The sequence below is a fragment of the Wenzhouxiangella sp. YN9 genome (genome assembly GCF_056324165.1).
On record NZ_JBJNIP010000043.1, the window covers coordinates 1 to 57671 of the forward strand.

A 57671-nucleotide genomic window follows, 5' to 3' on the forward strand; every position below is an offset into this window, starting at 1 on the left:
GGGGTACTTGTCGCCGAAGGTTGCCAAGAAGCGCTCGAAGGCTTTCTCAGCCGTTCCCCGGCTATCGGCCTGCCAGATCTCATGGATCATCGACTTGGCCTGGGGCTGGACCCGCTTGGGCAGTTTGTCGAGGACATTGGCGGTCTTGTGCACCCAGCAGCGCTGCTGGCGGGTCGGTGACAACTTCGTTGGAATCAGACATCTCTTCGCTCCGTAAGCGCCCTGAATGTTACAGATAAAACCGATCAGGTACTGTTGGGAGGGATGTTGACACACAGGGGGCCGCGTGCCACCGCGCGCTCCTGAACACCACTGACCACAGACCAGCTCAAATCGAGCCGCTCGGCCACTTCGGAAATCGTGCCGATCTTGAGCCAGTCGATCACCAGCGCCTCAAACAGTGCCGTCAGTCGGCTGTTATTCTCCGCCCAGGGCACCGGAAGCTGATGAACGCCGTGCTTCGGACATCGGACCCGCGGCACCTGGGCGATCAGCCAGGTCTTGTACTGGCAGGTATCGAGGTGGCGCCACTTGCGCTCGCGGGTGTCGTAGCCCGAACAGCCCGTCCCGCACTGCGGGCAGGCCGGATCCGAGCCGGAATGCCGAATATGGACGGTCACACCGGTGCCGGGCAGGTCGACTTCGACCTCGGAGACTTCCCAAGGCGCCTGGATGCCAAGAATCTGGCGGTAGAGCTCGCGATCATGCATAAAACTGGACTCGAAATGGGGCCAGCCGGTAGCCTATCCGAACCGGTCAGCCCACACAAAACCGGGAAGAGCCAGTTTTGTTTTCGCGAACAAACGGGACAGGAGATGAGCCCCATGACCGCCTCCAAGCTTATCGGAAAGCTTCTCAAGTTCAAAGGGTTTCGCTGCACCGGCCTGGCCTTTCGGCGCGGCAACCGCCTCGATGTGCTGATCAAGCCGTTCAAGAACGGCTGTCGCTGCCCGGAATGCGGCCGCCGGGGCAAGATTATCCGCCAGCGGCGCCAGCCCCGGTTCTGGCGCGACATCCCGGTTGGACCGTGGTCGATCTGGCTGATGTACTGGCCGCGCGAGATCCGCTGCGCCACCCACGGCCGGGTCACCGAGCGCCTGCCCTGGGCCGATGCTGGTGTGCGGGTCAGCTATCGCTTCGAGTACCTGATGCTGCGCTACGGCCAGATCATGTCGCAGAAGGCGGCCGCCGAGCTGCTGCGACTGCCGACCTCGACCCTGTCGGAGCTGCTGCATCGCTCGATTGCCAGGCTGCGTTGCGAGCATCGGATCCGGGGGCTCAGGACCATCGGCATTGACGAAATCTCCTATCACAAGGGTCACAAGTACGCCACGCTGGTCTACGATCTGGAGCGCTCCTGTGTGGTGTGGGTTGGCTAGGGAAAGGGCCGAGAGGCCGTTGACCGCTTCTTCAGCGAGACCCTGAGCGACTACCAGAAAGCCCGCATCCGGGCTGCCTGCTGCGACATGAGCCAGGCTTACATCGGGGCCATCGAAACCCACTGCCCGAATGCCACGCTGGTACTGGATCGCTTCCATATCGTCAAAGCGCTCAACGAGGCCGTCGACGAGGTGCGCAAGCAGCAGTGGCGCGAGGCCAGCCGGGCTGATCGCAAGATACTCAAAGGGCTGCGCTGGCTGCTGTATCGCCACTCATCGACCCGTACCCGGCGCGATACCCGCAACCTCAAGGCGCTCGACAAGCACAACCGGCGCATCTACCGTGCCTGGCAACTCAAAGAGGAGTTCGAGCAGTTCTGGAACTACAAGGCGACCTGGGCGGCCGAGCGTTTTCTCAAGCGCTGGACCCGGTCTGCCTTGCTCAGCCGCCTAGAGCCGATGCGCCAGTTCGTGCGCACCCTGCGCAAGCATCAACAGGCCGTGGTCGCCTTCATCGATACCCGCGTCACCAATGCCATTGCTGAGGGCATCAATCGCATCGTCAAGATCGTCAAAAACCGCGCCAGTGGCTACCGCCATCTCGATACCTTCTCCGACATGATCTTCCTGGCTGTTGGAGACCTCGATCTGCCTGAGCAAATCCCATCACGGTTCCGTACACTATGAAAAATGCCCAGAGTCCAATCAGATCAAGCATGCTGGCGGTTCAAGGCTTTGCGAGATCCGGATATAGCCAAAATGATGAGTTAGACGCCACTGTGCGGATACTTTCTGGGTATCCGATGAAAACGGCTGATGCCTGCTCTAACTCTTTCTCTATCTGCCGTTCTAACGATGGGTCAGGAAGGATACAGCGGTATGGATAGACGTCGCTACTCCAAAATCCAAATACCAGAACCAGGGGGATGAGCTGTCTCATAGGAGCCCACTTGCAACTAGTTCAAAAAACAGCGCTTAGTGATCAAGTCGCCCATTGCCCCGGGAATCGGTCTTATGCTGGAGATTGGGCCACTTTCCCCGCCCCCTCGAGCGCACTTATTGCAGTACGCCAGGGCAACAAAGCATTACGTACCCTGGCGGGAAACCCGCTGACGGCTCGCAGGCAATTCATATCGCCCAGATCAGGGCGGTCTGGCAGGTTGGTATCGTCAAGTAGCTGGCAGAATCGCTTGAACTCGATTTTGAGCTCGCCCGACGATCGGCCAGGGAGCCATTCCATCAACATGGAAGCGCTGGCTTTCGTAATGGCGCAGGCTTCGCCCGAGAAGGCAGCTTCCTGGATCGTTCCGTCGGCCACGCGTAACTCGACCAGGATGTCGTCGCCACACAGGGCGTCCTGCCCGCGGGCGCTATGGGTTGCATCCTGCAGGCGGCCTTGGTACCGCGGGGAGCGGTTATGGTCGAGTATGACCTGCTGGTAGAGCTGCTCGAGTGCCATGGCGGAGAATTCTATCAGCCGCCGCTGGCGCGCAATCAGATGGCTCGCTCAGGCGAGCATGTCGCGGGCCTTGCCCAGGGCTTCGATGAAGACGTCGATTTCCTTGTGCAGGTTGTACGGAGCGAACGACACGCGCGCGGTTGCGGGTACGTCGTAGAACTGCATGACGGGCATGGCGCAGTGGTGGCCGGTGCGGATGGCCACGCCGTAGTGATCGACAATCGTGCCGATGTCGTTTGGGTGGGCGCCTTCCAGGGTGAAGGACACGACCGGGCTCTTGTGTTGTGCCGTGCCGATGATGGTCAGGCCGTCGATGGCCTGCATCTTCTTGGTGGCCTCTTCAAGCAGGCGCTCTTCCTGCCAGACGATGCCCTCGTAACCGATCTCTTCGAGGAACTCCACGGCCTTGCCGAAGCCGATGGCGCCGGAGATGTTGGGCGTGCCGGCTTCGAACTTGTGCGGCAGATCACTGTAGCTGGTGCCTTCGAAGCTGACGCGGTTGATCATCTCGCCACCACCCTGCCATGGCGGCATGTCTTCAAGAATCGACTCGCGCGCCCACAGCGCGCCGATGCCGGTCGGGCCGTACATCTTGTGCGCGGAGACGCAGTAGAAATCGCAGCCCAGAGCCTGGACGTCGACGGCCATGTGCGGCGTGGCCTGGGCGCCGTCGACAAGCACGGGCACGTCGTGCTTTCTGGCGATGCGGCAGACTTCCTCGACCGGGTTGATTGTGCCCAGGGCGTTGGAGACGTGCACCAAGCCGATGAGCTTTGTGCGCTCGTTGATCATGGCCGCCAGCTCATCGACCAGCAGCTCGCCGCGCTGGTTGATGGGCGCGACCTTGAGCACCGCACCGGTCTGCTCGCACAAAAGCTGCCACGGCACGATATTGGCGTGGTGCTCCATGTGCGTGATCAGGATCTCGTCGCCTTCCGTCAGCCTTGGACGCAGGTAGGCCTGGGCAACGAGATTGATCGCCTCGGTGGTGCCGCGGGTGAAGATGACTTCGCGAATGGAGTCGGCATTGAGCAGGCGGCGAACGGACTCGCGGGCATTTTCGAACTGCTCGGAGGCCTCGACGGAAAGCTGGTGGACACCGCGGTGAACGTTGGCGTTGTAGCGGCGATAGAAGTCATCCATCGCCTCGATGACCTTCAGCGGTCGCTGCGCCGTGGCGGCGTTGTCGAAATAGACCAGCGGCTTGCCGTGTACTTCGCGGGCGAGCACGGGGAACTGCTCGCGCAGGGCGAATACGTCGAGCTGATCTTTTACTTTGGATTCGACTGTTTCCATTGGCGTTTTTCGATACTCAACATGGAACCACGGAAGACACGAAATGCACGGCAATGAGCCCGTTTCAGATCGACTGGTCTAGAAGCGACGCATCATTGGAGAAGAACCTTCCGCGTGCGCTGTCTGTAAAAACATTCCAGCTTCCGTGTCTTCCGTGCCCTCCGCGGTTCCAACAGGTTTTCAAAGTACAGCCTGCAGTTCACTCAACAACCAGTCGCGCACCGCCTCTTCGGCCTGCCCTTCCAGTGGCCCGGCGGCAAAGCCGTATTTCAGAAGGCTGTTGGCCTCTTCGGCCGGCAGGCCACGCGTGCGCAGATAAAACAGGGCGTCTTCGTCAAGCTGCCCGATGGTAGCACCATGGGCTGCCGTGACTTCTTCGGAATAGATCTCCAGTTCCGGCTTGGCGTTGATGCGGGCCATGTCACCCAGCAAGAGGCTGGCGGTACTGAGATCGGAATGGCTGTCGTCGGAATCCTTGTGGATGTGGATGCGGCCGTTGAACACACCCACGCCGCTGCCGTCGGCCAGCAGATGGAAGGTCTCCCGGCTGTGAGTATGGCCGGTGCAGTGGTCGATCGCGGTGTGATAGTCGACGTGCTGCCTTGAATTCAGGATGACGGTGCCGTCGATCTCGGCCTCGGCGCCGGACTCGTTGAGAAAGATGCTGATGTCCTGACGCCCGAGCCGGGTGCCGGTGTCAAGAACGAAGCTCTGGTAGTCGGCATCGCGGGCGACATCGACGTCGGTGCGCGCAATGTGCACGGTATCGCTGCCGGAACGCCGCATCACATGATTGAGCGCCGCCCCCTTGCCCACGCGAACGCTGCTGACGGCGTTGACCATGCCCTCGCCGGCGCCGGTGTGGGTTTCGATCAGCGTGGCGCGGGCATTGCCTGTCAGCTCGATGAACAGCCTCGGATGCACCGCCGCTGCAAAATCGTCGGCCGTGGTGGTGGCCAACACCAGCGGGCGCGCCAGCTCAGCGTCTATCGTCAGCTTCCAGGCCTGGGCAAAGCAGGCCAGATTGAGCCAGGCAAAGGCATCCTCGCGGCCGCCATACTCCAGCCCGTCAAACTCGTCGAGCCCGGCCGGCTCCAGCGTGACGCCTGCGGGAAGCGTGATCGCATCGGCATTCAGGATGCCGTTGTCGAAGTGCAACACATCAGCTGCAAAGGGCAGCTCTGAAGGCGCCGACGGCGATGAACCGCTGGCGGTGAAGTCGCGCTTTTCGAGCAGCTTGATCGGAGTGTACTTCCAGGCTTCGGTCTTGAGGGTCGGAAAGCCGTGCTGCATCAGCGCGCGACGGGCACGCTGGCGCAGGTCGGCAAACTCGCCCGCGACCGGCTCGGCGGGTGCTACCAGTTTTTCAGCCAGTTCACTCATGGTTGCTCAAGCCTCGGCCGCTTCGGCCTGGAGATAGGAGTAACCTTCCCTCTCGAGACGCTGGGCAAGCTGCTTGTCACCCGACTCGATGATGCGGCCTTCCGAGAGCACGTGCACATAATCAGGCGTCAGGTGCTCGAGCAGGCGCTGATAGTGGGTGATGACCATGAAACTGCGCTCGGGGTTCCTGAGGCGGTTGATGCCTTCAGCCACCAGTTTGAGCGCGTCGATATCCAGCCCCGAGTCGGTCTCGTCAAGCACCGCCATGCGCGGCTGGAGCACGGCCATCTGCACGATCTCGTTGCGCTTTTTCTCGCCGCCGGAGAAGTCTTCGTTGACGGCGCGCTTGAGCAGCGTGTCGTCCATCTTGAGCTGGCCGAGCAGCTCGCGCACGGTCTTGAGAAATGTCATCGAGTCGACCGGCTCCTCGCCTCTGACCTTTCTCTGGGCGTTGAGCGCCGAGCGCAGGAAGTAGGCATTGTTCACGCCGGGAATCTCGACCGGATACTGGAAGGCCATGAACAGACCGGCGGCGGCGCGCTCCTCGGGCTCCATGTCGGCCAGATCGGTGCCATCGAACTCGATCGAGCCCTCGGTGATCTCGTAGCCTTCGCGGCCGGCCAGCACATAGCCGAGCGTCGACTTGCCAGAGCCGTTGGGGCCCATGATGGCGTGAAGCTCACCGGGGCCGATCTCGAGGTCGAGGCCGTTGAGTATGTTCTTGCCGTCAATGCGGACGTGCAGGTTCTTGATCTTCAGCATTGCTATTCCGTCTGGTTTCTGTTTCGCGGAGGTCGGGGTTGCATCCCCGGCGGTATCGGTGTCTGTTTCGCGCAGGCCGAGATCAGCTCCCCGACGCTGGACTTCAAGGCTCTGTGCACGCATCGCTGCGCGTGTTCAAACCTGCCATCCAGCCGGTCGCGGAGGCAACCGCAACCTGCGCAATCTTCGATTCTTTCCTAGCCAACGGCTCCTTCGAGGGAAATCTCGAGCAGCGCCTTGGCTTCTACCGCGAACTCCATCGGCAGCTCCCGGAACACTTCCTTGCAGAAGCCGTCGACGATGAGCGCGACCGCGTCTTCCTCGTCCAGGCCGCGAGAACGGCAGTAGAACAGCTGGTCCTCGCCGATACGCGAGGTGGTCGCTTCGTGCTCGACCACGGCCGTGGGGTTGAACGACTCGATGTAGGGGAAGGTATGCGCCCCGCAGGTCTTGCCAATCAACAGGTTGTCGCACTGGGTATAGTTGCGAGCGTTGTCGGCGCGACGCGCCATGCGCACCAGCCCGCGGTAGCTGTTGTTGCTCTTGCTTGCCGAAATGCCCTTGGCGATGATCTTGCTGGTAGTGTTCTTGCCCAGATGAATCATCTTGGTGCCGGTATCGGCCTGCTGGTAGTTACGCGTCAGCGCAACCGAGTAGAACTCGCCGGCGGACCGATCGCCCCTGAGAATGCAGGACGGATATTTCCAGGTGATGGCCGAGCCGGTCTCAACCTGCGTCCAGGTGATGCGCGAGTCGTCCTCGCGGCAGTCGCCGCGCTTGGTCACGAAGTTGTAGATACCGCCCTTGCCTTCCTCGTCGCCCGGGTACCAGTTCTGAACGGTGGAGTACTTGATATGGGCGCCTTCCTTGGCGACCAGCTCGACCACCGCCGCATGCAGCTGGTTCTCGTCGCGCATCGGCGCGGTGCAGCCTTCCAGATAGCTGACGTGGCTGCCGGGTTCTGCAATGATCAGGGTGCGCTCGAACTGACCGGTATCCTCGGCGTTGATGCGGAAGTAGGTCGACAACTCCATCGGGCAGCGCGTGTTCTTCGGAATATAGACGAAGGACCCGTCGGTAAACACCGCCGAGTTGAGCGCGGCGAAGTAGTTGTCGGTATGCGGGACCACCGAGCCCAGGTATTCGCGTACCAGGTCAGGATATTCCTGCACCGCCTCGGAGAAGCTGCAGAAAATCACGCCGGCCTCCTTGAGCTCCTCCTTGAAGGTGGTGCCGACCGACACCGAGTCGAACACGGCATCGACGGCCACGCCGGCCAGACGCTCGCGCTCGTGCAGCGGCACACCCAGCTTGTCGAAGGTTTCGAGCAGTTTGGGATCAACCTCGTCGAGGCTCTTGGGCCGGTTCTTCTGCTTGGGCGCGGCGTAGTAGTGAATCTTCTGGAAGTCGATTTCCGGCAGATTCAGGTGGGCCCAATCGGGGCCTACCATCTTCTTCCACTGATGAAACGCTTTCAGGCGCCACTCCAGGAGCCACTCGGGTTCATCCTTCTTGGCCGAAATCATGGCGATGATCTCTTCATTCAGGCCCGCCGGAATACGATCCATTTCAATGTCGGTGTAGAAACCGGCCTTGTAGCGCTGCTGAATGTAGTCCTGAACTTGTTCGACGGTCTGACTCATGAAATTTCCCTTGGCGGTTCAGCCACCACTTGTGCGCGGATGGCAATGCGGCGCGAAGCGGGTTCGGCGAGGTCGGCCAGGCTCATTGCGGACAGGGCATTTTCAACGGCCTGTCCGATCTTCTGCCAGTTGCCCCGCAGGCTGCAGTCGGGCTCATGCAGACACAGCCCGGACTCGAGACCACACTCGGTCAGTGCGATCGGCCCTTCCATGGCCTGAATGATGCAGGCCACGGAAATGTCCTCGGGCGCGTCGGCCAGCTTGTAGCCGCCGTTGACGCCGCGAACGGAGTTGACCAGGCCGGCGCGCGCCAGCGTCTTGAGCACCTTGGCCACAGTCGGCAGCTCGAGCCGGCTCAGCTCGGCCAGACGACGGGCGGGCAGGCACTCGTGCGGGCGGTGTACCAGCTCGGCCAGAAGCACCGTCGCGTAGTCCGTCAATTTACTGATTCTCAGCATGCATGAAACGCCCGAAACGACCTCGCCCATAATTATGCGGGTCAAAGCCATCTTAAACAAGACCGATTTAGTATTCTTTCCCTAAAAACGCGTGATTTTCAGGCTTCAGCAAGCTTGATTCTGTTGGTGGGCGTTCGCACGCCCGGATGCCGTCAAAGCACACGCCACGCCGATGAACGCCAGCAGCCTGCAAGGTACACTACGCGCTTTGCCAAACGATTCAAGGTGCTTGGGCAGTGTCTGGAACGGACTTCAGCTTTTCCATTTCATCGGGCGGCGGCGCCGCGAAAGCACCGCCTGCGGACCAGTATATTGCACCCCCGTTTGACGCCTACACGGCGAGCGAGTCGCGGGCGCTCCTGCTCGAAAAAGGCAGCGGCAGCGTTGAAGCGCTGCCGCTCGAGCTGGCCCAGCTGCTTGGACAATGCGGCCGGCTGAGAACGCTCGATGAGCACACAGGACACATCGTGAAAACCCTGCGGCTGCGCAGCGCGCAATCCGGGGCTGTTCGCCAGTCGCTGGCCAGGCTGGCTGATCTGGGGCTGCTGAAAACCGCGCGCGACCTGTATGGCGAACTGGTACGGTCCAGCGCTGATGCCGACCAGGCAGGCCCGCCGGCAATCGAAACCTTATGGATCCGCACCTGCGACCGACCGGACAGTCTCGAGCGCCTTCTGGCAAGCCTCGCGGCCCAGCCCCTTCCGGCTGACCTCGAGCACTGCATCGTTTTTGACGACAGCCGCCAGCCCGGCAGCCGGCAAGCCACGCGCCGGGTCATCGCGGACATGCGCCCGCGCTTTGACGGCAGGCTGCAGCTGATCGATCGTGATCGCTGCCGCGCGATGCTCGAACATCTGGCCGCCCACTCCGGCGCGCGACTCGAAGCACTGAGCTGGCACCTGGAGGGAGATGCCGGTGACGAGGCGCGCAGCTTCGGGACCGGCTTCAACTTTGCGCTGCTCGCAAGCGCCGGAACCGGGCTGGCCCTCATGGACGACGACATGACGATTGAGCTCCACCAGCTGTCGGCATGTCGCGATCAGCCCGCCTTTGTGAGAATGCAGCACGCCCGGCTCGAATTTCCGCCGCCCGATCAAGCGCCTGCCGAATCGCATTTTCCGGCGGTCGACGGCCACCCGCTCGAACTGCACGCACGCTATCTGGGCAAAACTGCCGCGCAGTTTGCAACGTCTGGAAAAGACGAGCCCGCCAAGCTCTTCCACGACCTGGATCCTCAGCTCTGGGCCGAACTGGAGCCGCAGAATCGGGCGCTGCTGGCCACCAGCGGCACGCTGGGTGATCCGGGCACTGGCAACATCCACTGGATTTTCGCCGAAAACGCCGATGCGCTCGCGCCGCTTTGCGAAAGCGAAGCTCGATATCGCGAACTGCTCGGGCGCCGCCAGGTGGCGCGCTGTGCCATTCAGCCCCAGGCCTCGACCGCGTTCGGCCTGATGACCGGCGGAATGACGTCCATTGACAACCGACAGCTGCTGCTGCCGACTCAAGCCCGGCAGCAGGCCGAAGACCTATTGTTCGGCGCGCTGGTCAGCTACCTGCACCCGGGCGCGCTGCAGATCAATCTGCCGCACATGCTCGTTCACTCTCCGCCCGACCCCAGAGCGTGGACCGATCAGGACATCGCCAAGCCGCGAACCATCACCCGCGCCGGCTTTTTGGCAACGCAGCTCGAAACGCTGCAGGCGGTCGCGCCCAAGGGCTCGATCCGGTCGCGTATCGATCTGCTCGCCGATTTTTTCTCGGGCCTGAGCCGCACCAGTCAGAACGAACTGCAGTCAAGGGTTCGCCGCGAGCTGCTGTCCTTGCGTGAGACCACGCTGCAGCACGTGGCTGCAACGCGTGACCAGCTCGCCGCTCCACCGTGGCTCGCGCGCGCCTTCGAAGCCAGCATCGCGGCTCATGGCCAATACGACAGCGCCGACGAGCGTCACGTACAACAGCTTGCCGCCGCGCTCCCCGACTTCCTGTCCAGCTATGCTTCGGCCCTTCCCGACTGGGAGCTGGCCTGGCAATACTGCGCCAAGACCGACTTGCCTCAGCTGCTGGAGCGTTTCTCATGACGGCCGCCGAGCCGCGTCGCGAACTTGCCGTTTCCTGGGCCGGGGAGCAGCTAGGCTGGACTGATTTCTCCCAGGAGTCGATTTCCAGCGACGCCAGCTTCCGGAGCTACTTCCGGCTGCGCTCGGGGCAGGACTCACGCGTGGTCATGGATGCCCCGCCGGAGCTCGAAAACAACACCCGGGCCTTCGCTGACGTCGCCGCGCGGCTGGCCGACAGCGGCGTGCATGTGCCCGAGATATTCGCCCACGATGCCGAACGCGGCCTGATGCTGCTGGAAGACCTGGGCTCACAGCCCTATCACCACCTGCTCGACGACGGCAATGCCGACCGGCTGTACGGCAACGCCGTCGAGGCGCTGATCCGCATCCAGGGCCGGGCTGACACCACCGGCCTGCCCGACTACGATGCGGCCCTGCTGCTGAGCGAGCTGGCGCTGTTCACCGACTGGTTTCTGGCGCGCCACTGGCGGGTCGAACCAAGCGAAGGCGAGCTCGATGCCTGGGACCTGCTGTGCGCCACCCTGATTCGCTGGGCCCTCGACCAGCCGCAGGTGTTCTGCCACCGCGACTACATGCCGCGCAATCTGATCCAGGGCCAGGCCGACCCCGGCATCATCGACTTTCAGGACGCGGTACGCGGCCCGATCAGCTACGATCCGGTCTGCCTGTTCCGCGATGCCTTCATCAGCTGGCCGGTCGAACGCACCGACGCCTGGCTGGAAGACTATCGGCGCAGGGCCCTGTCGGCCGGGCTGCCCGTTGCCGAAGACCCGCAACTATGGCGCAGAACCTGTGACTTCATGGGCGTGCAGCGCCACCTCAAGGTGATCGGCATCTTTGCACGCATTCGCCATCGCGACGGCAAGCCGAAGTATCTGGACGATGCTCCGCGGTTTTTCGGCTACCTCAAACACGCCATTGCGCGCAACCCGGAGCTTGCCGAGCTTGACCGCCTGCTGACAGCCTGGCGCCGGCGGGCCGCCTGACGCCGCATTTTCAGGCGCCCTCGACCCGATTGCGGCCGGCTCGCTTGGCCCGATAAAGCGCCTGGTCGGCCTGTCTGATCAGCGCATCGGCCTGGTCGGCATGCAGCGGGAAGCCCGCCACCCCCAGTGATATCGTGACGTGATCGAGCAGCTGACGTTCGTGGTGCAGGGGCCGCTCGGCAACCGTATTGCGCAGCCGCTCGGCCGCCTCCAGCGCCTGTTCGGGCATGGTTCGCGGCAGCACGATGACGAACTCCTCGCCGCCAAGCCGGCAGACCAGATCCATATCACGCGCCTGCTCCTGCATCACGCCGGCGATGGTCACCAGAACTGCATCTCCGGCATCGTGGCCCCAGCTGTCGTTGAAACGCTTGAAGTGGTCGACGTCGAAGATGATCAGCGACAGCGGATGGCCGGTCCGACGGCTGCGCGACAGCTCACGGGCCAGTGTTTCATCCAGAAAGCGGCGGTTGTAGAGCCCGGTCAGCGGGTCACGGATGGATTGCCGGTGCAGTTTCTCACGCAAGCGCAGATTGCCCGTGCTCAACGACAGCGTTTCGGCCAGCACCGCAGCCATCTGTCGCGTCGGTTCGCCCAGGTGCGAGCCTTCCAACGGCGTGAGGCTGAGCACGCCTAGCACCTCACCGCGGTCCATCATGGGAATGCACAAGCCTTCGCTCTGGCCACACAGCGGAAAGTGGCGGCAGCCAGGATCGCCCTGCTGCTTGCAGAAGTGATAGCTGTAGCCCGAACGCAGAGACAGGCAGTCGTCGGGATTGAATACGCCATCCTCCGGAGCCGAATCATTCTCGGTCGCCCAGGTAATGGCCGTGGTCAGGTGGTCACGCGAGGCGCGATAGACGGCAACGGCCCCGCGGGTGCCCAGGAGCATCTTCGAGACATAACCTGAGGCCACTTCAAAGGCTTCGTCGATATGCTGACAACCCTACAATGCCCGCGTCAGCCGATCGAGAAGCATGCCCTGCCGATGGCGCTCGGCCAGACGCTCGGCCATGCGGTTGAAACTGTCGGCCAGCTGGGCCAGCTCGCGGCTGTCTTCCAGGTGGATGCGATGGGCAAGATCACCCTGCGCGACGCGCTCGGAGGCATCGGCCAGGCTTTGCAGGCCGTGACGAACGCGGCCGATGGCGGCCGCCACCAGCAGCAGCCCCAGCAAGACCGCCAGCGGAGCGCCGATGATGCCCACCAGCTGTGCCTGCCGCTGCCGCAGCTCGGCCCGCTCGGTGCGGGTGGCAACCTGATTGCGCGCGTGTTCGATCAACTCGCGGGAACTGCGCTTCATCTCGTCGACCAGCGCCCGGCTGCGCTGGCTGGAAATGATGGCCTCCAGCTCTTCCTGCGCCGACGCGTCACCGCCCTGTTCCCGCGGTGGCAGGCTGCGCTGCAGCGCAATGACGGGCTCGGCGATCTCGTCGCAATAGCTCTGGAAAAGATCGGCAAAGCGCTCCAGCAGCCGGCGCTGCCTCGTGCCCTCTGGCCATGTCTGCCGGCCCTGCGCCAGAATCGCGGCATGGCGGTCGGTGGCCTGCTGATAGGGAGTGAGGGCGTCGCGCTCGCCGGCAATGACAAAGTCGCTTGTACCGGCCTGCAGGTCCAAGATACTGATCAACATCTGCTGTCCCAGAGTCACCCGCTGGCTGCTGCGCTCGACCTGATGCGACAGTTCGGCGTGGTCATGCATCAACTGATAGACCGCCAGGGCGATCAACAGGGCCAGCGCGCAGGGCACCAGGGCGTCAATCGCCACCTGCTGGCCGATGGTGCGGCGCTGGCCGGAGAAGGTACGTTGATAGGCTCGACTGTAGGCTTGACGCATGAGCTGCCGATACGATGGTGATGGCGGTGCAGAGTTCAGTGTAACGCGTGGCCGATGCATTTAGACTATGCAGCCTGCATGCTGACCAGTGGAGACCGCCATTGCGCGCCATGATCCTGGCCGCCGGCCGCGGCGAACGCCTGCGGCCGCTGACCGACACCACGCCCAAGCCGCTGATCGAAGTTGGCGGCAGACCCATGATTGTCCGGCACCTGGAAAGGTTGGCGGGCGCCGGAATCAAGCGGGTCGTGATCAACCTGGCCTGGCTAGGTGATCAGATCGTCGACCAGGTCGGCAGCGGCGATGATTTCGGCCTGCAGATCGACTATTCGCCCGAGCCTCCCGGCGCCCTCGATACCGCCGGTGGCATCGTCCAGGCCCTGCCCCTGCTGGGTCACGACCCGTTCATCGTGGTCAGCGCCGACATCTTGACCAACTACCGCTTCGAGCACCTGCCTGCCCGCCCGCAGGCGCAGGCTCACCTGGTTCTGGTCGACAATCCCGTGCATCATCCCGAAGGCGACTTCAAGCTGAGCGCAGGCCGAGTGCACTCGGGCACGGGGCGCCGCCTGACCTTCAGCGGCATCGCGGTGTTCCACCCCGAACTGTTTGCCGACCTGCCTCCGGGGCCCAAGCCACTGCGTCCCGTTCTGGAACAGGCCATCGTCGCCGGGCGCGTCAGCGGCGAGCACTTTGCCGGTTGCTGGGCTGATATCGGCACGCCACAGCGGCTCGCGCGGGCTCAGCAGTCCGGCCTCGCAGCCTCCTGAGCAAGACAGCGCGCACGCTCTAAGTCCGGCAGGCCGTCGTCGCCGGCGAGCGTCGCAGCCGCTTTCCTCAGCGGCGCCGTGGCCTCGACGATGGCGTGGAAGATGGCATTCTGCTCGATCACACCATGAATGGCCGCGGCGCCCGGCCCCCGGGCGTATACCGGAACGTCTTCGCCCGAGTGCCCGCCTGACCACAGCCCCACCGCTGACTCCTGCAGGTAGTCGGGGTTGCGGGGATCGACTTCGCTGAAGTCCGGCCGCTTTCCGGCGCGATAGCCCGGACCGCTGGCATAGCCCAGCACGGTGATCGGTCTGTCTTCCTCGTCTCGCATCAGGCGCGGCTCACCGCCCTCCAGACCCGGCCTTTCTGCCAGCCCGGCGATCGGGTTGCCGCGCCTGCCGTAGCCGCCAAAAGTCAGGGCATGACCGTGATCGGCGGTCACGATGATCAGGGTGTCTTCGCCGGTCATGGCGTCGGCGCGGCCGACCGCCTCGGCAAAGGCGATGGCGTCGGTCAGTGCGCGCCAGGCGTTGTTGGCATGATGTGCATGATCGATGCGACCGCCCTCGACCATCATGAAAAACCCCTGCTCTGAGTCGGACAGCAGGTCGACGGTTCTGGCCGTCATGTCGGCCAGGGAAGGTTCGCCGGCAATATCGTCGGCGCGGTCGTGCTCGTAGTGCATGTGGCTGGGCTGAAACAGCCCGAGAACCGGACCCTCGGCAGGTGCCTGCAGCGCCTCGAATCCGTCCAGATTCCACACGTAGCGCCCGGTTTCGTGGATGGCCTGCCACTCCTCGATCAGGTTGCGGCCGTCGCCGCGGTGGCCTCGCTGATCGGCGTCTTCCGGATCGCTCACGCTGGCAGGCAGAAAGGCCCGACGCCCGCCACCGAAGACCACGTCGATGCGGCCCAGTGGATACTCGATCAGCTGGCGCGCGATGTCATGGCAGCCGAGCTCGCGCTGCGAAGAGGGAATGCCGCGGTCGGTTTCCCACTGGCGATCCACTGCGCGGGCATACAGCGCGGCCGGAGTGGCGTGGGTGATGCGGGTGGTGGTCACGATGCCGGCCTTCATCCCGCCCAGCTTGGCGAGATCAAGCAGGGTCACCAGCTCACTGCCGCGCATCGAATCGCAGTCGGCGCGCGTGGCGTTCTGATCAACGGCAATGGCACCGGCAAAGCTCTTCACGCCAGTGGTCATGGCCGTCATCGTGCCGGCCGAGTCGGGCGTCTGCTGATTGGTGTTGTAGGTCTTGGCCAGGGCGGTATGGCGAAAATGCTCGAAGTGAAGGAGGTTCTCCTCCCCCGATTCACCACGCAGCTGGCCTTCGAGAATGCGCGCCGCCGCTACCGTGGCCAGGCTCATGCCGTCGCCGACAAACAGGATCACGTTGCGCGCCTCGCCCGGAGCATCCAGCGCCGAGCGGCGTTCGGCAATCAGGGTCTGGCCGTCGCGGTACCAGCGCGCCGGGCTTTCTCCGGCCGCGGCCACGCCAGGCGACAGCCACATCCACGAGATGGCAACAAGCAAGAAACAAATCAGTCTGTTCATGCGCTCGAGTCTAAGGCATCCTGCAAATATAATGGCGGGCCGGGTTCGCGCTTGACGTGTTTGACGCCCAACGCAATTGAACAGCGCCGCTGTGACCGGCTACACTTTGCACCTGCCAGTCTTTCTGGGCAGCGTTGGCGCTCGAGATCGATATTGCTCGGGATACCGTACCCGCTTGGGCCACGAGCATGCCCGAAGGTGAACGCAGTTGCCGTGTTCGACGGGGCCAGGGCGCCCGGACAGCAGGCCGGGAGCACTGCAAGACCCGGCCGGAGAACCAAGGCCACCGGGCACTAGCCAATCGCAGTACCAGAATCGTGGCGACGGGACGAATTGACGCTGCCTCTTGACAGGTGTGTTGGTGAAGTACAACACTAGCACCAGATTTCGCTAACCGAACATCCCCCGGAGGGAATTGAATCATGATCCGCAAGCTTGCCGTTCTCGGCTTTTCCACTCTGCTCGTCGTCGGCTGCGGCCAGGACGAAGCAGACAGCTCGGCATCGGACCGCCCGTTCGACGCCGGTTCCGATCAATCCGACATCGCCGCGACGCTTTTCGATCGCGTCGATGCCGATACCGCCCTGCTGCTGGCCAACCTCGAGCCGATTCCTGAAGATCTCAGCGAGAAGCTCTGGGCGCCGCTGCAGTCCATGTCGGACTTTCACAGCAAGAACTACAACGAACTTGCCGACGAGCTCGATGACGCCCCGGTGGCCGCCGCGATTCTGCGCGAGTTCTCGAAAATCGACGGTGCCGCCGCCTTTGCCGAGCGTGGCCTCGACCCCAACGGGCACTGGGCCATGCACGCCGTGAGCCTGTATCCCTTCATTCACTGGCAGCTGTCCGATGCGCAAGCCTTTCGCGCCACGCTCGAGCGCATTGCGGCCGATGCCGAGACCGAGCTGAACTGGCGCAAGATCGAGGATCGCGAGGTGCTGTGGGCCGAGCTGGAAGATGTCGGCGTCGCGCTTTCCTACGACGACCGCTTTGCCACCCTGGCGCTGGTGCCCGAAAACGACACCCTGCTGCGGCGCGTGGCCAACCTGGACCAGCCGACCCGGGCGTATGATCCAACCGACCTGGAGAGTTTTTCCGACGAACGCGGCTATACGCCCTACGGCAGCGGCTTCATGGACTTTGGCCGGCTGATCAATCAGCTGCTCGACAGCGACGAAGAGATGCTGGCCGCGGTTCGCGAGTCCACCGAGCTGGGCCAGATCGCCGGCAACCCGGCCTGTCGCAGCGAGTTGAACGCGCTGGTGGCGCTGTTCCCGCGCGCCAGCCTGGGCTATACGGAAGTCAGTGACAATCGAATGGCCTTCGACATGACCGTCGAAGCCGACCCGACTTTTGCTCAGCGCATGCAGACCATTGCCGACACGCCGATCGACCTTGGCGGTGAAAATGCCGGCGTCATCGAGTTCGGGCTGGCACTCAACATCGTGGGCACACGTGATTTTGCCCGCGAAGTGGTCGGTGGCTGGGTGGAGAACCCGCCCCAGTGCCCGCTGTTTTCCAGCATTGGCGCCAAGGCCGGTGAATGGCAGACCACCCTCAACCAACCCATTCCGCCGGTCGTCACCAACTTTCACGGCCTGCGACTGAACCTCGACAGCCTCAACCTCGACGATCAGTTCAACGTCGAATCCGCCAACGGCTCGCTGGCGCTGTTCATGCGCAACCCGCAGATGATGCTGGGCATGGCGCAGATGTTTTCGCCGGAGCTGGCCGCCATTCAGCTCGAGCCGGGTGGCGAGCCCCAGCCGGTACCGGCCGAGGTGATCCCGAACCTGCCCGAGGGCATCGCTGCCTTCATCGGCATGAGCGACGGGGCACTTGGTCTGGCGGTGGGCGAGCAGCAGAAGGATGCGCTCAACGAGGCCATGGAGCCGGGCGAGAGCGATGGCGCCGTGTTCAGCTACGGCATCAACTTTGCCGGCTATGCCGACGCCCTGGGCGACCTGATGGCCGGCATGCAGGAAAAACTGCAGACCGAGGATGACGAAGCGCTCAACGACAGCCCCGCCGCGGCCCTGGACGCCATGGCCGAGCTGTACGACTACACCGAAGCGAGCATGCACCTGACCGAGCGCGGCATCGAGTTCCGCAGCACGGTCACGCTCAAGGACTGAAGCCGTGTGTTCCATTCTCGGCCTCTTTGATATCCCCGCAGGCCGCACCGGCCTGCGGGGCCTTGCCCTGGAGGCCTCGAAAAGACAGCGTCACCGCGGCCCCGACTGGAGCGGCATCCACGTCCACGAGTGCGCGATCATCGCCCACGAGCGCCTGGCAATCGTTGACATCGAATCCGGCGCGCAGCCCCTCGTGTCCACCGACGGAAACCTGGCGCTGGGCGTCAACGGCGAGATCTACAATCATCGCGAACTGCGCGCTGAGTGCGCGGACCACGATTTCCAGACCGGCTCGGACTGTGAGGTCATCCTCGCCCTCTACCGCAGGTACGGCAGCGAATTCCTGAATCGCCTCAACGGCATTTTCGCCTTCGTGCTCTTCGACAAGGCAGAGGATCGCTACCTGATTGCGCGCGATCCGGTCGGCGTCATGCCGCTCTACCACGGGCGCGACGACGACGGCATGCTCTGGGTTGCCTCCGAGCTGAAGGCCATCGAGCCCTGGTGCCGGCAAGTCGACATCTTTCCGCCCGGCCACCTGCTCGACTCGCACGAGGGCGAGATCCGTCGCTGGCATCAGCCGGCCTGGCGCGAGTTCGACAACGTCACCCGGCCCGCTGACCGGGGCCTGCTCAGGCAGGCGCTGGAAGATGCCGTGCACCGTCAGATGATGTGCGACGTACCCTACGGTGTACTGCTCTCCGGCGGCCTGGACTCATCGCTGATTGCCGCCATCACCCGGCGCTACTCCGACCACCGCATCGAGTCGGGCGATACCGAAACGGCCTGGTGGCCGCGTCTGCACTCCTTTGCCATCGGCCTGGAAGGATCACCCGATCTGGCGGCGGCGCGCATTGCCGCCGAAGCCATCGGTACGCAACACCACGAGTTCCACTTCACCATTCAGGAAGGCCTCGACGCGCTCGACGACGTGATTGCCCATATCGAGACCTTCGACGTCACGACCGTACGCGCGGCAACGCCGATGTTCCTGCTCGCCCGGCGCATCAAGGCCATGGGCATCAAGATGGTGCTCTCCGGCGAGGGGGCAGACGAAATCTTCGGCGGCTATCTGTATTTTCACAAGGCGCCCGATGCGCGTGCCTTTCACGAGGAAACCGTGCGCAAGCTCGACAAACTGCACCAGTTCGACTGCCTGCGCGCCAACAAGGCGATGGCGGCCTGGGGAGTTGAAGCCCGGGTCCCGTTTCTCGATCTGGCGTTTCTCGATACCGCCATGTCGATCGACCCGGCCGCCAAGATGGCCGGTGCCGGCCGGCCCGAAAAGGCCATCCTGCGCGAAGCCGGGGAAGGCCTGCTGCCCGACGAGATCCTGTGGCGCCAGAAGGAGCAGTTTTCCGACGGTGTCGGCTACGGCTGGATCGATGCCCTGAAAGAGCATGCCGAGGCGCGGGTAAGCGATCGGGAGCTGGCCGAAGCGGCGCAGCGCTTCCCGGTCAACCCGCCGACCTCCAGGGAGGCCTGCCTGTACCGCCGGATGTTCGAGCGGCATTTCCCTTCTCCGGCAGCCGCCACCACCGTACCCGATGGGCCGTCGGTGGCCTGCTCCACGCCCGAAGCGCTGGCCTGGGATGCAGCCCTGATGAACTTGAGCGACCCGTCCGGCCGCGCCGTGCGCGGGGTGCACAAACAGGCGTATTGAGCCGATCAGAGCGCGTTTGATCGACGCTGCGCAACTCCCTCGTTGAGCAAGTCGCGCACCAGCGGCACCGATAACGTGCGCCGCTCCACCAGCGCCCGCTGGGCACCGGTCTGGATCAGCTCGGCCAGGCAGCCGGGGTTGCGGGGCGCACGGCTGAGCGCATACTCGACCACGCCCCGACCCAGCACGACTTCGTGTTCGGCGGCCAGCTTGCGAACCAGCTCGCCCAGCTCGGGTTCCTCGAGCGGCTTGAGCGTCAAACGGGTAGCCTGACCCAGGCGGGAACGCAGGTCGGGCAGCGCGAACGCCGCACGCCCCGCCCCCGACATCAGCACCCCCGTGCGCTCGGCACGCCAGCGGTTGAGCGCATTGAAAAGCGCCTGCTCGCCTTCCGGATCGCCGGCCAGCTGGTCGATATCATCAAGCACCACCCAGTGGCCCGTGGCGTGTTCCAGCAGCAGATGCTGACGCGGTTTTTTCAGGGCGACAAAATGCGCCTGCTCGCCCTGCCGGCAACGCTCGGCAAAAAAGGCGGCCAGCAGATGCGAACGCCCCGAGCCCGGCGGCCCGGCCAGAAAACACCACTCGCCAACGGCCACGCCCCCGTTGAGGGTGGCCACCACCACCCGGTTGGGCCCGGCAACAAAGTTGTCAAAGCTCGGCCGACGCGGCGGATTGAGCGCAAGTGGAAGCTGAAGACGGGTCATGCAGGCAGAAACCTCAGGGCCCGGGGTCACTCTCGCCGCGGCGCCGCGAGCGACTGACCACGATCGCCCGCCCGACCCATATCCAGAGATACTGGGTGAGCGTGATGACCGCCAGCAGACCCACCAGCCAGACCAGCCCGATCTGCGCTTCTCTGGGCAGCGGCAGCCCGGCCAGGCGAACGAGAACGAACCACATCAGAAACACCTGACAGAAGGTGTTGAAGCGCGACAGCTGGGTAGGCTCGGCGTCGAACCGTTCGAAACGGGTGTAGTAGACATAGCCGCCGATCACGATCACCAGGTCGCGAAAAATGACCAGCCCGATCAGCCACCAGGGCAACTCGGCCAGCCAGCCCAACGTCAGATAGCCGGCCATCATCAGCATCTTGTCGGCCAGAGGATCAAAAACACTTCCCCAGCGCGACTGCCAGGAAAAGCGACGCGCCAGCCAGCCGTCCAGCAGATCGGACACGCCGGCGAATACCGCCAGCGCCAGCGCCCACTGATACTGGCCCACAAGCAGCAGCCAGACCAGGGGCGGCACCACGACCATGCGCCCGATCGTCAGCAGATTGGGAATGAAGCTCAGATTCAAGGGACCAGCCTGAGGTGAAGGCTGCGGTCGCTCCGGCGGCGCGCCATTTCCAGCAAGCCCGACAGCGTCAGATAGGTTTCCAGATCCTGCCCGCTGGCGAGGGCCTCGAAAGTGATCTGCCGGTCTTGCGCCGCGACCACGCGCAGCTCCTCGACCACGCTGAGATTGTCGATATGGCGCAGCACCTCAGCGTATTGCACCTCATCGACAATGCCGTTTACGGTGACCTGCCAGCGCGCCGGTTCGCCGTCAAGGTCGAGCACGGCATAGCGCGATGCCAGCGCCGATGCGATCCGCTGCAGACCGCTGCGAATCAACGCTTCGGGATGCTCTGCGCTGTGACTGTAGGAGGCATCCTGTTGCTCGATTCGCCAGCGCCAGCGGCCCGACCAGTGCGGCTGCTCGGGGTCCGGATCGGCCAGCCGGAGATCGAGCATGGCGATGACGCCGGCGCCATAACGGCGGGCGCTGGCCGTGGCCGAACCGAGAAACCCGCCGCGCACGTCCTGCAGCGACATCTCGGTCAGATCCATGGCATCACGCAGCGGGCGCACCAACTCCAGGCCCAGCCGTCGCGCTTGATCGGCCATGACCCACTCCAGCCGGGGGTCAGCGACAAAGCGGGTGTCCTGTTCATCCTCGACCACGGCCCAGAGCAACACCGCCGGGCGCTCCGCGCCCCAGTGCGGCAGACGATTGCGCCGCAGCAGCTGGTTGATCGAAGGCTGATCAAAGTCCACCTGCAGACGCAGCGAATCCTCGCGCTCCCCCTCTTGATTGACGACGCTGCGCTGCACCCGCTGCTGCGACAGAATCAGGCCGGTCACATCACTTGCCGTCAGACCAAGCTCGCTGACCAGAGACCGATTGAAGTCCCCCGTCAAACGCGCCAGCACCACGTCGAGCGCCGCAAGCTGTTCGGTCGCACCGACCTGTGCTTCGCGTTCTACCGGCACCTCACCGGTATAAAGAGAAGCAGCCGCAGCCGGAGTGACAAGCAGGCCGAGCAGAAAAAGACTGAGGAAAATTCGAAGCATGACGCGAGCAAAGATAGCACAGGGTGAACCAATCCAAGCCGCCGCTGAAAGCCGGCGACAGGAAGCGCTTCCAGCGGGCGAAGGCAAGCCGCGCCGATGGCCCATGGGGGCTCGCGATCGCGCTGCAGCCAGCGCCGGAGAGCGCAATACGTCATAATACCCGGTCACTCAATGACAGGCCGCCGACAAGCGATGAACAAGCGCACGTCACCGCCCCTGAGCTACCGCGACGCCGGTGTCGACATCGACGCCGGAAATGCCCTGGTCGACCGAATCAAGCCGCTGGTCAAGGCCACCAGCCGACCCGAAGTACTTGGCGGCCTGGGCGGATTCGGCGGACTGTTTCACCTCGGACAGCGGTTTCGCGATCCGGTGCTTGTTTCCGGTACCGACGGGGTAGGCACCAAACTGCTGCTCGCGCGCGAATTGGGCCGGCACGACACCATCGGAGTCGACCTGGTCGCCATGTGCGTCAACGATATTCTGGTCTGTGGAGCCGAGCCACTGTTCTTTCTCGACTACTTCGGCTGCGGCCGCCTTGATGTCGACGCGGCAACCGAGGTGGTATCGGGCATTGCCGAAGGCTGTCGGCAGGCCGGCTGCGCCCTCATCGGCGGCGAGACCGCGGAAATGCCGGGCATGTACGGCGACGGGGAGTATGACCTGGCCGGCTTTGCCGTCGGCGCCATCGAGCGTGACGACATCATCGACGGGGCCGGCATCGACACCGATTGCGTGCTGCTCGGCCTGGCGGCCAGCGGGCCGCACAGCAATGGCTACTCGCTCATTCGAAAAGTGATCGAGCGCAGCGGCGAGTCGCTCGACTCGCCTTTGGGCCAAACCACCCTCGGTGATGCTCTGCTCGCGCCGACCCGCATTTATGTGCCGCAGATCCAGAGCCTGATCGGGCACCATGAAATCCGGGGCATGGCGCATATTACCGGCGGCGGACTGACCGAAAACATCGTGCGTATCCTGCCCGAAGGCCTCGGACTGGAGATCGACACCAGCGCTTGGACGCCGCCACCGGTATTTGACTGGCTGCAGCGCTCGGGCGCCATCGCGGATGGCGAAATGCGGCGCACCTTCAATATGGGCATCGGCTTTGTTCTGGTCGTGCCTGCCAGCCGCGCCGGAGCCATTGCCGACGCCCTCGGTGAGCCGGCGCCCATCATCGGCCGCGTCGTGCGTCACCGTGACGGCGAACGCCTGCGGTACTGCTGAAGCATGTCCACCGGCGAGCGACCGCGCCTGGTGGTGTTGCTGTCCGGGCGCGGCAGCAATTTTCAGGCGATCCAGCGAGCAATCGAAGCTGGCTGGCTGAAGGCCGAGATCGCTGCGGTCATTTCCGACCGCGCGCAGGCGGCCGGCCTGGAGCGGGCGGCGGCGGCCGGCATCGACACCGTGGCGCTGGAGCGCGCAACCTTCCCCGACCGTGCCGCGTTCGAGGCCGCGCTCACAACCGCCATTGCCGGCTTCGACGCAAGCTATATCGTGCTGGCCGGTTTCATGCGCGTTCTCGGGGCGGAGTTCGTCACCCGCCACCTGGGGCGACTGGTCAACATCCACCCCTCGCTGCTGCCGCGCCACCGTGGCCTGCAGACGCACCAACGCGTGCTCGACGCCGGTGAGCGCGAACACGGCGCCAGCGTTCACTTCGTTACCCCCGCGCTCGACGCCGGCCCGGTGATCAGCCGCGTGACGCTCGCCGTCGACAACGCCGATACCGCCGACACACTTGCCGAGCGCTTGCTGCCGATGGAACACCGGCTTTACCCGGCCACGCTGGCACTTTTGCTCCAATACCGAGTCGAACTACGCCATGACTGCATTCATATCGATGATCAACCGCTCGACCACCCGCTGGAGTTTGGCCGCGACCTGGCTCCTGATGGCTGTCTGCTCGTGCGCGGCAATGGCCGCTGACACCGCCCCGATCCCCGCTCACGACGCCCGCTACGAGGTTCTGCGCCACGGCAAGAAGATCGGCGAACTCACCGCCAGCCTCGAACGGCTCGACAACGGCGTCTGGCACTACCGCTCCGACACCCATGCCACGGCGTGGTGGGTCAAGGCGCTGAACGTGTCGGCCGACGAAGCCGCCCATTTCGTCTGGCGCGGCGACCGCATCCAGATGCTGACCTATCATCACGCTCAGCACGCACCGGCCAACAACCGCTTCTTCCAGCACCGCACGGATTGGGAGGCCGGCACCACTGAAGTGCGCACCGAAGACGGTACAGAGACGATCGAGCTGGTCGACAACATGGTCGACCCCCTGAGCCTGCGCCTGCAGCTGGCGGCCAACCTGGCCGACGAATCGCAGCGCCGGGTCACCCACGATTTCACCCTGCTCGACCGCAATAGAGTCAAGCACAAGCAGTATGCCTTCGATGGCGAAGAGACCCTGAAGGTGCCCGCCGGCTGCTTCGACACCGTGCGCATCCGACGCATCGAAAAACCCGGCGCGGACAAGACCAACCTGTCATGGCACGCCGGTGACTTCAACTGGATGCCGGTGCGCATTCTCCGCCGGGAAGGCGGCAAGGACAAACTGGACATCCGTCTGGTGAGCACGAACCTGCCTCTGGACGGCTGCCAAGGCCAGCCCGGAACGGAAGACTGATCAGCCGTATAATTCGTCCCATACTCACCGTGGAGATCACCGATGCAACGACTGCTCAGCACCATCGCCGTTCTTCTCCTGGTCGCCGGCTGCGCCACCAACCCGGTCACCGGCGAACGTGAGTTCAGCCTCTATGGCGAGGACTGGGAGCGCCAGGTCGGACAGCAGCAATATGCGCCAATGCGCCAGGCCCAGGGTGGCGATCTGGTGGTCGATCAATCCGTGGTCGACTACGTCCGGTCGGTCGGTCAGCGCGTGGCGCAGCAGTCCGACCGCGAACTGCCCTATGAATTTCATGTCATCAACAGCTCAGTACCCAACGCCTGGGCCCTGCCGGCCGGCAAGATCGCGGTCAACCGCGGGCTGCTGACCGAGCTGGGCTCGGAGGCCGAGCTGGCTGCGGTGCTCGGCCACGAGGCCGTTCACGCCGCTGCCAGCCATAGCGCCCAGTCTGCTTCACGCGCGGCCCTGGCCCAGGGCGCGGTCATGCTCGGCAGCGTCGCCGTTGGAGCCGCCACTGAAGATGGCCAATACGCCCAGGTCGCACAGCTGGGCGGCATGCTCGGCGCGCAGCTCATTCAGCAGCGCTACTCGCGTGATGCCGAGCGCGAAGCCGACTACTACGGCATGAGCTACATGAAACGCGCCGGCTACGATCCCGCCGCCGCGGTGGATCTTCAGGAAACCTTCGTGCGGCTGTCGGAAAACCGCGAGCAGGGCTGGGTCGACGGCTTGTTTGCCTCGCACCCGCCCTCGCAGGAACGGGTCGTGAACAACCGCAAGCGAGCCGATGAGCTGGGCCGTGGCGGGCGCATAGGGCGTGCGGAGTATCAGCAACAAGTAGCCCGCCTCAAGCGGATGCAGCCCGCCTACGAGGCCCACGACGCCGGCCGCAAGGCGCTTCAGGAAGGCAATTTCGACGAGGCCCTGCGCCGGGCCGATGAGGCCATTGCCATCGCCGACGATGAAGCCCTGTTCCACGCCTTGCGCGGAGATGCTCTGGCCGGCCGCAAGGACTTCGATGCCGCCGAACAGGCGTTTTCGGATGCGCTGGCGCGCGATTCAGGCTGGTTCTACCATCACCTGCGCCGCGGGATAGTGCGCGAACAGCGCCGTCAATGGTCAGGCGCCCGTACCGATCTGCAGGCCAGCCTGGAGCTGCTGCAGACCGCCGACGGCCACCTCCACCTGGGCAACGTCGAGCGCGCCTTCGACAACCGCAAGCAGGCCATCGAGCACTACAAGGTGGCTGCCCAGTCCGACACCCCGGCCGGGCAGCGCGCCCGCAAGCACCTTGTCGACATGGGCGCCATCCAGCCACAGGGGTAACCCCCTGGCCGATCGTGGCGATCGTGGCTCAAGCGCGCCGAGCTACCGCGCGCCAGGGAATGAGCAGCGTCAGGGCAATCGTGACCTTGACGCCGTAATCTCCCACGGCCAGGGTGGCCCAGGGCAGTCCGGTGCCGACAAATGCCAGACAGAAGAACAGCGCGGTGTCGACGGCCGACCCGATCACGCTCGAAAACAGCGGCGGCTGCCACCAGGCACGTTTTCGCAGGCGGTTGAAGATCGCCACGTCCATCAGCTGGGATACCAGAAAGGCTGCCCCCGAAGCGATGGCGATACGCGGGCTGGCCAACCAGATCGACACCAACACCCCCACCGAGAAGCCGACGTAAACCACCTTGCGGGCCGGCGCGGGCCCGAAGCGCCGGTTGGTCACGTCGGTAACGAAGTAGGAAACCGGATAGGTCAGCGCCCCCCAGGTCAACCAATCGTTGAGCGGAAACTGGACAAGGTAGTTGGAGCTGGCGACCACCAGCACCATGGCGATAATCTGCAGGGGCATGGCGCTCAACCCACGGTAAACCGACAGGCGGCCATTCTACCGGGCGCAGCGGCTGTTCAGCGCGCTGAATTTTCGCCAATATGGGTTATCCTCGAATCTCAGTGTCGAAAGAGGGTCGCATACTGCCATGATGATCTGGATCATCGCATTGCTGATCGGGCTGGCGGCCTGGGCGTCGTTCTGGCTGCTGTGGCCAAAGCCACTGGCGCATCTGCTGCTGGCCGCCGAGCGCCGAAGAGGACATCTCAAGGCCCGCCGCTTGCGCTGCGGCAACATCGACTGGCAGCTTCTCGAAGGCGGCCACGGCGAGCCACTTGTGCTGCTGCACGGTTTCAACGGCGACGGCTATCACTTCACGCGCGTGTCGCGCCGCCTGGGCCAGCACTTTCGCGTCATCGTGCCCGACCTGCCCGGCTTTGGTCAGACCCTTTTCGAGGGTGAGCTCGCCTATCACATCGAAGCCCAGGCCGAACGCGTGCAGCGGCTTCTCGACGAGCTCGGCATCGAGCGTTTTTTTCTGGGCGGCAGCTCGATGGGTGGCTACCTGGCCTGCGCGCTGGCCAGACGTATGCCGGAGCGGGTCCGGGCGCTGTGGCTGCTCAACCCCGGCGGCCTGCAAACCGCCACGCTGTCGCCGCTGCTCGAACAGGTGGCACAGGGCGGTGACAATGCCCTGGTGATACGCAACCGCCAGGACTTTCACCGGCTCATGGACTACTGCTTCGTCCGCCCGCCGTGGATTCCCGCACCCCTGGCGCGCCAGCTGGCTGACCGCGCCGGTGCCCACGCGCAACGCGCGCAGGCAATCTTCGACGCCCTGCGCTTTGGCTCCACCGCGCTGGAGACGCTCGCCGACGGCTTGAACGTGCCGGCGTTGATTGTCTGGGGACAGGCCGATCAGGTGCTGCACCCCGACGGCCTCAGGCTGCTGGCAGAGCGCATGCCGCAGGCCCAGGCCCTGCTGTTGCCCGACATCGGCCACCTGCCGATGATCGAACAGCCGGCCAGAACCGCCGAGGCCTGGATCAGCTTTGCCGAGTCCACGGCGCGCCGACAAACTTATCAGGCTGCGCCCGTGTAATATGGCCTACCGGGTGGGGATGACATGAACGCTGGAGGCATCATGCAAGCAGACCGGGAAGGATTCTGACGTGGTTCGGCGTGCAATTCCGCCGGAACGGCTGCGCTGGCAGCCCGATGAGGACGATATTCCGGGTGACTCGACCCGCGAGATCCCGGTGCTCGAAGGCACCCTTGGCCAGGACGCGGCACAGGAAGCGCTTCATTACGGCATCGCGAACCCGGGGCACAACCAGCACATTTTTCTGCGTGGGCCCCGCGGCAGCGGTCGCCAGCGGTTGCTCGACAGTGTGTTCCACACGCTTGGACCGAAGACAAGGCAGCGCCGAGACTTCTGTTTTGTACACAACTTCTCCAACCCCGATCGCCCGCGGCTGATCACCCTGCCGCGGGGACAAGGGCGACCATTCCAGAAGCAGATGCATCGCATTGCCCTGTTCGTGCGCGAACGCCTGCCCGAGATTCTGGCCAACGATCCCATACGCGGCCGGCGCGAGGCACGGCGGGAAGCAGCCGAACGCGATGTTCGCATGCTGATTCGACCGCTGGAGAAGGAACTCGAAGCCGAAGGCCTGGCGCTGATTCGCAGTCAGGCCGGCCCCAACGCTCGCCTGCAGGTTTCGGTGCGCATCATGGGCAAGCCGGTCTCTCAGGAAGAGTTTCGCAACATGGTGGCGCGCAAGCAGGCCACCGAGGAAGACCGCAAGAAATTCGAGGAACGCATCGGCTCCTACGAAGACGAGCTTGAGAGAATCTCGCGCCAGATCCGTCAGAAGTGGCAGCAGGCGCAACAGCACATCGAGCAGATCGATGTCACCGAAACCGCGCGCATCATGGGTGAGATGACCGGCGAAGTCTCACAGCGCTTCAAGGCCGACGGCGTCGAAACCTTTCTGCGCGAGGTCATTGACGATGTGCTGGAAAAGCGCATCGGTCACGAGACCCGTCACCTGGCCGATCCCAGCGTGCTCTACGGCGTCAACGTGCTCAACATGGGCCGCGACGGCAGCGACGGTGCTCCGGTGGTCGCAGCCAGCTCAACGTCATCTGCCGCGCTGTTCGGCACCGTCGACCCGGCCTGGCGCAGAGGTGACCGGGCGGTGGCGTCTTTCCAGGGCATCCGCTCGGGCGCGCTGATTCAGGCCGACGGCGGCTTTCTGGTGCTCGATGCCGAAGACCTGGCCGACGAACCCGATGTGTTCCGCCAGCTTTTGAGAATACTCAGAACAGGGACAGTGGCGATCGCTGCACCCACCGTCGACTGGAGTCAGGCGGCGCAGTCGCTGCGCCCCGAAGCGGTGCCCGTCGATATTGGCGTGATCCTGGTAGGTGACGCCGTCGCCTACCACCAGCTTGCATCGGGCAGTCGTGAGTTTGCCCGGCGCTTTCGTCTGCTGGCTGATCTGGCGCCCAGCATCGCGCGCGACGCCGAAGGCATCGACCGAACCTGTCGCTTCCTCGCGGCTGTGGTTCAGCACGAAAACCTGTCGTCACTCAACCGCCCCGCCCTGGCGGCGGCGGTGGAAATCAGCGCGCGCATGTCGGATCAGGCGGCCCGCCTGACCACGCATACCGGTCGGCTCGCCGAAATCATTCGCGAAGCCGCCTACCTGACGACCAACGAAGGCGAGAGCGAGATCGGTCGAGAACAGATCCTCACCGCCTACGGCAGGATTCGGCGCCGGGCCGCCCTGCCTTCGGCCCTGATCCGGCAGCAGCTGGCCGACAGCGGCGCCATCCGCCTGCGTGGCCGCTCTACCGGACAACTCAACGTGATCGGTCGCGAACGACTGGCCGAAGAGGTGTTCGGCACACCCGCCCAGCTCAGTATCAGCATTGCGCGTGCCGGCGAGGGAAGCCTGTCGCTGGAGAGCAGTGGCCAGACCCTGCCCGTGCGGCAGTTCCTGCTGCCGATGATTGCCGAGCTGCTGCACTTGCAGCGGCTGCCCGATCTGCACGCCGCGATGACCATCGAACCGGCGATTGATACAGCCGACATCGCCAGCAGCCTGCTGGGCCAGGCCTGCGGTCTGCTCATTACCCTGTCGGGCCTTTCGATCAGGCAGGAGGTGGCAGTGATCGGCCGAGTGGATGCACGCGGACAGCCTGGCGGCGTAGACCAGATCAACGAACGCATCGAGGCATTCTTCGATGCCTGCGATCACGTCGGCCTTAACGGGAAGCAGGGCGTCATCATCCCGGCGACCGAGCGCGACCGCCTCAACCTCGACAGACGGGTGATCAAGGCGGCCATCAACGACCAGTTTCACATCATGGCTGTCGCCAGCATCGCCGAGGCGCTCGAGCGCCTGACCGGCAAGGCTGCCGGCATGTGGACCCCGAACGGCTTCCCGGAAGATTCCGTTCTTGGCCTGGCGCGCAGTGCGCTTGCGGAAAGCAAGCCTTGAATCAGGCCGATGACGCAGCCTTTCGAAGCAGCTGGCGTTGGCCGCGAATGCCCAGCTTGTCGAGCGAACGTTCCAGGCGTGCGAGCATGGCTTCGGGATCAACCGGCTGGCTGTCGATCCGGGCGCGGTCGAAGTCGATGACGTGCCAGCGGCAGTCGCCGTCGATCAACAGGTTGGTTGCATTGAGATCAGGATGCACTACGCCGGCGCGGAAAAAGCTGCCCAGTGTTTTGCCGAGCCGCTCCCAGTGCTCCGCTTCCAGGAGATCTGCAGCCTGCGGCAGGCTGATGGCGTTGGGGATCAGGCGGGTCAGAAGAGCAGCGCGTGCGGTCAGCCCGCGGCGCTCGCATCCGGCCAGCAGCGGTCTGGGCACCGGCAGGCCGCTGTGGTGAAGCCGGGCCAGCACCCGAAACTCCCGGAAGCTGCGGCTGCGGGCGTAGCCGGTAAACAGATAGCGATCGCGGCTGATGCGGGCAATCAAACCGCCGCGCAGACAGCGTCGCAGCACCGCGGGCCCGGCGTCGCTGGCAACGGCCAGTGCCTGCCCGCGGCCGCCGAACTCATCGAGCACCGCGCCGCGCAGACGCCAGAATTCCGGTTCCAGCCATTCGGGGCTGACCACGTCCAGCACCGACGGGTCATATAGAATACGTACCGAGCCTGCTTGCAGTTCCTTTTCCGGCATAGCGCCCCTGTCACCCTTGTAATTCGATTACCTCATCGTGCCCGATTCCCGAACGAACGAGCCGCCTGCATCCATCTGCCTGCTGCGCCTTTCGGCGCTGGGTGATGTATGCAACACCGTCCCGCTGGTGCGGGCGCTGCAGCGAGCCTGGCCGGACACGGTGCTGACCTGGATTGTGGGCAAGCCCGAGTACCGGCTGGTGCACGACCTGCCGGGTGTGGATTTCATTGTATTCGACAAGGGCAGTGGGCTTGCCGGGTTTCGTGCCCTGCGGCAGCAGCTCCGCGGTCGCCGCTTCGACACGCTGCTTCTGGCACAGGTCTCGCAGCGGGCCTCGCTCGTCTCGGGTCTGGTTCGGGCACGTCGCCGGATCGGTTTCGACTGGGCTCGCGCCCGGCTCGGCCATGGCCTGGCGATTTCCGAACGCATCGCGGCCGTGCCGTTTCAGCACCAGGTGAACGCACTGCTGCAGTTCGCCCGACATCTGGGCGTGGACTGTACCAACGTCGATCGACGGCTGCCTGTTCCCGCCGAAGCCCGAGCGTTCGCGCGGCAACAACAACCGGAGGAGAAGCACGCTGTCGTCATCAGCCCGTCATCGAGTCATCCCGGCCGCAACTGGTCGGCGCGGCACTATGCAACGGTGGCGGACTGGGTGATTGAACACACCGGGCGGGACGTCATTCTCATGGGCGGGCCCAACGAGCGCGAGCGGGCACTGGGCGAGGCGATCGAGCAGGCCATGAACAACGCGGTCAACAATCTCGTGGGTCAGGACACGCTCAAACAGGCGCTGGCCATGCTCGAACGCGCGGCCTGCGTGATTGCGCCGGACTCCGGCCCGGCGCACTTCGCCGATGCCATGGGTACGCCGGTGGTCGGCCTGTATGCGGCCACCTGGGCCCGGCGTTCGGGGCCGTTTGCCAGCCTCGATCATACGGTGGATCAATTCGCCGAGGCAGCCAGAACCTTCAAGAAGAAATCTCCCGAGCGCCTGCGCTGGGGCAGACGCCTGGAATACCCCGGGGTAATGGAGCTCATTACCCCGGAGATGGTTGTTGACAAACTCTCTCGCCTGCTAGAAATCTGACTGAATACTCTGAATCACCAGTGGCCGCACTCCACGGCAGCGCCATCTGTGCTGCTGGCCGACCCGACTCTGGTAACGGTCACATTAGCCTGGTCCGTCGCGCCAGACGGATCGCTGATCGTATAAGTGAAGTGGTTGCGACCGTTACACGTGTCACTGACGCGGAAAGTGATGGTGCCGTCGTCATTGATGGTCAATTCCTCAGCCGGGGCACCGTACCACTGAACCACGTCGATGACTTCGAGCGGGTCGCCATCCGGATCGTAATCGTTAGCCAGCACATCAACCGTTACCGGCTGCCCAGCAGTCGTGGTCGCCTCATCGGGATTGGCTACTGGCGGACGGTTGGCAAAGGCAACGTCGATGATGACAGTCGCCGAGGCCTCGCCGCCACGGCCATCAGTGATTGTATAAGTGAAACTGTCGGTGCCGACGAATTCAGTGTGGGGCATGTAACGCAACACCTGTCCCGACTGTGTGACCGTGCCGCTATCAGGCTGCGAGAAGCCGGCAATGCTGAGCGGATCACCATCCGGATCACTGGCATCGGCCAACACGTCTATATCTACCGGCTGATTGCGCAGGGTGGCAACGCTCAGGTCACCGACAACCGGGGGACTGTTGGACGAGTCAACGTTGACCGTGACCCGGGCGTGGGCTTCACCGCCAAAACCATCTTCAATTGCATATGTGAAGCTGTCAGTGCCGATAAAACCAGCGGCTGGCGTATACAGCAGCTGATTGCCGCTGATCGAGACCTGGCCATTGCCGGCTTCGGAGACGCTGATGATGGTCAGCGCATCGCCATCGGGGTCGCTGTCGTTGGCGAGAACATCCAGAATGTTATCCGTCGAGTCGGCTTCCACGCTGAATTCGCTGTCGACGGCCTGCGGAGGACGGTTATCGAATTGGATCTCGCCTTCGGTCACGCTGGCGCTGCTTTCCTGATAACGATAGTAGTCGACAATGCGCTTGTGACGGACCGGGTTGCGCAGCCCGCGGCGGATCCACGGCGCCTCGACCGGCACTTCGATCTGGCGGATTTCGGTTGCCGGCTCGTCCGGGCCCACGGTCACGGTCTCGGTACTGGTACGCTCGGTCACGAAACTGATTTCCACCCGGCGGTTGCGGCTGCGATTTTCCTCGCTGTCGTTGGGGAAGCGCGGATCGGTTTCGCCCTTGCCCTGCCAGTCGATGCGCTCGGCGTCAATGCCCTGGCCGGTCAGGTAATCCACGACCGAGCGCGCGCGTCGCTCGCTCAGGCCCTGGTTGTAGGCTTCGGTGCCGATATTGCAGGTGTGGCCGACAATCTGGATATCGCCAACCAGGCCGCCGTCGGCCATCACTGAGAGGACTTCGTCGAGCGTCCTTTCTGCCGCCGGCTTGAGCGCCGAGCTGTCGAAAGCAAATGTGGTGCGATCGCTCAACGTGACCTCATTGGCCACGACGCGCTCTTCGGTGCGCGGCTCGCCGGGGACCTCGACCTCCACCTCACGGTACTGTCGAGCGGGGGCGTATGAGCCGTTGCCGCCGCCAAAGCTGAAGCTGTAGACGATGCTGCCGCGCAGGTCGTTACTGTCAAGCACGAAGTCGCCGCTCTTGTGCGCGTAGCTGGTGCGCAGGCTCAGGCTGTGTGGTGAACGATAAAAATGCTTGTCCAGCGACAGCGAGGCCGTCAGCTGAGAAGAGCTGAAGTCCCCTTCTTCGTAGTCCAGACCGCCCCGCAGCCGGACCAGGGGATTGTCGAAAAAGCGCTCCGCGCGCAGGCCCAGACCCCAATCGTAGGGCTCTTCGAACCAGTCGGTGACGGTCTCGATACTGTCCACGCGCGAAAATGCCCGGCCATCGATCTCACCGGTGACCAGCTTTTCCTCGATGGTGCTCACGCGATCGACCAGGCGCTCGTCGGTCAGCGCCGTCATGCCGTAGCCGGAGAATGCCCAGTTGCGCCCTTCCCAACCACCGCCAAAGGTCAGCTTGCGGTCGTCGAGCTGGTTCTGGTCGGCGGCAACGAACAGCTTGGCCACGTTGCCGTCGGTGTAGACCGGCCCGTCGGGACCCTCTTCGGCAGTTGCGTTGATCAGCCAGTGATAGTTGAGCTTGACGCCACCGGCACCCTGGCTGCCCAGCCAGCCGTCGCCGATGAAACTTGAACGCTGCGACTCGTAAAAGGCCGCCTGAAGCTCACCGACCACATCGAACTCGCTGTCGAGCCCGACGCCAAGACGGTAGCGATCACCTACGAAATGAAAGGTTGGTGTGCCGGCCTGGGTGCGGGGCTCCCCGCTGTCATCGACCTGGGCGACGGCTACGGTAACAACGCTCTGGGCAAGCACCAGAGCAAGTATCATTTTGCGAAACATCGCAGCGCCTCTGCTGTTCTTGTTTGGGGGACGAAGGCAATTCTACTACCCAAACGTGCATAAGGCCACGAAAACCATCGGAAACTTCGGGAAGGTATAGTTGTCAGCGATGATTAGTCAGCGGTAATCGCGGTACGACTTTTCTTCGACGATTTCCGACCCCAGCCGTTCATTGATCTGTTTCTTGAACGCGGCGCGTTCATCATTGCGGACATAAACCGATCGCGCAAGCTCGATGAAGCGGTCGCCGAAGCGCCTGCCGCGCTCCTCGTCGCGAATTGCATCTTCGATGTCCCAGAGGGCTTCGTTGACCTTGCGCAGCCGATCGCGCAGCACAACGACTTCATCGTCATCGACCGCTGCCTTCGCCCAGGCGCTTGAGAGCAGCTCGTATTCGCGCCGCACATTCGCCACTTTGCCATCGTCGTCGATGCGGTCGAGCTTGATTTCGAGGATGGTGAGCTTGTCGAGCAGCTCGCCGGGAGATACGGGAATCAGCAGTTCCATGTGTCATTCACCCTGTCAGGGCCGCCGGGGCCGCAGTTCAACCCCTGGCGGCGGTTTTCCGTAACAAGCAAGCGCCAGGCTCACGGCGGGGCGCGAAGCGCAAAGAAAACAGCCCTTGTTGGTGAACCTTTCGTCCTTCTTGGTTACAAGCAAGGCGGCGGCCCGGAGACCGGGCAGCCGCCATCTTGCCATCAGGAAGCCTTTTCGTCTTCCTTGAGCGCTTTCATGCTCAGACGGATGCGCCCCTGCTTGTCGACCTCGAGCACCTTGACCTTGACCTTGTCGCCCTCGGCCAGTTCGTCGGTGACATTCTCGACGCGCTGATCGGAGATCTGCGAGATGTGGACCAGGCCATCCTTGCCGGGCAGGATGGTCACGAAGGCGCCGAAGTTCATGATCTTGGTCACCGTACCTTCGTAGACTGCCCCCACCTCGACGTCGGCGGTGATCTGCTCGATGCGCTTGCGCGCGTCGTCTGCCGCGGCCTGGTTGACCGAAGCGATGGTGACCGTTCCGTCGTCCTGGATGTCGATGGTGGTTCCCGTCTCCTCGGTGATCTGGCGGATGGTGCTGCCGCCCTTGCCGATGACGTCACGGATCTTGTCGGGGTGCACCTTCATGGTGAACAGGCGTGGCGCGTACTCGCTCATTTCCTCACGCGGCTTGCCGATGACCGCGTTCATCTCTTCGAGAATGTGGTTGCGCCCGGCATGCGCCTGCTTGAGGGCAACCTCCATGATCTCGCTGGTGATGCCGGTAATCTTGATGTCCATCTGCAGGGCGGTCACGCCCTCGGCCGAGCCGGCCACCTTGAAGTCCATGTCACCGAGATGGTCTTCGTCGCCGAGGATGTCGGTGAGCACGGCAAAGCGATCACCGTCCTTGATCAGGCCCATGGCAATGCCGGCCACCGGCGCCTTGATCGGCACACCGGCATCCATCATCGCCAGCGAGGAGCCGCAAACCGTGGCCATCGAGCTCGAACCGTTGGACTCGGTGACTTCCGACACCAGGCGCAGCACGTAGGGAAACTCCTCACCCGTGGGCACCACGGCGGACAGCGCGCGCTTGGCGAGCTTGCCGTGCCCGATCTCGCGACGTTTCGGCGCCAGCATGTGATTGGTCTCGCCCACGCAATACGGCGGGAAGTTGTAGTGGAGCATGAACGGCTCCTTGTACTCGCCCTCGATGGCGTCGATGATCTGCGCATCGCGACCGGTACCCAGCGTTACCACACACATCGCCTGCGTCTCGCCACGGGTAAAGATGGACGAGCCGTGGGTGCGCGGCAGGAAACCGACCGACATATCGAGCGGACGCACCGTCGTCAGATCACGGCCGTCGATCCGGGCCTGACCGGAGAGAATCCGCTCGCGAACCAGATTCTTCTCCATCGCGCCGAACACATCCGCAACCTCGTCGACAGCAGGTGCGGACTCGTCGTCTTCGCTGCACAGCTGTTCGACCACACGATTCTTGACCTCGGAGATGGCGTCACGACGCTGCATCTTGTCGGTCAGATCGTAGGCCTTTTCAAGCCCATCGCCGATGGCGCTCTTGACCTTCTCTTCGAGGCCCGCCGGCGCCTCCGGCGCCTGCCAGTCCCATTTCGGCTTGCCGGCTTCAGCGGTCAGCTCGCTGATGGCCTGGATGGCAACCTGCATCTGCTCATGGCCAAAAGTGATCGCGCCCAGCATCTGCTCTTCGCTGAGCTGCTCGGCCTCGGATTCGACCATCAGCACGGCATCCGCGGTGCCGGCCACCACCAGATTCAGCCGGGAGTCCTCAAGCTGCGTGGCCGTCGGGTTGACGACATACTCGTCGTCAACGAAACCAACGCGGGCACCACCGATGGGGCCCTGAAACGGGCAGCCCGACAGCGACAGCGCCGCCGAGGCACCAATCATCGCCGGAATATCGGCATCGATTTCCGGATTCGACGACATCACCGTGGCAATCACCTGGGTTTCGTTGAGAAAGCCTTTCGGAAACAGCGGGCGGATCGGGCGGTCAATCAGGCGCGAGGTCAGGGTTTCCTTCTCGGTAGGACGCCCTTCGCGCTTGAAGAAGCCACCGGGAATGCGGCCAGCGGAATAGAATTTTTCCTGATAGTTGACGGTCAGGGGAAAGAACGCCTGACCGGGCTTGGCTTCCTTGCGGGCCACGGCAGTCACCAGAACCACGGTGTCGGCCATGGTCACCAGCACGGCACCATCGGCCTGACGCGCGACGTGCCCGGTTTCGAGCGTGACGTCATGCTCGCCGAATCTGAAAGTCTTGCTGAACTTCTTCACTTCACTCACTCCACTTTGCACTTGCAATAGAAAACACCCCGGAACAGCTCGAGAGCTGCCGGGGTGTTGATAGCGATCGGATCAATCCGCTTCTTAGCGACGCAGGCCAAGGCGCTCAATCAGGTCGCGGTAACGCTGGATATCCTTTTTCTTGACGTAATCCAGCAACGAGCGACGCTGATTGACCAGCTTGAGCAGGCCTCGACGGGAGTGATGGTCTTTCTTGTGATCGGCAAAATGCCCGGTCAGGTTCTGAATGCGCGCGGTCAGCAGCGCAACCTGCACTTCCGGGGATCCGGTGTCACCCTCGGCGAGCTGGTAGTCCTTGACAACCTGGCTCTTTTCTTCAGCGGTCAGAGTCATTTTCAACCTACTCCAAAAAATGGGTTCTTCGGGCGACCGGGCTTTTCCAGAAAACCCCCTGGGCTGACCCCAGGTCGGGCTTTGTGCAAAAGCCCCAGTCGCCGGTTTTCATCAAGCCCGGCATTATACCCGCCCTTGAGAGGCTGCGACAAGCCGTTTTATCCCGAAAAATGCAGCCGGCGTGCTTGCGCTGAATGCGGGCCTGTTTTCCGACTGGCTGGCTGAGCCTGCTCTCCCGGGTTTGCGGGGTGGCTGCGCCGCAACACTCAAGGCGAAAACGGCTGTCAGCCGGCGACACGCATTTTCCGGGCGCAGCCTCACCGACCCAAGCCAACCAGCCAACCAGCCAACCAGCCAACCAGCCAACCAGCCAACCAGCCAACCAGCCAACCAGCAGGCTACAATAAAACGCTTTGACAAAACGGAGCCCACATGTCCCGTCTGGACAGTCAAGTCAACCGCAAGGACGCCGACTTTGTCGCGCGCGACCGGCACCACCGTCAGCTGGCCGACGAGCTGCGCAAGAAACTGGAGCGCACCGCCCTGGGCGGGCCTGAAAGATCGCGCCAGAGGCATGAAGACCGGGGCAAGCTGCTGCCGCGTGAGCGCGTTCGCACGCTGCTCGATCCGGGCAGCCCGTTTCTGGAAGTGGCCCCGCTGGCTGCCGACGGCCTGTACGAAGATGCCGCGCCGGGCGCCGGCATGATCGCCGGGATCGGTCGAGTCAACGGCAGCGAATGCATGATCGTGGCCAACGACGCCACCGTAAAAGGCGGCACCTACTATCCGATGACGGTCAAAAAGCACCTGCGGGCCCAGGAAATCGCGCTGGAAAACCACCTGGCGTGCATCTACCTGGTCGACTCCGGCGGCGCCTTCCTGCCGCTGCAGGACGAGGTCTTTCCCGACCGCGACCACTTTGGCCGCATTTTCTACAACCAGGCCCGACTGTCGGCGAAGAACATTCCGCAGATCGCGGTGGTCATGGGATCGTGCACCGCCGGCGGCGCCTACGTGCCGGCCATGTGCGACGAGGCAGTGATCGTCAGGGAACAAGGCACGATCTTTCTCGGCGGGCCACCCCTGGTCAAGGCCGCTACCGGCGAAGAAGTCGACGCCGAGACCCTGGGCGGCGCCGACGTGCACACGCGCCTGTCGGGGGTGGCCGACCACTTTGCCGAAAACGACACCCACGCCCTGGCCATCGCCCGCGACCTGGTCGGCAACCTCAATCGCCCGGCACCGGCCTTTGGGCCGAGCACGACGCCGCAAGAACCGGCGTGGCCGGCCGCGGACATCTACGGCATTCTGCCCGACGACACGCGCCACCCTTTCGATGTCCGCGAAATCATCGCCCGCATCGTCGACGGTTCGGTGTTCGACGAATTCAAGGCGCGCTACGGCACCACCCTGGTCTGCGGCTTCGCGCGCATTCACGGCTACACCATCGGCATCGTCGCCAACAACGGCATCCTGTTTTCAGAATCGGCCCAGAAGGGCGCGCACTTCATTCAGCTTTGCAATCAGCGCAACATCCCGCTGGTGTTCCTGCAGAACATCACCGGCTTCATGGTCGGCAAGAAATACGAGCAATCGGGTATCGCCCGCGACGGCGCCAAGATGGTGACCGCCGTGGCCTGCTCGCACGTGCCCAAGTTCACGGTTGTCATCGGCGGATCCTTCGGTGCCGGCAACTACGCCATGTGCGGCCGCGCCTACCAGCCGCGCTTTTTGTGGATGTGGCCCAACGCGCGCATCTCGGTGATGGGCGGTGAACAGGCCGCCAGCGTACTGGCCACGATCAAGCGCGACTCACTGGAGGCACGCGGCGAAACCTGGCCAGAGGATGAGGAAGAGCAGTTCAAGGCTCCCATCCGCGACGAGTATGAACAACAGGGCCACCCCTACTACGCCAGCGCGCGCCTGTGGGACGACGGCATCATCGACCCCATCGACACCCGTCGCGTGCTTGGACTGGCCATCGCCGCCTCGGCCAACGCCCCGATCGAGCGCGAGCGCTTCGGCGTATTCAGGATGTAAAAAAGCAATTCTCTCCACAGATGAACACTTTCGATCTTGACTTTGAATTTCTGCCATGACTGAACTACTGAAACTCGATATTGACAACCGCGGCGTCGCCACAGTGACGCTCAACCGACCGGAGGTGCACAACGCCTTCAACGCCGAGCTCGTTGCCGGGCTGTCGGAGACGTTCGACAAGGTCGCCGGCAACGATGCCAGGGTGATGATTCTGACCGGCGAGGGCCACAGCTTTTCCGCCGGCGCGGACCTCAACTGGATGCGCGCCATGGCCGAGGCTACCGAGTCGGAAAACCGCGACGACGCCAGGCGTCTGGCCGCGATGCTGCGCAAGCTCGACCGGATGCCCTGCCCGACCATCGCGCGGGTCAACGGCCATGCCTTCGGTGGCGGCGTCGGGCTGATCGCCTGCTGCGATCTGGCCGTGGCATTGGAGACCGCGAAATTCGGGCTCACCGAGGTCAGGCTCGGCCTGGCGCCGGCCACTATCGCACCGTTTGTCCTCCCGCGCATCGGTGTCAACAACGCCCGCCATTACATGCTCACCGGCGAGCGTATCGACGCCGAACGCGCGGTACATATCGGCCTGGTCAGCGACACCGTGCCCCCCGGGCAGCTTGATGGCCACATCAACGACCTGGTCGCCCTGCTGCTGGCCGGTGGCCCGCACGCCCAGGCCCACTGCAAAGAGCTGATTCAGGCGCTCGCAGGCGGCCGCCTTGAGGCGCCCGAGACCGATCGCCGCACCTCCGAACTGATCGCCGCCCTACGCGTCTCCGCCGAAGGCCAGGAAGGCCTCAGCGCCTTCCTCGAAAAACGCAAGCCGTCCTGGGTAACGGGCGACTCCTGAAAAACAAAGGACCACGGAAATCACGGAATGATACGGAATGAACAACAACAGCGCCTGACGCACTCGAATCGAGGCCTCCGACTTCCCTCGGACGCCGATATTCAAAAGGCTGTATCCATTTTTCCGCGTCTTCCCGGCCCTCCCGTGGTTACAGGGTTTAATTGATCATGTTCAAGACCATCCTCATTGCCAACCGCGGCGAAATTGCCTGCCGCATCATCGCCACCTGCCGCCGTCTTGGCGTGGAAACCGTGGCCGCCCATTCCGACGCCGACGCCGGTGCCCGCCACGTGCGGCTGGCCGACCGGGCCGTGCATATTGGCGCGGCGCCGGCGCGCGAGTCGTATCTCGATGGTGAGCGCATCATCGCCGCCGCCAGGGATGCGGGTGCACAAGCCATTCACCCCGGCTACGGCTTTCTGGCTGAAAACGCGGACTTCGCCCGCGCTGTGGGCCAGGCCGGCCTGACGCTGATCGGCCCCTCGCCCGAAACCATGGAGCTGATGGGCTCCAAGGCCGCGGCCAAGGAAAAGATGGCGGCCGCCGGCGTGCCGCTGATCCCCGGCTATCACGACGAAGATCAGAGCGACGACACGCTCGCCTCCGAAGCCGAGCGCGTCGGCTATCCACTGATGCTCAAGGCTGCAGCCGGCGGCGGCGGCAAGGGCATGCGCGTGGTGCATTCGGCCGATGACTTCGCCGAGGCGCTGACGGCCGCCCGGCGCGAGGCCTCGGGGGCCTTCGGTGACGAGCGCATGATCCTCGAACGCTATCTGCCCAGGCCGCGTCATATCGAAGCGCAGATCTTTGCCGACGCGCACGGCAACACCGTCCACCTGTTCGAGCGCGATTGTTCCAGCCAGCGTCGGCACCAGAAAATCATCGAGGAGGCCCCGGCCGCCGACCTCAGCGACAAGGTTCGCCGGAACCTGCTGCAAGCTGCGGTTCGCGCCGCCGAGGCGGTCGACTACGTCGGCGCCGGCACGGTGGAATTTCTGGTCGACGGCGACGACTTCTTCTTTCTGGAGATGAATACCCGCCTGCAGGTCGAGCATCCGGTCACCGAATGCATCACCGGCCTCGATCTGGTTGAGTGGCAGCTGCGCGTCGCCGCCGGTCAGGCGCTGCCGCTGGCGCAAGACGACATAAGCGCGCAGGGCCACGCCATGGAAGCGCGCATCTATGCCGAGGACCCCGATCAGGGCTTCGTGCCCTCGACCGGACGCATCGAGGCGCTGGCGCTGCCCGAATCCGGCTGGGTGCGCATCGATTCGGGCGTGGAAACCGGCGACGAGGTCAGCATGCACTACGACCCGATGATCGCCAAGCTCGTTGTTCATGACGCCAGCCGCGAAGCCTGCCTGGCACGGCTCAACCAGGCGCTGGCCGCCAGCTTTGTCGCCGGCCCCACGACCAATCTCGGCTTTCTGCAGGCTCTGGCCGGCTCCAGGGTCTTTGCGGATGCCGCCGTCGACACCGGCCTGCTTGACCGCGATCTAGCATCGATCCTGGCGGCCGGCGAGCCACCGCGCGAGGTCTTCGCCGCGGCCGCCGGATACTGGCTGCTGCAGCAGGAAGCGGCCGCGACCGGGCAGACGCCCTGGGACACCTGCGACAGCTGGCGCCTGGGTGACACCGCCACGCGCACGCTGGACATCGAGGCTGCCGGCCAGCGCATGACCGTGGAGGCCACCGGCTTTGGCGGCGACTACCAACTGCATATCGACGGCGAGATTACGCCCACGCGCGTGCGCCAGCTCACCGCCAGCGAGTTCAACCTCACGCTCAACGGGCAGGGGCGCCGCTTGCAGTTACACCTTGTCGGTGACCACGGGCTGGAAGTCTGTCTCGACAACCGTCGCTGGCCGGTCAGCCGCCATGCGCGCTTCGAGGCGGCTGTCGACAGCAGCGCCAGCGACGGTCGTCTGCTGGCGCCGATGCCGGGCAAGATCCTCGAAATCCGCGCCAAAGCCGGTCAGACAGTCGCCGCGGGCGACACCCTGATGATCATGGAAGCGATGAAGATGGAACTGACCATCAAAGCACCGATGGACGGCGAAATCGCCGCCATGGCTGTGGCAGCAGAAGATATTGTCGAAGCCGACACTTTGCTGCTCGCCATCGATTCGGCGACGGACTCCTAGCCCGTCTTGACGCGGCTTTGCCAGGGCCTGAGGACACCGGGTTCTCGAGGCTCGCGAAAGTAGAGAGAGATCGGCATGCACAAGTTCGCGCTCGCCAGCGTGGCATGGTTGCTGACCCTGCCCGCCGCCTGCCAGGCGGAGCACTCGATGGAAGTATCTGCCAGCGCCTATACCCTGCGCAAGATTGAAACCAAGAAGGGCAACATCGGGCTGGCTGCCTGGGGCGATCAGCTCGAGCCGGGCATGAAGGCAATTGCCGTCTCGCGAGATCTGATCAGACGCGGCCTCGACCACGGCACCGAAGTGCGCATCGAAGGCCTGGAGGGCACCTACATCGTGCGCGACAAGATGAACAAGCGCTGGCGCAAGAAGATCGATATCTTCATGGGCACCGACGTCAAACGAGCCAGAAACTGGGGCCAGCGCGAGGTCACGATTCACTGGAACGTCGACGACGAGTAGCGCCTGCCCAAAACAATAGCGCAACACGAAAGTCGCGAGGCAAGGCACGAAGCGGGCAAGGAAAAGGGCGAATCATGCGCGATCTTCGTGCCCTCTCCTGCCCTTCGTGTTATTCATGCAGCTGTCTGAATCGACACAAGACCAGAAGCCGGAACGACAACCCGATGACACGATCCGAAGCACTCCAGCGCATCCGTGCGCTGGACGACGACTTTCACGAGGCGGGCATCTTCGATCCAGACGCGCTCGATTACCTGATCGATCAGGCGAAAGCACGCCCGATCCGCCACTCGGCCGAGACCGGATGCGGCGTCTCGACGCTGGCGATGTCCTGGCTGAGCTCGGATCACAGCGTCTTTACCCTCTCGCACTACGGTGAGAAGACACCCTGCCGGAGCTACATAAACGTTCGCGACAGCGAGCTGCTCAAGCCCGACGTCGTGTCCTTCCAGCCGGGCCCGACGCAGTCGACGCTGCCGCGCCATGAGTTCAGGCACCCGCTCGATCTGGTCATCATCGATGGCCCGCACGGCTTTCCGTTTCCGCAGATGGAGTACTACTACTTCTATCCGCAGATGGCCGCCGGCGGGCTGTTGGTCGTCGACGACATCCACATCCCCACCGTTCGCTGGCTGCACGACTTCCTGTGCGCAGACGACATGTTCGATCTGCAGCGCTGTGTGGGCAACACCGCTTTCTTCCAGCGCACTCGGCACGAGATGTTCAACCCGCTCGGCGACGACTGGTGGAAGCAGGGCTACAACCGCAAATGGCTCCGGCAACGCCCGACATTGCGCGAGCGAGTGGCGCGGCTGTTGCGACGATGAGGCGGCCACGGCCAGGGCCGCGCTCTTCCCAGCGGGCGCCAGGCCGCGAACCCGACGCCGACCAGACGGTCTGAAGCTGTAGGCTCGGATCGGGAGTTTTCCATGCGGTGGATCGTCAGCGTCATCATCGTACTGATACTGGTCGGCGGACTGTGGTGGATGGAGCAACGGCGTCAGGCGGAGCTCGCGCCGCAACCCGACGCGAGCTCCCTGCCCCGAACCGCACCGCCAGAGCCGCGCTATCCACAGCCCGGAGCGCCGCCGTCGTCGGCCGGCACTGCCGACAAGACGCCCCGACAACCAGCGCAGGAGCAACCCGCGCTGCCGGCCGACAAGCTCGAACCGGACCACGAGCCACTGCCCCCGCTTCCGGAACTGGACGACAGCGACGCCAGCGCACTCGAGGCCATTGCCAACCTGTTTGACGGCTCGCTTGCGCGCCAGTGGATCAAGCCGGAATTCGTCATTCCCCGAACCGTGGCTGTGGTCAACAGCCTCGATGGCCAGGCACCAGCACTCGAAAGCTGGCCCGTCAGCCCGGTGACCACAGCGCCCGTGGTCAACAAGCGCAAGGACAGCAAAACGCGGCTCTGGACGGAGGCCAACGCCCAACGCTATGCCGACCATGTTGCCGCACTCGGGTCGGTGCCGCCGGCACAGGCCGCGGCCGTTTACGCCCGCTACCACCCGCTCTTCCAGCAGGCCTGGCAGGAGCTGGGCGAGACCGAACCCTATTTCAACGATCGGCTGATCGATATCATCGACCACCTGCTGGCCACGCCGGAAGTCGAGCTGCCGATCGAGGTCGTACCCTGGGAGGGCCATCTGCGCTTTGCTGATCAATCGCTGCAGGATCAGTCCTGGGGGCGAAAGCTTCTGATCCGCACGGGGCCGCGACACGCCGCAATGATCAAACGCTGGCTGCGAGAGTTCAAGACCAGCATCACGGAAAGCACGCCCGGCACATAGGCGCCGGTATCACTCAGCGAGAGTCAGCCGGCTGATCTTCTGAAAGCCTCTGGGCAGCTTTCTGCCGCGCTGGGCGCGCTCGCCCCAGTAGTTTTCGGTGTCGGCCCAGCTCATGCGCAGGTAGCGCTGCCCCGCCCAGACCAGACAGTCCTCGCCGGCGGCGATGACGATCGCGCCGGCCATTTTTTCGCCAGCCTTGCTCGCCTTCGCCGGAATATTGATGAGCTTGTTGCCCTTGCCCTTGCTCAGCTCGGGCAGCTCGGTGAGGTAATAAGCCAGCAGATAGCCTTCGTTGGTAGCGCAGACGATGACGGCTTCATCATCTTCGGTAAACGGCGCAATCGGCAACACGCCAGAGCCGGCCGGCACGGTGAGCATCTGCTTGCCGGCCTTCTGGCGGGTGTGCAGGTTCTCAAGCCGGGTGATGAAGCCGTAGCCGGCGTCCGAGGCCAGCAGCACGCGATCTTCCGGCGCGCCCAGGGCCACGCTCTTGAAAACGGCATCCGGTTTCGGGCTGAATCGCCCGGTCAGCGGCTCGCCCAGGCTGCGCGCCGACGGCAGCTCGTGCGCGATCAGGGAATAGCTGCGGCCACTGGAATCGAGGAAACAGGCCGTTTGCGTGCTGCGGCCGCGGGCAGCGGCCAGGCAGGCGTCGCCGGCGCGGTAGTTGAGCTCCTCGGGCTTGATGTCGTGGCCCTTGGCCGCGCGTACCCAGCCGTTTTCACTCAACACCACGGTCACCGGCTCGGACGGCACCAGGTCGGTTTCCTTCAGCGCCTGGGCGGCGGCGCGCTCGACCAGCGGTGAGCGGCGCTCGTCGCCGTATTTTTCCGCATCTTCAAGCAGCTCGTCGCGGATCAGGCGGGTGAGCCTCCTCGGCGAGCCGAGAATGGCCTCGATCTGCTGGCGCTCGGCCTCGAGCTCGTCCTTCTCGCCGTTGATCTTCATCTCCTCGAGCTTCGCCAGATGGCGCAGCTTCAGCTCGAGAATGGCTTCTGCCTGCGTCCCGGTCAGGCCGAAACGCTCCATCAGCACCGGTTTGGGCTCGTCTTCGGTGCGGATGATCTGGATCACCTCGTCGATATTGAGATAGGCGATCAGCAAGCCGTCGAGAATATGCAGGCGATCGACAACCTGATCAAGCCGGAATTCCAGCCGCCTGGTCACCGTCTGGCGACGGAATGCCAGCCACTCGATCAGCAAATCCTTGAGATTGCGCACGCCCGGCCGACCGTCCAGGCCGATGACGTTGAGATTCATGCGCGCGCTCTTTTCCAGATCGGTGGTCGCGAACAGATGGTCCATCAACTGTTCGATATCGACGCGGTTGGAGCGCGGCACGATCACCAGGCGCGTGGGGTGCTCGTGGTCGGATTCGTCGCGCAAGTCGGTGACCCAGGGCAGTTTTTTAGCTTGCATCTGCCCGGCAATCTGTTCGAGTACCTTGGCCGGCGAAACCTGGTGGGGCAGCGCGGTGATGATGATCTCCTCGCCTTCCTTCTCCCACCTCGCGCGCTGGCGGATACCGCCGGAACCGGTCGCGTAGAGCTGCAGCAATTCATCGCGCGAGCTGACGATTTCCGGGCCGCCGGGAAAGTCCGGCGCCGGAATGTGTTCGCATAACTCCGCTATGGTGGTTTTCTTCGGCGCCTCCAGCAGGCGGACGCAGGCCGACACCACCTCGTTGAGGTTGTGCGGCGGGATGTCGGTGGCCATGCCCACGGCAATGCCCTGCCCGCCGTTGAGCAGGACGTTGGGCAATCTGGCCGGCAGCAGCGTCGGCTCCTTGAGCGTGCCGTCGAAGTTCGGCGCCCACTCGACCGTGCCCTGCCCCAGTTCGGCCAGCAGGGTCCGGGCATACGGCGCCAGCCGCGATTCGGTATAGCGCATGGCGGCAAAGGATTTTGGATCGTCGGCCGAGCCGAAATTGCCCTGCCCGTCGACCAGCGGATAGCGATAGGAAAACGGCTGGGCCATCAGCACCATGGCCTCGTAGCAGGCCGAATCACCGTGCGGGTGGAACTTGCCGATTACATCCCCCACCGTGCGAGCGGATTTCTTGTGCTTGGAGGCCGCGCTCAGCCCCAGCTCGCTCATCGCATAGACAATGCGCCGCTGCACAGGTTTGAGGCCGTCGCCCAGGTGCGGCAGGGCACGGTCGAGCACCACATACATCGCGTAGTCGAGGTAGGCGCGCTCGGCGTAGGTGCGCAGGGGTTGTTGTTCGAAGTCGCCGGAAACAGGTTTGATTTCGCTCATGGCGTGGAATTGTCGCCCAGAAAGGGTGTTCTTGCCAGACTGATTCGACTGAAAGCACCGCTAGAGCGCTGTGCGAACTTGCCCCCTCCCTCCAGAAGTCAATCCACCAAGACAGCCATCACGCAACCGACCCGCTAGTGGGGCACGCGGTTAATTAGGTAACACCTTCTTTGCGCGGTTCACAGCCTTGATGATGGTTGTGGCATCCTTGGTCCACTGAAATGGCTTAGCAAGTTCTGAGTTGTGTACTCGGATGAACCGTTTGATCTCGGCCTTGAGTTCAGCAACGCTGGTGAAGACGCCACGGTAGAGTGAGCGACGCTCCAGTTGGGCAAACCATCCTTCAACTGCGTTCAACCAAGATGCGCTAGTTGGGGTGAAGTGGAAATGGATGTGGGGGTTTTTCTCCATCCATGCCTTGATAGCCGGCGTTTTGTGAGCGCTGAGATTGTCCAGAATGATGTGGATATCCTGATCAGCAGGTGCGTTGCGTTTGATCGTGTTAAGGAATTTCAGAAACTCCCGAGCATTGTGGCTGGGCCGGACCGCCCCTGTGACCTCGCCGGTCAGAATGTTGAAAGCCGCATACAAGCTGGCAGTACCGTTGCGCTTGTAGTCATGCGTGCGGCTGCCGACATGGCCAGGCGCCAATGGCAGGCCGGGTTGAGTACGATCGAGTGCCTGGATCTGCGTTTTCTCATCGACCGACAGCACGAGCGCGTTGCTCGGCGGGTTCATATACAGCCCAACGATGTCGGTAACCTTCTCGGCGAAGTCGGGATCGTTACTGATCTTGAAGGTCTTGATGCGGTGTGGTTTGAGATCGGCTGCGGCCCAAATTCGCCGAACCTGCCATTGGGTGATGCCAGCATACTTCGCCATCAATGCGATGCTCCAATGCGTAGCCTCATGCGGGACCCGCTCGGTGGTCAACTTCAGGACGCGCTCGAAGATCTTTTGCCCGATTACGCTGGGACGGCCAGAGCGGGGTTGATCCTCACAGGCCATCCACGCCGTATTCTTCATAGCGTTTGATCCACTTGTAGACGGTCTTGCGAGAGACCCGCTGAGCATTGGCTACTTCGGTTGGCGAGAGCCCGTCATGCAGATCCAACAGAATACGGGCTCGGACTGAAAGCCCCTGCGCAAGCGTCGTGGAACGCAGCCAATTGGCCAAGACCCTGCGATCTTTAGCCGGCAATGAAAACGAGCGTGAAGTTAATGTAGACATGCGGCCAGCATAGCGCAAAACAACGTCTGTCACCTAACTTTCCGCGCCCCCACTAGGGGTGTACCGAAACGCGCACACCGCTGCTGTTGCCGCAGTATTTGTCCAGCCCGGTAAGGCTTGAAGTAAGCCTCTCCAAATCGTATCGGTAGCGACCAATTCCAGACCCACTAGGCAAATCCAATTCAAGATCCTCTTCAAGAGGCGTCAGGTATACAGTGAGGTTGCGGCACGCCGGACTTGATAAATTTGATTGCACGAACACCGTCGCCTCCCCCCAGAGTGCCGCCTCGCTTTCTTTCGGATTAGTTGGTGCCGCCATAGAGCCACCATCGACCTCGTAGATATCAAAGTCGAAAAAGAAGTAGTCTTCTCCGTTCACCTCACCTTGACCAATGAGCCACATCGGCTCACCGCTTCCGTCTGGCTTGAAGGTGTACCAGTAGAATACGGCTTTGGGCGGATCCGTATCAAAGAATTCGAAATTGAACCCTTCGCCGGATCGAGATGGATCGTAGTAGCTGCCCGACCAGGCGCCATGAGGCCCAGGACCAACCAGATTAACTCGCAAACGCATCAATGGCGTGCCCGGCTTGCTGAAGTCAATCTGGTCCGGGTCATACTCATGACACAACTCATCACCACTTCTAGTCTCCTGGCAATAGATCTCGCCGCCGATCATCAAGCGTTCTGGCTCCCCATCCGGGTTGCCATGAGAACCATTGAATCCGGGATGCGGCATCACCGGATTGGTAGTAAATGGTGCTGTCTCCGGGTTTCCCCGCTCATCAAAGAAATGCCGGTCCAGAGCAATCAGATCCTGCTCCAGATTATCCTTGGTTCCGGCGTCGATCACATCGGAACCATAAATATCAATCACGAGCGGCCCCCTGAAATGACCGTCTTCGTCGAACAGTTCATAGCGCTTGGAATCTGCATTACCTACAAAGGCATCATCGCTGGGATAAAGCCGGGAGAAATAAGTCAAGTATCGATCGGATTCGGGATGAAGGAACGGCCCCGGTGGCGACACGAATGAATTGTCACCGTCGAACCCGGGGTTAGCCAGCAAAACATCTTCGACACGCCAACCTGACTTGCTCTCGTCGTCAAGTTGCTCAAGTATCTTGTCGATATACCCATGGTTGGCAAACCAACGCAAGCCTTCCGGCGCGGGCTTGCCGAAGTCAAACAGATCAAAATTGCCGTCGTGAAATACAAAATACACTCGATCATTGAGAAGACCATGGTCGGAATCTGTCCGCAAATCTTCCACTTCAAGATGCCAATACCGGTCTGGCGGGCTCTGCGATTGTGCTCTCACCCAATCAACAAAAACCAAGACCAGCGAGAGCATCAAGAACCCTCGAAAAACGCCCAATTGATTAAAGAATGCAAACATATCAATAACAGTACGGCTGATAGGTGGCTTGGCCAATGATCGCCCAAGGCCCACAGGAAACGGTATTGCAGGCGCGCACACGCAAATTCTCGGTCTGAGTAACGTTCACGAACTGGCTGGTGGCAGGCCCGCTATAGTAGGTCCAGTTTGAATTGACGCCCTGCAACTGATACTCGCTAACGCTACCGGAAACCGCATTCCAGGAAGCCATGTTCTGACCGAAACACGCAAACCAATTGACAGAGCCACCACTCGGGCCACTACTTGGCGCCGGCGGAGGGGTCATGGCGGAATCGAGGTCAATTCGCGGTTTGGTGTAATTAGATCCACCTTGAGAGAAGCTGATCGGATGACCGGAAGCCAGCAACCAGTCGGAAAGCGCGGTTACCGTAGCACCCGGATAGCGATCACGCAGGACGGCATGCGCGCCAGCCGCGTGAGGAGCCGCCATGGAGGTGCCCGCGTCACGCAAATAGCGGTCACTGCAACCGCTCTGAAAATAGGCGGACCAGATCCCTTCGACCAAAGTAAACATGTCTCGACAGGTACTGCTACCACCTTGAGTACTTAAAGCACCTGGTGCCAGCATATCCAGAATTCCGGCAGCATTAGAATACGAGGCAAAAGTGTTGGTTTTCCTGGCGGTAGCGGCGACACTGATCACTTTGCTGAGACATGCAGGCGGGCCGATCTTGTTCTGGAAAGCAGTGTAACCACCGGCATTCCCCGATGCAGCATAGACCTGGATACCTGCGCTGTTCAGCAACGCCACCGCGTCACGCATTGCAGTCCACGAGCCGTCGCAGGTAGATGAAGAGTAGTCGCTAGCCGAGACAGTCAGGATCAGACTCAAATTTACTGCTGCAATAGGGTAGCTGGTGCGCAGTGCATAGACCCGATTTAGAGCCGACACAACAGAGGATTCAAGATAGTAAACGCAGTCTTGGCTCGAGACACATAGAGTTGGGCTATTGACGTAGCTCAATGCCATCAGACTGATTATGTCGGCATCACTGGCCACTCCCTTCAACGCGGGCACCCCACCCCCGGGAGAGACTGAACCGCCCGACGCGATGCCGGCCACATGCGAACCATGGCCAGGCGAGCATTGCGGCTCCAGGGTGCAAGGTCCGCCACTGTTGGTCACAGTAGAGCCATAGCTGCCCGCACGGCAGATATTTCCACTCGGAGAATAGGCAGTGCTGGAATAACAAGCTTCTGAAACCACTTTCCCAGAAAGCATGGGATGCGTGCGATCGACGCCAGTATCGATCACAGCAATGGCTTGCCAAGTTCCATCATAGCCTTGGAAGTGCGCCTCGTCAGCGCCTATAAACGGAATAGTTCCATTCAGTTGTGGCTTACCTCCACCTTCGGTGTTGATCGACACAACATCCGGGTGATCGAAAACCAAGTCCAGCAACGTCTCATCTGGAAACAGTACGAGATACGGCAGCTCCGGTAGTTCCTCAACCTTTCTGCCATCTCGGTCTGGGAGGAAGTCTCGAAGATCTTCCAAAAACCGCGCTCTCGCCTGCTGGGCGTTCTCATGATAGAGCTCCGCGCCGGTCGGGCCGTGGAGATTGATTTCGTCAGGACCGAAAGGGGTACGAAGGCCGATCAACACTCGCCGCGGCGCGCCACTGCGCACCTCCTGATATAGCGCTGCAAATCCGGGTGACTCCCCGACCGGTTGCAAACGACCTCCTGCGTCACGTTCCAATACAACCCTGGGAGCCGGAAGGTTTTCCGCAGCCATATCTGCGGCTCGTACCGATTCTGAAAGTCCGCTCAGCGAAGATGACAAAAGAAAGAAAAACGCAAAACCCCGCATCAGATACAATTTTGACTCCTTAAGCTGCCACCCCTGAAAGCAACTTATACCAGCGTTTGAAGATATGCAAGCTGGCGGCTTTCACTTCAAAAAACGTACTATCGCTTGTGCGCTTGGTCACAACATGTTCGTGACGCGGCCTCGGCGCTTCGCTTTGAGTGGCTTCGATTGAGCGTACTGCCTCCTCGAGGAGGTCCCGGCTCTTCGCTTCGCCTTGAGCGGCTTCGATTGAGCGCAGTGCCTCCTTGAGGAGGTCCCGGCTCTTCGCTTCGCTGCGGCCGGGACGCTGATTGGCTGCGCCAATCAGCGCTTGATGAACCTCAGAGTGAAGCGATCGCTTTCGCCGATCTGCCGATACTTCTCCTCGTCCTCGCCTTCGGGCACGTTCAGCGTCGGCGGCAGGGTCCATACGCCGTTGGGATGGTCGGCGCTGTCGTCGGGGTTGGCGTTGATCTTGCTGGCCTCATCAAGCACGAAGCCTTCGGACTCGACCACGCCCACAACCCAGCTTTGCTTGACGTAGCCGCCGGCCATGTGCGAATCGCCGGAATGATCCTCGGGCAGCCGGTGCTCAACCACGCCGAAGACGCCGCCGGGCTTGAGAATCTCCCAGGCGGCTTTGGCCATGGCGCGAAAACCGCCATCATCGGCGTAGCTGTGGACATTGCGGAAGGTGAGCACCATGTCGGCCGAACCGGGCTCGCCCAGATCGGTCATTTCAGGCGGGTCGAAGGCGATGATCTCGATGTCGCCAAAGCGCTCGGCTGCGATGCGCTCCTTGAAGTTCGCCATGCCGGGCTCGTAGTAGCCGGGCAGGTCTTCCTGCTCCATGTTCCAGTGAGCGGCGATCAGTTCACCTTCATCGGCCAGATAGGGCCCCAGTATTTCGGTATACCAGCCGCCGCCGGGCGAGATTTCCACCACGGTCATATCTGGCTTGATGCCGAAGAACATCAGCGTCTCGTAGGGATGGCGATACTGATCCCGCTCAGCTTCCGAAGACGGACGCTCCGAACTTTCGATCACGCCTTCGAGCTTGTCGTCGGCCAGCGCCGAAGCGGCCAGCAACAGCGCCGAAATCGCAAAACTACCTGCCTGCAGTGCTTTCATGATGTTCCCTCTGTACGTTGGCGGTGAGTTGGAACAAGCGATGCCCGCTGTGCGCGTACTTGCGCTCGAAGGGGCTGATTGGCTCGTCAGGCAGAAAAGATACCACGTTCACGTCTGTCACTCTGGCCAGCGCCAGCGCTTGAGCAAACTCGTCGACGTAGAGCTCGAAGTTGCTGCGCAACTCCAGGCGACCACCCAATTCAAGCAGATCGGGGAAAGCCGGGTGGCCATGCCAGCGCCGCTTGAGGTGCCCGGGCTTGGGCCAGGGGTTGGGATAGAGCAGATAGTGATGCGCAAGCTGCCAGCCTGCCTGAATGGCCAGACGCCAGAAGTCGGCGAGTTCGGCGCGAATCAGACAGGCATTGGTTGGCAACTCAACCGGCCGGGCCAGGCGAGCGGCGCTCTTGTCGACACCGATGATCAGACTGTCAGGATGCCTGGACGCCAGCAGAGCGGTCGAAGCCCCGGTACCGCAGCCCGAGTCCAGCACCAGCGGGAGGTTGGGATCAATGGATACAGCCAGCTCGTCGAAGGCGCGGCGGCTGTAATCACGGATCGGTGACCGCCACTGGTGACGAAGATGGCGCAGCACGGTCTCCTCGAGCCGCCGGTGCGGGCCGGTCTGCGAGGTCTGCGGAATGCGTGAATCAGCCACGGGAATGACCTGGGTGGCCTGAAGGCAGGAACAAGAGATGGTGGGCCGTGAAGGACTCGAACCTTCAACCAATAGGTTAAAAGCCTACTGCTCTACCATTGAGCTAACGGCCCGTGAAAACCGAGCCGCATATAATACCCCGGGCACGGCCTGTGCTCAAGCCGCATTAATCATTTTCTTTCGCCAGCTCCAGAACAACCTCGCGGACGCCGTCTTCATCCACGGACCCGAGCCTGAAGCCCAGGTCCTCGGCCAGGCCGAGCATGCGCACATTCTGCTGCTGCACCTGGCCGACCACTTCACGCACGCCGGTTTCCCGGCAGTGCTCGATGAGCTTTTTCAGCAGGATGCGCCCGAGACCGCGGCGCTTGATGCGCGAGCGCACGACCACGGCGAACTCGGCGCGGTGGCCAGTGGAGTCCTTGGCGATACGCGCCACGCCCTGCGTGCGCTTGTCGTCGTCGGCGGCAATGAACGCCATCTCGCGCTCGTAGTCAATCTGGGTAAAACGCGCCAGCTGCGAGTGTTCAGGCTCGCGAATCACGCCGAAGAAGCGAAAGCGGACGTCGTCGGCCTCGAGACTGTTGAAGAAATCACGGTGGGCCGGCTCGTCCTCGGGACGAATTGGCCGGATCGTGATTTCACCGCCGGCGAAAGGTACGCGCTCGACCAGATGCGTGGGATAGGGTGCGATCGCCGGCTGCGGTCGCGGGCCGGCTTCAGGGGCCCGGAGTTCGATACGGGCGTCGAGGGCGACCACGCCCTCATCATCGGCCAGCAGCGGGTTGATATCGAGCGACTCGACCATGTCCAGATCGGTCATCAGGCGCGCGGCGCGAACCAGTACGTCGCAGACCAGGTCAGCGCGCGCGGCCGGCCGATGACGATAGCCGGCCAGCAGTTTCGCCACCCGCGTGCGATCGATCATCTGCCGGGCCAGGCTCATGTTCAGCGGCGGCAGACCGACGACGGTGTCGGCGACCACCTCCACCGAGGTACCGCCGCTGCCGAACAGCATGACCGGCCCGAAAACGGGATCGGTGCTGGCGCCGATGATCAATTCCACGCTGTGGGCGCGGCGAACCATCTGCTGGACCGAGAAGCCCTCCAGCTCGGCGTTGTCGTGGTCGGCCACGCGGCGGGCGATACCCTCGGCGGCCTCGCGCACGGCCTGCTCGGAGGCCAGGTCGAGCACCACGCCACCGACATCCGACTTGTGGGTAATATCGGCGGAAATCAGCTTCAGCGCCACCGGAAAACCGATCTCCGCGGCCAGCCGCGCCGCATCGTCCGGGGTCGGACTTGCCCTGCGCGTTTCCACAACCGGAATCCCATAGGCCGACAGTACGCGTTTGGCCTCGATTTCACTCAGCCAGGTGCGCTCCTCGTCACGTGCGCGCTCAAGCACCACCGCGACCGAGTCGGGATCCATTCGCTCGGAGGTGGGCATTTCCGACGGTGTTTCCATCAGCGCGACCTGGTTGGCGCGATACTCCTGCAAGGCCAGAAAGGCAGCCACCGCGTCGGTCGGCGACAGAAACCCCGGCAGGCCGGCGGCGGCAAAGGCCTCATAGGCCTCGCGGGCCGAGGCGCCGCCCAGCCAGCAGCCGAAAACCGGCCTCGACGCGGCCGCAGCGATTGGCGCCAGCCCTTCAGCGATCTCGCGGCTGCCGGCCAGGGCCGTGGGCGCATGCACCACCAGCACGGCATCGATCTCATCCGCCGCCAGCAGAATTTCCAGCGCCTTGACGTAACGCTGTGCCGATGCGTCACCGATGATGTCAACCGGATTGCCGCGCGACCAGTTGTGCGGCAACACCGCGTCGAGCTCTTCGAGCGTACCGGCATCCAGTTCAGCCAGCTGCCCGCCGCCAAGCACCAGCTCGTCCGTGGCCAGAATGCCCGGCCCCCCGCCGTTGGTCAGAATCGCCAGGCGCCCGCCCCGGTGCGGACGCACGCGGCCAAGAAACTCGGCGGCACGAAAAAGGTCCTCGATGCCGTCGACGCGCAGCGCACCGGCGCGGCGGATGGCCGCGGCGTAGACCTCGTCGCGGCCGGCCAGCGCGCCGGTGTGCGAGGCCGCGGCTTTGGCGCCTTCGGGCGCGCGCCCGGACTTGACCACCACCAGCGGCTTGTTGCGCGAAGCGGCCCGCGAGGCGGACATGAACTTGCGCCCGTCGGTCAGTGCTTCCATGTACAGCAGGATCGAGCGCGTGCGGACATCCGAGCCCAGGTAGTCAATGACGTCGCCGATGTCGACATCCAGGCAGTTGCCCATCGAGACGAACGACGAGAAGCCGATATCACGCTCGGCCGCCCAGTCGAGCACCGTGGTGGCCAGCGCGCCGGACTGGGTGACAAAGGCAACGCGTCCGGGCGCGGGCCGGCCCGGTGCGAAGCTGGCGTTCAGGCCGCTGCCCGGCACCATCAACCCGACGCAGTTGGGGCCGAGAAAACGCAGCCCGTGGCGACCGGCATGCGCGAGCATTTCCGACTCGAGATCACGGCCGACGGCCTGACTGGCTTCGCTGAAGCCGGCGGTTATGACGACCGCAGCCCGCGTACCCAGCATGCCCAGCTCGTCAATGATGCCGGGGACAGTCGGCGGCGGCGTACAGATCACGCCCAGGTCGGGCGCCTCAGGCAGGTCGCGGCTGCTGCGAAAAGCACGCCGACCGGCCACCTCGCGATGATTCAGATTGAGCGGATAAAGTGCGCCCTTGAAGCCACCATCAAGCAGATTGGAAAACACCGCCTGACCGACGCTGCCGGACCGATCCGAGGCACCGAAGACCGCGATCGAGCGCGGTTGGAACATGCGGTCGAGATGGCGAATGGACATGCCCGGCTCCCTGGGAGGATTGGTTGTATCGGGGGCAGGTTAGCACGGTCGCCGCCGGGGGCGGCGCAGCGGCTGCAGGCTCAATCCCGCTCGTTGAGCCTCGCCTTGGCCGCCTTGTAGACCGCCTCGAGTTCGGGGTGGTCAAGATCAGCCAGGTCGAGCGCGCGCTCGTGCGCCAGCGATTCCATGGTCCGAAAACGCCGCTCGAACTTGTGGTTGCAGCGCCGAAGTGCCGCGCCGGGATCAACGTCGAGCTTGCGCGCCAGGTTGGTGATCACAAACAGCAGGTCGCCAACTTCTTCTTCGATATTGTCCGCGTCCTCGTTGGCGAGCGCAGCGCGCAGTTCATCGGTCTCTTCGCGCAGCTTGTCGAAGATGGGCTCGATATCCGGCCAGTCAAAACCAACGCGCGCAGCGCGCTTTTGGAGCTTGACGGCACGCCGGAGCGCCGGCAGCCCGCGTGCAACGCCGTCGAGCAGGCCGGCATCGGCCTGCCCCTTTTCGGCGCGCTCGGCCGCCTTGATCTCTTCCCAGCTGGCGACCTGCTGCGCGGCGCTGTCGAAGGATGCGTCGCCAAACACATGCGGGTGGCGGCGCACCATCTTGTCAGAGATGCTGGCAGCCACATCGCTGAAGTCGAACAGGGACTGTTCTTCAGCCATGCGGGCGTGAAAAACCACCTGAAAGAGCAGGTCGCCGAGCTCGTCGCGCAGGTCGTCGACATCCTCGCGCTCGATGGCGTCGGCCACTTCATGTGCTTCTTCGATGGTGTAGGGCGCGATGCTGCGAAAGGTCTGCTCACGGTCCCAGGGGCAGCCGCGATCTGGATCGCGCAGTTGCGCCATGATGGCGATCAGCCGCTGGATGGCGTCATCGTCGCTGGAAACCGGTTTGCTCATCGTGGCGGCAGGATAACCCGAAAGCGTGCCCCGCCGAGTGCCCCGCGGTCGACTTCCAGCCGACCACCGTTGGCCTCGACCAGCTCGCGCACGATCGACAGACCCAGCCCCTGCCCTTCGCGCTGCGCTTGCTCATCACCACGCTGGCCGCGCTCGAACAGGCGCTTGATCTCGAGGCCGGCGATGCCCGGCCCGTCATCCTCGATCTCGACGATCAAGCCGTCGTGCCTTGCACCCGGCTCGCCCGAGCGCACGGTCGCGCGCAGCCGGCCGTTGCCGTACTTGGCGGCGTTTTCCATCAGGTTGCCGCACACTTCCCAGAAGTCGCGCTCGTCCATGCGCGCAACCAGTTGTGCGTCGCCGGCGACTTCGGCGCGCAGGCCGGCATCCACGTACAGGCGCTCCAGCGAATCGGCCATGCGCTCTAGAATGGGGCGCGCTGCAACGGCACCGGGCAGCGTCCGCCGAGTGGAGCGCTGGGCGCGCTCGAGCTGGCGGCGGATGGTCTGCTCCATGTCATCGAGCTGTCGCGAGAGATCCCTGGGCTGAACCGACTCACTCGACTCCAGGCGGGCGCGCAGCACGGCCACCGGCGTTTTCAGCGCGTGGGCCAGGTCGGCCAGCGCTTCGGAATAACGTCGGGCATTGTCGCGCTCGGCGGCCAGCAGCGCGTTGAGGTTGTCGGTCAGCGGCCGCAGTTCGCGTGGATAGGCTCCCTCGATGCCCTCGCGCCGTCCCGTTTCGATGGCGGCCACTTCGGCGGCCACGCGCCGCAACGGCCTGAGAATGATCAGCAGCAACCCGGCCTGGCCGGCGATGATGAGCACCGCCGCCAGACCCAGCCAGCGCCACAGGTCCTCGCGGAACCCGGCCAGCTCCATGCGCAGGCGGTTGGGGTCTTCGGCCGCCCAGATCGTGAGGTCGATGACGCGACCATCGGGCAGCTCCCAGCCCAGGCCAAGGGCGAACACGTTCCAGTTGCCGTCAGCCTCCAGGCCGCGGAACAGCTCGCTGCCGCGCTCGATACGGCGCGCCCTGGGTTGCGGCACCACGCCCACAAGCGACGGTGAACGCCACTCGCCCTGCGGTGTCATGGCGCCGCCGTGCAGGCTCGATCCCGGTCGATTGAGACGTGGCT

46 protein-coding genes, 1 tRNA gene and 3 pseudogenes (1 of these 50 running past the window's edge) are annotated in these 57671 nt (G+C 63.3%); 20 read left to right on the forward strand and 30 right to left on the reverse strand.

The window, feature by feature from the left end; translation table 11 throughout:
• Together ACEWQ0_RS00535 and ACEWQ0_RS00540 are read right to left on the reverse strand one after the other, a co-directional pair.
• A pseudogene (locus tag ACEWQ0_RS00535) lies at positions 1–174 on the reverse strand (transposase); the annotation flags it as partial.
• A gap of 71 nt (positions 175–245) precedes the next feature.
• Complete coding sequence (locus tag ACEWQ0_RS00540) at positions 246–710, reverse strand: transposase family protein (RefSeq protein WP_476484168.1); 465 nt, start codon at positions 708–710, stop codon at positions 246–248.
• 114 nt (positions 711–824) lie between these two features.
• On the opposite strand from ACEWQ0_RS00540, the gene ACEWQ0_RS00545 reads away from it, so the two are divergent.
• Positions 825–1379, forward strand: a complete 555-nt coding sequence (locus tag ACEWQ0_RS00545; RefSeq protein ID WP_476484169.1) for a helix-turn-helix domain-containing protein — start codon at positions 825–827, stop codon at positions 1377–1379.
• A 12-nt stretch (positions 1380–1391) separates the two neighbouring features.
• Positions 1392–2066: pseudogene (locus ACEWQ0_RS00550) on the forward strand (ISL3 family transposase); the annotation flags it as partial.
• Between the two features lie 325 nt (positions 2067–2391).
• On the opposite strand, the gene sufU reads toward ACEWQ0_RS00550, so the two are convergent.
• From sufU to ACEWQ0_RS00580, 6 genes are all read right to left on the reverse strand, one after another.
• The gene (gene sufU, locus ACEWQ0_RS00555) at positions 2392–2838 is read right to left on the reverse strand and encodes a Fe-S cluster assembly sulfur transfer protein SufU (RefSeq protein ID WP_476481311.1); all 447 of its coding nucleotides are present in this window, start codon (positions 2836–2838) and stop codon (positions 2392–2394) included.
• 48 nt (positions 2839–2886) lie between these two features.
• Positions 2887–4134, reverse strand: a complete 1248-nt coding sequence (locus ACEWQ0_RS00560) for an aminotransferase class V-fold PLP-dependent enzyme (protein WP_476481312.1) — start codon at positions 4132–4134, stop codon at positions 2887–2889.
• A 180-nt stretch (positions 4135–4314) separates the two neighbouring features.
• A complete protein-coding gene (gene sufD / locus ACEWQ0_RS00565; RefSeq protein WP_476484170.1) occupies positions 4315–5517 on the reverse strand; it encodes a Fe-S cluster assembly protein SufD in 1203 nt (400 codons plus the stop codon).
• A 6-nt stretch (positions 5518–5523) separates the two neighbouring features.
• Complete coding sequence (gene sufC / locus ACEWQ0_RS00570; protein ID WP_476481314.1) at positions 5524–6279, reverse strand: Fe-S cluster assembly ATPase SufC; 756 nt, start codon at positions 6277–6279, stop codon at positions 5524–5526.
• Positions 6280–6476: 197 nt separating this feature from the next.
• Positions 6477–7922, reverse strand: coding sequence for a Fe-S cluster assembly protein SufB (gene sufB, locus ACEWQ0_RS00575; RefSeq protein ID WP_476481315.1), 1446 nt, complete (start codon positions 7920–7922; stop codon positions 6477–6479).
• Positions 7919–8380 (reverse strand): SUF system Fe-S cluster assembly regulator, encoded by a 462-nt coding sequence (locus ACEWQ0_RS00580; protein ID WP_476481316.1) that lies wholly within the window; start codon positions 8378–8380, stop codon positions 7919–7921. Before ACEWQ0_RS00580 ends, sufB begins: the two co-directional genes overlap by 4 nt.
• A gap of 236 nt (positions 8381–8616) precedes the next feature.
• Here ACEWQ0_RS00580 and ACEWQ0_RS00585 point away from each other — a divergent pair, with 236 nt between their 5' ends.
• Both ACEWQ0_RS00585 and ACEWQ0_RS00590 read left to right on the forward strand, forming a co-directional pair.
• Complete coding sequence (locus ACEWQ0_RS00585; RefSeq protein ID WP_476484171.1) at positions 8617–10461, forward strand: glycosyltransferase family 2 protein; 1845 nt, start codon at positions 8617–8619, stop codon at positions 10459–10461.
• Complete coding sequence (locus ACEWQ0_RS00590) at positions 10458–11447, forward strand: aminoglycoside phosphotransferase family protein (RefSeq protein ID WP_476481318.1); 990 nt, start codon at positions 10458–10460, stop codon at positions 11445–11447. Before ACEWQ0_RS00585 ends, ACEWQ0_RS00590 begins: the two co-directional genes overlap by 4 nt.
• A 10-nt stretch (positions 11448–11457) precedes the next feature.
• Here ACEWQ0_RS00590 and ACEWQ0_RS00595 read toward each other — a convergent pair whose 3' ends face one another.
• Positions 11458–12339: a GGDEF domain-containing protein gene (locus ACEWQ0_RS00595; RefSeq protein WP_476481319.1), complete on the reverse strand. Its 882-nt coding sequence runs from the start codon at positions 12337–12339 to the stop codon at positions 11458–11460.
• Between the two features lie 54 nt (positions 12340–12393).
• On the reverse strand, positions 12394–13284 hold the full coding sequence (locus ACEWQ0_RS00600) for a CHASE3 domain-containing protein (RefSeq protein WP_476484172.1): 891 nt from the start codon (positions 13282–13284) through the stop codon (positions 12394–12396).
• 101 nt (positions 13285–13385) lie between these two features.
• Between ACEWQ0_RS00600 and murU the strand changes: the two genes are divergently transcribed.
• On the forward strand, positions 13386–14054 hold the full coding sequence (gene murU, locus ACEWQ0_RS00605) for an N-acetylmuramate alpha-1-phosphate uridylyltransferase MurU (RefSeq protein ID WP_476481321.1): 669 nt from the start codon (positions 13386–13388) through the stop codon (positions 14052–14054).
• Here murU and ACEWQ0_RS00610 read toward each other — a convergent pair.
• On the reverse strand, positions 14027–15610 hold the full coding sequence (locus ACEWQ0_RS00610; protein ID WP_476484173.1) for an alkaline phosphatase family protein: 1584 nt from the start codon (positions 15608–15610) through the stop codon (positions 14027–14029). The two genes, murU and ACEWQ0_RS00610, sit on opposite strands and share 28 nt — an antisense overlap.
• Before the next feature lie 422 nt (positions 15611–16032).
• On the opposite strand from ACEWQ0_RS00610, the gene ACEWQ0_RS00615 reads away from it, so the two are divergent.
• Positions 16033–17745: a hypothetical protein gene (locus tag ACEWQ0_RS00615; protein ID WP_476484174.1), complete on the forward strand. Its 1713-nt coding sequence runs from the start codon at positions 16033–16035 to the stop codon at positions 17743–17745.
• A gap of 4 nt (positions 17746–17749) precedes the next feature.
• Entirely contained in the window at positions 17750–19408 is a 1659-nt protein-coding gene (gene asnB, locus ACEWQ0_RS00620) for an asparagine synthase B (protein WP_476484175.1), read from the forward strand.
• 5 nt (positions 19409–19413) lie between these two features.
• Here the strand turns inward: asnB and ACEWQ0_RS00625 are convergent, their stop codons facing one another.
• Genes ACEWQ0_RS00625 through ACEWQ0_RS00635 form a run of 3 tightly spaced genes read right to left on the reverse strand, consistent with a single transcriptional unit; the run spans position 19414 to position 21747 of the window.
• Entirely contained in the window at positions 19414–20115 is a 702-nt protein-coding gene (locus ACEWQ0_RS00625; RefSeq protein ID WP_476481325.1) for a hypothetical protein, read from the reverse strand.
• Positions 20116–20128: 13 nt separating this feature from the next.
• Entirely contained in the window at positions 20129–20710 is a 582-nt protein-coding gene (locus ACEWQ0_RS00630; protein WP_476481326.1) for a CDP-alcohol phosphatidyltransferase family protein, read from the reverse strand.
• Positions 20707–21747 (reverse strand): DUF2066 domain-containing protein, encoded by a 1041-nt coding sequence (locus tag ACEWQ0_RS00635; protein WP_476484176.1) that lies wholly within the window; start codon positions 21745–21747, stop codon positions 20707–20709. The genes ACEWQ0_RS00630 and ACEWQ0_RS00635 overlap by 4 nt, the downstream gene beginning before the upstream one ends.
• 192 nt (positions 21748–21939) lie before the next feature.
• On the opposite strand from ACEWQ0_RS00635, the gene purM reads away from it, so the two are divergent.
• The 4 genes from purM to ACEWQ0_RS00655 are packed head-to-tail and all read left to right on the forward strand — an operon-like array spanning position 21940 to position 25702.
• A complete protein-coding gene (purM, locus tag ACEWQ0_RS00640; protein ID WP_476484177.1) occupies positions 21940–22971 on the forward strand; it encodes a phosphoribosylformylglycinamidine cyclo-ligase in 1032 nt (343 codons plus the stop codon).
• 3 nt (positions 22972–22974) lie between these two features.
• Positions 22975–23673: a phosphoribosylglycinamide formyltransferase gene (gene purN, locus ACEWQ0_RS00645; protein ID WP_476481329.1), complete on the forward strand. Its 699-nt coding sequence runs from the start codon at positions 22975–22977 to the stop codon at positions 23671–23673.
• The gene (locus tag ACEWQ0_RS00650; protein ID WP_476481330.1) at positions 23663–24373 is read left to right on the forward strand and encodes a DUF3108 domain-containing protein; all 711 of its coding nucleotides are present in this window, start codon (positions 23663–23665) and stop codon (positions 24371–24373) included. Before purN ends, ACEWQ0_RS00650 begins: the two co-directional genes overlap by 11 nt.
• A 42-nt stretch (positions 24374–24415) precedes the next feature.
• The gene (locus ACEWQ0_RS00655) at positions 24416–25702 is read left to right on the forward strand and encodes a M48 family metalloprotease (RefSeq protein ID WP_476484178.1); all 1287 of its coding nucleotides are present in this window, start codon (positions 24416–24418) and stop codon (positions 25700–25702) included.
• Between the two features lie 28 nt (positions 25703–25730).
• Here ACEWQ0_RS00655 and ACEWQ0_RS00660 read toward each other — a convergent pair whose 3' ends face one another.
• On the reverse strand, positions 25731–26222 hold the full coding sequence (locus ACEWQ0_RS00660) for a queuosine precursor transporter (RefSeq protein WP_476484179.1): 492 nt from the start codon (positions 26220–26222) through the stop codon (positions 25731–25733).
• A 127-nt stretch (positions 26223–26349) separates the two neighbouring features.
• Here ACEWQ0_RS00660 and ACEWQ0_RS00665 point away from each other — a divergent pair, with 127 nt between their 5' ends.
• Complete coding sequence (locus ACEWQ0_RS00665; protein ID WP_476484180.1) at positions 26350–27303, forward strand: alpha/beta fold hydrolase; 954 nt, start codon at positions 26350–26352, stop codon at positions 27301–27303.
• A 70-nt stretch (positions 27304–27373) separates the two neighbouring features.
• Positions 27374–29710, forward strand: a complete 2337-nt coding sequence (locus ACEWQ0_RS00670; protein ID WP_476484181.1) for an AAA family ATPase — start codon at positions 27374–27376, stop codon at positions 29708–29710.
• Position 29711: 1 nt separating this feature from the next.
• On the opposite strand, the gene ACEWQ0_RS00675 is transcribed toward ACEWQ0_RS00670, so the two are convergent.
• Complete coding sequence (locus ACEWQ0_RS00675; RefSeq protein WP_476481335.1) at positions 29712–30395, reverse strand: 3-deoxy-D-manno-octulosonic acid kinase; 684 nt, start codon at positions 30393–30395, stop codon at positions 29712–29714.
• A gap of 37 nt (positions 30396–30432) precedes the next feature.
• Here ACEWQ0_RS00675 and ACEWQ0_RS00680 point away from each other — a divergent pair, with 37 nt between their 5' ends.
• Positions 30433–31485, forward strand: a complete 1053-nt coding sequence (locus tag ACEWQ0_RS00680; protein WP_476484182.1) for a glycosyltransferase family 9 protein — start codon at positions 30433–30435, stop codon at positions 31483–31485.
• Positions 31486–31499: 14 nt separating this feature from the next.
• Here the strand turns inward: ACEWQ0_RS00680 and ACEWQ0_RS00685 are convergent, their stop codons facing one another.
• From ACEWQ0_RS00685 to rpsO, 4 genes are all read right to left on the reverse strand, one after another.
• Positions 31500–33848, reverse strand: coding sequence for an Ig-like domain-containing protein (locus tag ACEWQ0_RS00685; RefSeq protein ID WP_476484183.1), 2349 nt, complete (start codon positions 33846–33848; stop codon positions 31500–31502).
• A gap of 117 nt (positions 33849–33965) precedes the next feature.
• Entirely contained in the window at positions 33966–34355 is a 390-nt protein-coding gene (locus tag ACEWQ0_RS00690; RefSeq protein WP_476481338.1) for a DUF6165 family protein, read from the reverse strand.
• Between the two features lie 191 nt (positions 34356–34546).
• On the reverse strand, positions 34547–36649 hold the full coding sequence (gene pnp, locus ACEWQ0_RS00695; protein ID WP_476484207.1) for a polyribonucleotide nucleotidyltransferase: 2103 nt from the start codon (positions 36647–36649) through the stop codon (positions 34547–34549).
• A gap of 93 nt (positions 36650–36742) precedes the next feature.
• Positions 36743–37012: a 30S ribosomal protein S15 gene (rpsO, locus tag ACEWQ0_RS00700; RefSeq protein ID WP_476481339.1), complete on the reverse strand. Its 270-nt coding sequence runs from the start codon at positions 37010–37012 to the stop codon at positions 36743–36745.
• A 432-nt stretch (positions 37013–37444) separates the two neighbouring features.
• On the opposite strand from rpsO, the gene ACEWQ0_RS00705 reads away from it, so the two are divergent.
• From ACEWQ0_RS00705 to ACEWQ0_RS00730, 6 genes are all read left to right on the forward strand, one after another.
• Positions 37445–39052: a carboxyl transferase domain-containing protein gene (locus tag ACEWQ0_RS00705; RefSeq protein WP_476484184.1), complete on the forward strand. Its 1608-nt coding sequence runs from the start codon at positions 37445–37447 to the stop codon at positions 39050–39052.
• Positions 39053–39107: 55 nt separating this feature from the next.
• Positions 39108–39902 (forward strand): enoyl-CoA hydratase-related protein, encoded by a 795-nt coding sequence (locus ACEWQ0_RS00710; protein ID WP_476484185.1) that lies wholly within the window; start codon positions 39108–39110, stop codon positions 39900–39902.
• A gap of 167 nt (positions 39903–40069) precedes the next feature.
• Complete coding sequence (locus ACEWQ0_RS00715) at positions 40070–42046, forward strand: acetyl/propionyl/methylcrotonyl-CoA carboxylase subunit alpha (protein WP_476484186.1); 1977 nt, start codon at positions 40070–40072, stop codon at positions 42044–42046.
• 75 nt (positions 42047–42121) lie between these two features.
• Entirely contained in the window at positions 42122–42508 is a 387-nt protein-coding gene (locus ACEWQ0_RS00720; RefSeq protein WP_476484187.1) for a 3D domain-containing protein, read from the forward strand.
• 164 nt (positions 42509–42672) lie between these two features.
• Complete coding sequence (locus ACEWQ0_RS00725; RefSeq protein WP_476482920.1) at positions 42673–43335, forward strand: class I SAM-dependent methyltransferase; 663 nt, start codon at positions 42673–42675, stop codon at positions 43333–43335.
• Positions 43336–43437: 102 nt separating this feature from the next.
• A complete protein-coding gene (locus ACEWQ0_RS00730; protein WP_476484188.1) occupies positions 43438–44304 on the forward strand; it encodes a DUF3014 domain-containing protein in 867 nt (288 codons plus the stop codon).
• A gap of 9 nt (positions 44305–44313) precedes the next feature.
• On the opposite strand, the gene parC is transcribed toward ACEWQ0_RS00730, so the two are convergent.
• The 10 genes and pseudogenes from parC to ACEWQ0_RS00780 form a co-directional block, all read right to left on the reverse strand.
• Positions 44314–46563 (reverse strand): DNA topoisomerase IV subunit A, encoded by a 2250-nt coding sequence (gene parC / locus ACEWQ0_RS00735; RefSeq protein WP_476484189.1) that lies wholly within the window; start codon positions 46561–46563, stop codon positions 44314–44316.
• Positions 46564–46713: 150 nt separating this feature from the next.
• A pseudogene (locus tag ACEWQ0_RS00740) lies at positions 46714–47794 on the reverse strand (IS630 family transposase).
• 52 nt (positions 47795–47846) lie between these two features.
• The gene (locus ACEWQ0_RS00745; RefSeq protein ID WP_476484190.1) at positions 47847–49229 is read right to left on the reverse strand and encodes a spondin domain-containing protein; all 1383 of its coding nucleotides are present in this window, start codon (positions 49227–49229) and stop codon (positions 47847–47849) included.
• Positions 49195–51027: a S8 family peptidase gene (locus ACEWQ0_RS00750; RefSeq protein ID WP_476484208.1), complete on the reverse strand. Its 1833-nt coding sequence runs from the start codon at positions 51025–51027 to the stop codon at positions 49195–49197. The genes ACEWQ0_RS00745 and ACEWQ0_RS00750 overlap by 35 nt, the downstream gene beginning before the upstream one ends.
• Before the next feature lie 303 nt (positions 51028–51330).
• On the reverse strand, positions 51331–52137 hold the full coding sequence (locus ACEWQ0_RS00755) for a class I SAM-dependent methyltransferase (RefSeq protein ID WP_476484191.1): 807 nt from the start codon (positions 52135–52137) through the stop codon (positions 51331–51333).
• On the reverse strand, positions 52115–52792 hold the full coding sequence (locus tag ACEWQ0_RS00760; protein WP_476484192.1) for a class I SAM-dependent methyltransferase: 678 nt from the start codon (positions 52790–52792) through the stop codon (positions 52115–52117). The genes ACEWQ0_RS00755 and ACEWQ0_RS00760 overlap by 23 nt, the downstream gene beginning before the upstream one ends.
• Before the next feature lie 38 nt (positions 52793–52830).
• Positions 52831–52905, reverse strand: a tRNA-Lys gene (locus ACEWQ0_RS00765).
• Between the two features lie 53 nt (positions 52906–52958).
• Positions 52959–55634 carry a bifunctional acetate--CoA ligase family protein/GNAT family N-acetyltransferase gene (locus tag ACEWQ0_RS00770; protein ID WP_476482916.1) on the reverse strand — a complete coding sequence of 892 codons (2676 nt, stop codon included), beginning with the start codon at positions 55632–55634 and terminating at the stop codon, positions 52959–52961.
• A gap of 80 nt (positions 55635–55714) precedes the next feature.
• Positions 55715–56533 carry a nucleoside triphosphate pyrophosphohydrolase gene (gene mazG / locus ACEWQ0_RS00775; protein WP_476484193.1) on the reverse strand — a complete coding sequence of 273 codons (819 nt, stop codon included), beginning with the start codon at positions 56531–56533 and terminating at the stop codon, positions 55715–55717.
• Positions 56530–57671, reverse strand: partial view of an ATP-binding protein gene (locus ACEWQ0_RS00780; protein WP_476484194.1) — the 3' portion only. It continues 229 nt past the right edge of the window; 1142 of the gene's 1371 nt are visible here — the last part of the coding sequence; the start codon falls outside the window, past its right edge — the gene reads right to left on this strand; the stop codon is at positions 56530–56532. Before ACEWQ0_RS00780 ends, mazG begins: the two co-directional genes overlap by 4 nt.

Excerpts from the sequence above, each read along its gene's own strand:
- ACEWQ0_RS00540 (WP_476484168.1), bottom strand. The coding sequence starts at position 710 with ATGCATGATCGCGAGCTCTACCGCCAGATTCTTGGCATCCAGGCGCCT.
- ACEWQ0_RS00545 (WP_476484169.1), top strand. The coding sequence starts at position 825 with ATGACCGCCTCCAAGCTTATCGGAAAGCTTCTCAAGTTCAAAGGGTTT.
- sufU (WP_476481311.1), bottom strand. The coding sequence starts at position 2,838 with ATGGCACTCGAGCAGCTCTACCAGCAGGTCATACTCGACCATAACCGC.
- ACEWQ0_RS00560 (WP_476481312.1), bottom strand. The coding sequence starts at position 4,134 with ATGGAAACAGTCGAATCCAAAGTAAAAGATCAGCTCGACGTATTCGCC.
- sufD (WP_476484170.1), bottom strand. The coding sequence starts at position 5,517 with ATGAGTGAACTGGCTGAAAAACTGGTAGCACCCGCCGAGCCGGTCGCG.
- sufC (WP_476481314.1), bottom strand. The coding sequence starts at position 6,279 with ATGCTGAAGATCAAGAACCTGCACGTCCGCATTGACGGCAAGAACATA.
- sufB (WP_476481315.1), bottom strand. The coding sequence starts at position 7,922 with ATGAGTCAGACCGTCGAACAAGTTCAGGACTACATTCAGCAGCGCTAC.
- ACEWQ0_RS00580 (WP_476481316.1), bottom strand. The coding sequence starts at position 8,380 with ATGCTGAGAATCAGTAAATTGACGGACTACGCGACGGTGCTTCTGGCC.
- ACEWQ0_RS00590 (WP_476481318.1), top strand. The coding sequence starts at position 10,458 with ATGACGGCCGCCGAGCCGCGTCGCGAACTTGCCGTTTCCTGGGCCGGG.
- ACEWQ0_RS00595 (WP_476481319.1), bottom strand. The coding sequence starts at position 12,339 with ATGCTCCTGGGCACCCGCGGGGCCGTTGCCGTCTATCGCGCCTCGCGT.
- ACEWQ0_RS00600 (WP_476484172.1), bottom strand. The coding sequence starts at position 13,284 with ATGCGTCAAGCCTACAGTCGAGCCTATCAACGTACCTTCTCCGGCCAG.
- ACEWQ0_RS00610 (WP_476484173.1), bottom strand. The coding sequence starts at position 15,610 with ATGAACAGACTGATTTGTTTCTTGCTTGTTGCCATCTCGTGGATGTGG.
- ACEWQ0_RS00615 (WP_476484174.1), top strand. The coding sequence starts at position 16,033 with ATGATCCGCAAGCTTGCCGTTCTCGGCTTTTCCACTCTGCTCGTCGTC.
- ACEWQ0_RS00625 (WP_476481325.1), bottom strand. The coding sequence starts at position 20,115 with ATGACCCGTCTTCAGCTTCCACTTGCGCTCAATCCGCCGCGTCGGCCG.
- ACEWQ0_RS00635 (WP_476484176.1), bottom strand. The coding sequence starts at position 21,747 with ATGCTTCGAATTTTCCTCAGTCTTTTTCTGCTCGGCCTGCTTGTCACT.
- purM (WP_476484177.1), top strand. The coding sequence starts at position 21,940 with ATGAACAAGCGCACGTCACCGCCCCTGAGCTACCGCGACGCCGGTGTC.
- purN (WP_476481329.1), top strand. The coding sequence starts at position 22,975 with ATGTCCACCGGCGAGCGACCGCGCCTGGTGGTGTTGCTGTCCGGGCGC.
- ACEWQ0_RS00650 (WP_476481330.1), top strand. The coding sequence starts at position 23,663 with ATGGCCGCTGACACCGCCCCGATCCCCGCTCACGACGCCCGCTACGAG.
- ACEWQ0_RS00655 (WP_476484178.1), top strand. The coding sequence starts at position 24,416 with ATGCAACGACTGCTCAGCACCATCGCCGTTCTTCTCCTGGTCGCCGGC.
- ACEWQ0_RS00660 (WP_476484179.1), bottom strand. The coding sequence starts at position 26,222 with ATGCCCCTGCAGATTATCGCCATGGTGCTGGTGGTCGCCAGCTCCAAC.
- ACEWQ0_RS00665 (WP_476484180.1), top strand. The coding sequence starts at position 26,350 with ATGATGATCTGGATCATCGCATTGCTGATCGGGCTGGCGGCCTGGGCG.
- ACEWQ0_RS00675 (WP_476481335.1), bottom strand. The coding sequence starts at position 30,395 with ATGCCGGAAAAGGAACTGCAAGCAGGCTCGGTACGTATTCTATATGAC.
- ACEWQ0_RS00685 (WP_476484183.1), bottom strand. The coding sequence starts at position 33,848 with ATGTTTCGCAAAATGATACTTGCTCTGGTGCTTGCCCAGAGCGTTGTT.
- ACEWQ0_RS00690 (WP_476481338.1), bottom strand. The coding sequence starts at position 34,355 with ATGGAACTGCTGATTCCCGTATCTCCCGGCGAGCTGCTCGACAAGCTC.
- rpsO (WP_476481339.1), bottom strand. The coding sequence starts at position 37,012 with ATGACTCTGACCGCTGAAGAAAAGAGCCAGGTTGTCAAGGACTACCAG.
- ACEWQ0_RS00705 (WP_476484184.1), top strand. The coding sequence starts at position 37,445 with ATGTCCCGTCTGGACAGTCAAGTCAACCGCAAGGACGCCGACTTTGTC.
- ACEWQ0_RS00710 (WP_476484185.1), top strand. The coding sequence starts at position 39,108 with ATGACTGAACTACTGAAACTCGATATTGACAACCGCGGCGTCGCCACA.
- ACEWQ0_RS00715 (WP_476484186.1), top strand. The coding sequence starts at position 40,070 with ATGTTCAAGACCATCCTCATTGCCAACCGCGGCGAAATTGCCTGCCGC.
- ACEWQ0_RS00720 (WP_476484187.1), top strand. The coding sequence starts at position 42,122 with ATGCACAAGTTCGCGCTCGCCAGCGTGGCATGGTTGCTGACCCTGCCC.
- ACEWQ0_RS00725 (WP_476482920.1), top strand. The coding sequence starts at position 42,673 with ATGACACGATCCGAAGCACTCCAGCGCATCCGTGCGCTGGACGACGAC.
- ACEWQ0_RS00730 (WP_476484188.1), top strand. The coding sequence starts at position 43,438 with ATGCGGTGGATCGTCAGCGTCATCATCGTACTGATACTGGTCGGCGGA.
- parC (WP_476484189.1), bottom strand. The coding sequence starts at position 46,563 with ATGAGCGAAATCAAACCTGTTTCCGGCGACTTCGAACAACAACCCCTG.
- ACEWQ0_RS00750 (WP_476484208.1), bottom strand. The coding sequence starts at position 51,027 with ATGCGGGGTTTTGCGTTTTTCTTTCTTTTGTCATCTTCGCTGAGCGGA.
- ACEWQ0_RS00755 (WP_476484191.1), bottom strand. The coding sequence starts at position 52,137 with ATGAAAGCACTGCAGGCAGGTAGTTTTGCGATTTCGGCGCTGTTGCTG.
- ACEWQ0_RS00770 (WP_476482916.1), bottom strand. The coding sequence starts at position 55,634 with ATGTCCATTCGCCATCTCGACCGCATGTTCCAACCGCGCTCGATCGCG.
- mazG (WP_476484193.1), bottom strand. The coding sequence starts at position 56,533 with ATGAGCAAACCGGTTTCCAGCGACGATGACGCCATCCAGCGGCTGATC.